This window comes from Burkholderia sp. KL41 (genome assembly GCF_057005415.2).
The window spans coordinates 1-57,671 of the sequence record NZ_CM174446.1 but is presented as its reverse complement, the minus strand read 5'-3'; the positions used below and the strand labels follow the sequence as shown (position 1 = coordinate 57,671).

Here is a 57,671-nt window from a genome sequence, read left to right as displayed (position 1 = left end):
GCGCGGGTCGCGCGTTGTTGTTTTGATGTGTTGGAAATCGGGCGACAGCCGGAACAGCCGCTTCGATGCGCACACGATTCTACGCGCGGCGCAGCGCCCGTTGTATGGCGAATCGAGGTGTCGGTGAGGAAGGATGCGATGCCGTGGATCACGCAACGCATCGGGGCGACATGCGTTGTTTCGCGTTGTTTCGGCCGGAAAAAGAAAAACGCCACGCGAGGTTGCCGCGTGGCGTTTGTATGTTTGGCGAGCCGCGTTGCCTGTAGGCAATTTGCGCTGCCGGACCCCTTCATTTTGTTCGTTGGTAGGCTCGATTGGATTCGAACCAACGACCCCCACCATGTCAAGGTGGTGCTCTAACCAACTGAGCTACGAGCCTAAGAAGCCGCGAATTATAGAGAGGGTTTTGGAGGAGCACAAGCCCCTTCGTGAAAATTTTTTGAATCGCGGTGCGAAGGGCCCGACGATCGATGTTGCCTTGCGATGCCGGGAGCGTTGGCTTCACCGCTTCGAATCACAGCAAAACGCGTCGATGTGCTGTGAGGTTATCCACATTCCCCTCTGGATAACCGTCCGGCAAGCCTCTGGATTCACAGTGGAACGATTGAGGATATGTCGGCGAGTCTGCGAATCGACGAAAAGTTGTTCTGTGCTCCGCGGAGCTGTTCACGTGCGACACCCATGGTTATGCATCCCGCTTCGTGCTGAAAATTCAGTGCGTTACGGAGGTTATCCACTGTGAGGCACAGCGCTTGTTAACTACCACTACGTATATATACGAACCCTGTTAACACCTTTGGATAAGCACAGTCCGTCGACTGTGATCCGCCCGGGATATGCACTGCGTGCGGCGGACAGAAGAACGAATCGGGAAGCTGTGAAGCGCGTGGGTGATGTGCGGACCGTCATGTCTGTAGAATCGCCGGCATCCAGGATGCAAGGGCCCGTCGGACTGGCTCACGACACATGACCGATTCTTCGTTGCCCAGGCTGGACACGCTCGATATCGACACAGTCGTGCATCGAATGCTGCAATATCCGGGCGACATCGTGTTCGAGCAACGCGTGTCGATCCCGGAAGCCGACGTCCTGTGCTGCCGCTACAAAGGCGAGCGATTCAACGTGAAGTTCGATCTCGGCTACGGGGTGTTTGTCGATCGCGTCGGAAAGCTGTCTCGCCAAGACATCGAAGACATCGTCAGATGGCTCGCAACGGTGTGAACCGGATGACGAAAGGCACAGGCACATGATTGATTCTTTGACTGCGCTGCAGCGCTGGTACGAATCGCGTTGCGATGGCGTCTGGGAACACGCGCACGGCATCGAGGTCGTCACGCTGGACAATCCGGGATGGAAGGTGAAGCTCGACGGCGCGACGTCCGGCAAGGTGATCGATCTGTCGATCGAGCGCGACGAATCGGACTGGATATCCGTGCGTGCGACCAGCGCTGAATTCGCCGGCTACGGCGGCCCGGGCAATTTGCCGGAGCTTCTCGCGCTCGCGGTCGAGTGGATTGACTGGCGCGCGACGAACGACGAAGGACGAAGCGATCGATGAAGGCACCTGGCGACGAAATGCTGGCGACGGAGATTGCAGGCCATGCTGCGGTTGTCGTGACCGAGGTGGTGGCCGCCGCCGATGGGCTGGCACGATTGGGCTTCGCTCGGCAATCCGGTCGCGGGAATGTGCGATCGCCTGGCGCGGGCCGGGACAGTGCGTCATCGAAACGCGATGAATGCGGTGTGCGATCGCTCGATGTCTTCCACGGCGCGACGAAACCGAAGAAAGAACAGGGCGACGCAAGCGGCGCTCGCAACTGGAGTGAGTAATGGGACCGATCGTTTGCCATCGACACGGACGCGCTTCCACGGCGACAACGTCGAAGGGTGTGGACGCACGCATCAGGCTGCGCGCACAGTGTGTGCCCGGCGAACTCGTGAAGGTCTCGCTCGACCGGCCGAGATACAGCCGGGAGATGTGGATGTTGCGCGCCGAGCTCGACGAGCACGAGGTCGATGCGATCTTCGTCGATCGGGTCGCGCACGTGAAGGCATTTCCGAAGATCGCGGCATTGGAGCGCTTGCGCGCGTATGTCTGTCTGGCGTGCCTGGACGAACTGCTCGTGCGTTCCGGCGAGGTGCCCCATCAACCGACGACGAAAGAGCAGGCGTTCGATACGTCCGTCGTCGCGGCGAATGCAAAGTGGCCGAGCGATTTCGCGCGATGCGAACTTCACGGGCTGATCCGGCCGACGCGGTCGTCGCCGGATATCGAAACGGCGATTCTCACGATCGATGTGATCCGTGATTGTCACGTCGTGCGGGTGATCGATGCCCGTGTGAAGCACGAGCCCAAGTATTGGTTCGACGAAGCGTTTTTGCGCAAGGTGCTCGGGCCGGATATCGACATCGTCGATTCGACGTTCCGGATCGACGATCCGGCCATGTTCCTGCGGCTGCGGGACGCCGGTGAGTATGTGTGTCCGGTGTGCCTGCGGGAGGTGTTGAAACGCAGCGGCCTGGGCGATGACGCTGCGCCGGCGTGAACGCAAAGGAGAGGGCATGACGGGCAGGCAACCGGTGCCGTTGCGAGACGATCAATGATGACCGACACGATCGAGCAGTACGACATGACGGACGACGCTACCAGGCGCAAGATTTTCTGGCTGCTGCAACGCCTGACGAGCCTGTCGCTCTGGACGCGCAAGCGCGAGGCATTCGAGCGCTTCGCGAACGCGTACGAGCATGCAGTGAACACGTGGCCCGATGGTGATCCGGAGGCCATTCAGCGCACCCACTTTCCGATCATCGCCGACATTCTCGCGGCTTACGATCGAGGGCTGACCGAGCTGGCCCGAGGGAACCGGATTGGCTGGCGGAGCGGTGGGCCGTTCAAGCACGTGTACCGGCAATACCACCTTCTGGACGCGTATTTCTACCCGAATCCCGATTACTGGGATCGCGGTGGGCAGGTTGCCCCGTACCCGCCGAAGATCGACGCGCTGGCCCGGCTGCTGCACGCATCGGAATACCAGATGGAGTATGCGCCGTTCGATTCGGACGATCGATTCGGCAACCTCGCACGTCTGCGCTCGGCAAGACAGCTGTTGTCCCCGAATGCCCATGAGCGCAATTTCCACACGCTTCCGTATCCGGTGTTTCCGGAGGAGCTGCCCGCGGTTCCGCAAGCTGTGGGCCCGATCATCTGGACCGGCCGGAAAGTGCCTTGCGACGGCATCTGGGAGCCTGTCGTCGTCAAGTGGTCGAGGCGGCCGGGCCTCGTGCCGATCGTCATGCCCGGCTTGCGTAATGGAGGTTGCTTCAATTACTTCACTCGGGGCACGCGTGCGCCGAACCTGACGGACGATTTGCCGGGATTGTTCATCCCGACGTGCTGGCGATTGCTGTGGGAAGACCGGCGTTACGTGAACGGCGTAGTTCCCGACGAATCGCAGTATTTCCTCGAGCCGCGGCAAGCGCCGCAGACGAACCCGAACCCGTGATATCCGGAGAACGCCATGAGCAAGCTGAATTTCGGCGAGGTCGATCGATGTTCCGTCCGGCTCAATACCGCGACGCTGCTCGGCCTGAAGGCCGCCTATGACGACTTCGCGCGAACCGGGCAGGATCTGCACAACTTCGAGATCTGCATCACGGACGAAAGTGCCGCGAGGGTCGATCCGAAACCGGACGACCACGTCATCGGCGTGACGTTTCTGGCGAAGATGCCTCCCGGCATGCGCGGGCTCGGCAATGCAAGTCCGCTCGGGACGTCGATGGGATACGTCATCTCCCCGGAGACCGGCGAGATTCTCAAGGGTCATCTGACCAAGTGACCTGGGCGGCGGTGAAGGTGGTCAGCCTTCGTATGTGGGTAACCGCGGCGCAAATGACGTGAAATGCTGTGCGAGCAACAGGTGAGCATGCGCTCGGATCGCAAGCGGGGGGGCGGATCCCGGCGAATTCTGACCGTGACAAGCCGATCCGGATACGTGAGCCCGCGACTGAGTGCAGAAATGCCGGCTCCACGATGCGAGCGCGGGGGAAAGCGCATCACGTTCGTGCGCTTGCCGACGTGCCGCATGTGGACAACCTGCACGCCTAGCCAGTCGAATCGCTGTGCCTCGGACAGGTGAGCGCCATGCACTCGACCATGTGAATCAGCCCGAATGCCTTGTTGGACAGGGATTGTCCGGAATAGAGCGGGTGATGGGAAGAATGTTCGCGCGACCCGCCGTGATCGAGTGCCATGTGGATATCGAGCAGCCAAGACACTCGAAATCCTGTGCATTCAACGGGTGAGGGTACGCGAATGTGGTGAGGATGTTTGCGTCACCTCCCGGGTTGTGGATATCACGCTTCCACGCAACTCGAAACGCTGTGCAGACCCAAGGTGAGCGAACCGAACGATATCAGCATGTAGCGTCACCACGATCAAGCTGACCGGCCTCCACGACTCCCGGTGCGGTTCAGACACCGACTCGACTGGCGTCGCGAGAGAAGGCGGCATATACCAGGACAAAGTCGCACGGCGAGGATGATCGTTCGCTATGCTGCCGGTGACAACGCACCTATCCATCGGATACACATGAGCGCAACTGCGCGGATCATTCTCAAAGCCATGCTGAGCCTCCCCATTGCCTTTGGGCTCGCCTATCCCCTTGTCCATCCTTCGGAAGACGGTGGCGTTCTCGGCGAAATGGAGAGGCTTGGGACAATCGGCGGCATCGTCGTCATCACGGTTTTCCTGGCTCTGGTCCATGCCTACGCGAGCGACCTGAGGACTACCCTGAAATCGGTCAACCAAGGATCGCGTGCGGCCGAACCCAACAGCGTCTGGCTCATGTTCCTCTTGCCGTACAACTTCATCGAGGATTTCTTCATTATTTCCAACGTTGCGAAGTCGCTGGAAGCGGAGTCCCGTATCAATCCGGCGCTGTCGGGTCTGCGCTCGTTCGGCCGGATCAGTGGCATCGGGTGGTGTCTTGCGCAGGTTGTTTCGTTGATACCCGATACCCTTGGCTCCATCGCCGGTGGCGTTGCAGTTTTCCTCTGGGTTTGGCACTGGGTGTTCGTGCGTCGAGCGAACAAGATGCTTGCCGGCAGCCAGGTCTCGGTGGCGACTCTACCTGGACGGACAGGATCGTAGCCATCCTTGGAAGCCGGATCGCTTACCCGTGATCGATGTGGACATCCTGTTCCGCAGCGACTCGAAACCCTGTGATTCCAAAGGTGAGGGCACCGGAGCGGCTTCGATGTGCATAACAGCCAGGGAAAGTCAGTCGAAACACTGTGCAAGCGAGTGGTGAGCGTGCGCCCGTTCAAGCCCGCCGGGCCGCGCCACAAAAGGCGCTGGCGGCCACCCCCAACCGCCAACCGGGCGCGCATCCTGCTACTTCAAGTCTGCTGATCGAGCGCCTGCACGACCGCTTTCTCCGCGAGACTCCCGGCCGGCCCGACCACCGCATAGTTGAGTCCGTTCACCGAGCCGTACCGCGCGAGCAACGCGCCATCCACACGTTGCCCGGCCGGCAGCAGCCGATGTTTCGATTCTGCCGGCCGGAGATAGAAGCTCAGCGTCCGCCCGGCCTCGTCTTCATAGAGCACCATCGCAGCCGTGGCCCCGCTGTCCGTCGTGAACAACCGCCCACCGACCGGCCTGAACCCCGCAGCGCTCAGATCCGGCAGCCGCGCCGATGCCCCGACGCGCCGGGTGAGCCACCCCTGCAAATCGCCCGCACCGGTCGGCCGGTAATCCACCTTGGCCGTCTGATCGACCACCATCATCCGGTAAGCCTCGACTGCATCGCTCATCGGTGCGATGGGCGGCGCCGCGTTCCATCCACGCGCCTGCCATCCGCCGAATGTCCCCAGCCCGACGCAGAACACGAACGAAGCCGCGATCGCGAACCGCATCCGCGTGCGCTCCGCCTGCCTGCCGCGAATGGCGGCAGGATCCAGCGCAAGGTTATCCGCCGGCATCCGCACGCTTTCCAGCGCGGCCCGCAACCGCTGCGCATCCTGCTGCCATTGCTTCACCTGTTCCGCGCGCTCCGGATGCAGCGCGAGATAGCGCTCGACCGCGGCGCGCGCATCGTCGTCGAGCTGGCCGTCGACGTAGGCCTGGAGGTCGTGTTCGTTAGGTGGAATGTTCATCATGATGTGCTCCGAGAAACCCCGCCGTTTCCCGCAAGGGGACTTCCTTCGGGGCGCATGGCGGGTAGCGCAGGGCGCATTTGACAGGCAGCTTCGTCCACCAGCTAGGATGGCCGGCATGATCCTTGTCTATCGCTACCGGGTAAAGTCGCTCAACGGGCTGCTTAACAAGCAGAGCCGCGCGGTGAACTACGTCTGGAACTTCTGCAACGACACGCAGAAGCATGCCCTCAAGTGGAACAAGAAGTGGCCGACAGGGTTCGACTTGAACGTATTGACGACGGGTTCTAGCAAAGAGCTTTGCATCCATTCCGGCACGATCAACGCAACGTGCGAACAATACGCGAAGTCGCGTAGCCAGCACCGTCGACCTTACCTGCGCTATCGCGGCCGGAAATCGCTTGGCTGGGTGCCGCTGAAGGGGCGTGACCTGAAGCGCGAAGGAGACGCGTTTCGCTTCGCTGGTAACACCTTCCGCGTGTTCAACAGCCGCCCGCTTCCCGAAGGCAAGATCAAGGACGGAACCAATTTCGCACAGGATGCGTGTGGCAATTGGTTCCTGAATATTGTGATCGAGATGCCCGATGTTCAGGCTCGCCCGATCCGTTTGGGCGTCGGCATTGATCTTGGCCTGAAAGACTTCGCCACACTCTCGACGGGCGAAAAGCTGGCCAATGCCCGGTTTGGCCAGCGCGCGGCGGAAAAGCTGGCGAAAGCCCAACAGGCGCGAAAACACAAGCGGCATATCGCGAAGCTGCATGCAAAGGTAGTGAATGCACGCGCCGATTTCCAGCACAAGCTCGCGCTCGATCTGGTGCGGCGCTACGACTACATTGCGATCGGCAACGTGTCGGCCGCCAAACTCGCCAGAACCAGGATGGCGAAGAGCGTCTACGACGCATCCTGGTCGTCCTTCCGCAACAAGCTCCGTTATAAGGCGATGGCGCACGGAGTCACGTTCGAGGAAGTCGACGAAAGCGGTTCTACCCAGTCCTGTTCGTCGTGCGGGTCGAAAGACAGCACGACGCGGCCGAAAGGTATCGCGGGGCTGCGAATAAGAGAGTGGACCTGCAGTGAGTGCGGTGTCTTGCATGATCGAGATATCAACGCTGCGCTGAACATTCTCCGATGCGGACGTGCATCGCCAGGTGTGGGAATCCTCCGACTTTCGGCGGAGGAGGGCGTCAATTCTTCATCAATCGCAAGGAAGGAGCAGGAAGCTCGCCGTCGCTGAGCTGGCGCAGCGCCTGGCGCGCGCGGGAGAGCCGCGACATCACGGTGCCGATCGGCACCTCGAGCAGGTCGGCGACTTCCTGATAGGTGAAGCCCTCGACCGCGACGAGCAGCAGCAGGCTGCGCTGTTCGTCGGAGAGCCGGCCGAACGCTTCGAGCGTCGCGCGCGCCGCGAATTCGCGTTCAGCGGACGGCCAGTGCGCTTCGTCGTCGTCGCGGATGCGGCCGAGCAGCCACGCGTAGCGCTTCGCGCTGCGTTTGCCGTCGAGAAACTGCCGGTACAGGATCGTGAAAAGCCAGCTGCGCAGCGACGCGTCGTCGCGACGGCTCGTCCAGCGCGACAGTGCGCGCTCGAGCGTCGACTGGACGAGATCGTCGGCCGAATGGACGTCGCGCGCCAGCCAGAGCGCGAAGCGTCGCAGCCTGGGGATGAGTTCGCGCAGCGTGTCGTCGTCGAGGGCGGTGGAGGGCATGGCCGGGCCGGTTGCCGAATGGGTAGAGATGCCGCGTAAGACGCCGGTGGGCGCCGCGTATTCCACCAGCATAGGAAAAAAATTTTCGTGGAATAAAGCGGCGCGGGTGGCGTCCTACGCTGGTTCGACAATGACCTGATGGTCGGGAGCACATTCATGGAGCGATCTTCTTCCTCTTCTTCGCCGCAGCGCGAGCCTGGGCGCGGGTGGTGGCGCTGGGCTGCGATCGGCGGCGCGGTGGCCGGCGTGGCCGTGGCGTTCGGGTATGTCGGCGGGTGGTTCGCGCCGGCGCGTCTGACCCCGCACCGGATCGTCGACGCATTGCAGACGGCCGGCGGCGGCATTCACCCGGGCTTCCGGCGCAATCACGCGAAGGGCGTGTGCGTGACCGGTTACTTCGAAGGCAACGGCGCCGCGAGCGCGTATTCGGTCGCGCCGTTCTTCAAGGCGGTGCGCACGCCGGTGGTCGGGCGCTTCGCGTTGCCGGGCGGGAACCCGTACGCGCCCGACAGCAGCGTGCCGATCCGCAGCCTCGCGCTGAAGCTCACCGCGCCCGATGGCGAGCAATGGCGAACCGGGATGAACGCGATGCCCGTGTTTCCGGTGGCGACGCCGCAGGCGTTCTACGCGCAATTGATGGCGACCCGGCCCGATCCGAAGACGGGCAAGCCCGACCCGGCGAAGGTAAAGGCGTTTTTCGGCGCGCACCCGGAGGCGGGCGCGTTCCTGCAATGGGTGAAGGGTGCGAAGCCGAGCGCGAGCTACGTCACCGAAAGCTATTACGGATTGAACGCGTTCTACTTCGTCGACGCGGCCGGCAAGCGCCAGGCGGTGCGGTGGCGCGTTGTGCCGGAGCAGACGGCCGGCGCCGGCGACGTCGCGACGGCGGCGGACCCGAACGTGTTGCAGCAGGACGTGACGCAGCGCATCGCGGCGGGTGCGCAGAAGTGGAAGCTGCTGGTCACGTTGGCGGAGCCCGGCGATCCGGTGGACGACGCCACGAAGGTCTGGCCCGCGCAGCGCACGACGATCGACGCGGGCACGCTCGTGCTCGACCGCGTGGAGGCGCAGGACAGCGGGCCGTGCCGGGATGTGAATTACGACCCGACGGTGCTGCCGCAGGGGATTCAGGTGTCGGGGGATCCGTTGCTGGCGGCGCGCTCGGCTGCCTATGCGGATTCGTATCTGCGCAGGACGAGTGAAGAGGCCGGCGTGGCGGGAGTGGCCAGGTTGAGTTCGGAGGGACGGTGATGAAGACTTCTGCGACGTTTGGGTTGCCCGCGAGGGTGCTGCACTGGGTGATGGCCGCGATGATCATCGCGATGCTGTTCATCGGGGTGGGGATGGTGGCGTCCGTTTCCGGGCGGCACGAGGTTCTGGTGGCGATTCACAAGCCGCTGGGTGTGGCCGTGCTGGTGCTGGTGTGCGTGCGGATCGTGGTGCGGGTGTTGTCGAAGCCGCCGGCGTTACCCGAGGATCTGCCGTGGTGGCAGAAGGTGGCCGCGCACGGATCGCATCTCGTGCTGTATGCGCTGATGGTCGCGATGCCGCTGATCGGGTGGGCGATGCTGTCGGCGGGCGGGTATCCGGTGACGTTGGGCGGCGGCGTGCAGCTGCCGGCGCTGGTGTCGGCTGATCCGGTGACGTTCGCCTGGCTGAGGGTCGCGCATCGTGTGCTGGCGTATCTGTTCTTCTTGACGTTCCTCGCGCACTTTGCGGCGGCGCTGTATCACGGACTGATCCGGAGGGACGGCGTGGTGAGGGCGATGGTCGGGCGGTAACCGACGGGAAGGTCGAGTTCGCGGCGGCGGGGCTGTATACGGGCGACCGGGGCAGCTCTTGCCGTGCCGCTTATATATGGCCACTCGGGTAGGCTCGGCTGCTCCCGGCATAGCATGTCAAAAATATTTCACGAAAGGGGTTGCGTAGATGGGGGCAGGTGCTTAGAATCACGCCTCTTTCGCGCTAACGGAAACGCAGCGCGGGAGGAAGAAGGGAGGCGGTGCTGTTGAAGTTGGTTTTAACAACTCCAGTGCATACGAAATTAAACCGCAGTCGTCGCAACGAAGTAGTTAAAAAAGTTGTTGACGAGTTTTAAAAAACGGTTAATAATCTCGCTTCTCTGCTGCTGAAAACGCAGCGCTGCTGAGAAACACGAAGTTCCTCGCAGATTGCTCTTTAAAAATTAACAGCCGATAAGTGTGGGCGCTTGATCGAAGCGAGCTGATCTTCGGATCAGATAGCGAAAGTATCAAGAGTCTCACACTAAAGTAAGTCAGGTTTATGAAGCAATTCATATTCCTGTCAGCTTTGAGTGAGCGACCGGTTCTTAACTGAACCGAAAACAGTAACAGGTTTAAACTGAAGAGTTTGATCCTGGCTCAGATTGAACGCTGGCGGCATGCCTTACACATGCAAGTCGAACGGCAGCACGGGTGCTTGCACCTGGTGGCGAGTGGCGAACGGGTGAGTAATACATCGGAACATGTCCTGTAGTGGGGGATAGCCCGGCGAAAGCCGGATTAATACCGCATACGATCTACGGATGAAAGCGGGGGACCTTCGGGCCTCGCGCTATAGGGTTGGCCGATGGCTGATTAGCTAGTTGGTGGGGTAAAGGCCTACCAAGGCGACGATCAGTAGCTGGTCTGAGAGGACGACCAGCCACACTGGGACTGAGACACGGCCCAGACTCCTACGGGAGGCAGCAGTGGGGAATTTTGGACAATGGGCGAAAGCCTGATCCAGCAATGCCGCGTGTGTGAAGAAGGCCTTCGGGTTGTAAAGCACTTTTGTCCGGAAAGAAATCCTTGGCTCTAATACAGTCGGGGGATGACGGTACCGGAAGAATAAGCACCGGCTAACTACGTGCCAGCAGCCGCGGTAATACGTAGGGTGCAAGCGTTAATCGGAATTACTGGGCGTAAAGCGTGCGCAGGCGGTTTGCTAAGACCGATGTGAAATCCCCGGGCTCAACCTGGGAACTGCATTGGTGACTGGCAGGCTAGAGTATGGCAGAGGGGGGTAGAATTCCACGTGTAGCAGTGAAATGCGTAGAGATGTGGAGGAATACCGATGGCGAAGGCAGCCCCCTGGGCCAATACTGACGCTCATGCACGAAAGCGTGGGGAGCAAACAGGATTAGATACCCTGGTAGTCCACGCCCTAAACGATGTCAACTAGTTGTTGGGGATTCATTTCCTTAGTAACGTAGCTAACGCGTGAAGTTGACCGCCTGGGGAGTACGGTCGCAAGATTAAAACTCAAAGGAATTGACGGGGACCCGCACAAGCGGTGGATGATGTGGATTAATTCGATGCAACGCGAAAAACCTTACCTACCCTTGACATGGTCGGAATCCTGCTGAGAGGTGGGAGTGCTCGAAAGAGAACCGGCGCACAGGTGCTGCATGGCTGTCGTCAGCTCGTGTCGTGAGATGTTGGGTTAAGTCCCGCAACGAGCGCAACCCTTGTCCTTAGTTGCTACGCAAGAGCACTCTAAGGAGACTGCCGGTGACAAACCGGAGGAAGGTGGGGATGACGTCAAGTCCTCATGGCCCTTATGGGTAGGGCTTCACACGTCATACAATGGTCGGAACAGAGGGTTGCCAACCCGCGAGGGGGAGCTAATCCCAGAAAACCGATCGTAGTCCGGATTGCACTCTGCAACTCGAGTGCATGAAGCTGGAATCGCTAGTAATCGCGGATCAGCATGCCGCGGTGAATACGTTCCCGGGTCTTGTACACACCGCCCGTCACACCATGGGAGTGGGTTTTACCAGAAGTGGCTAGTCTAACCGCAAGGAGGACGGTCACCACGGTAGGATTCATGACTGGGGTGAAGTCGTAACAAGGTAGCCGTATCGGAAGGTGCGGCTGGATCACCTCCTTTCCAGAGCTATCTCGCGAAGTTGAGCGCTCACGCTTATCGGCTGTTGATTAAGACAGACTAGCTGTCTGCGGTTAAACCGGTTATAATGCCGGCCGCTTTCAATAATCTTCAATGACAAACATTCGAATGAAGTTTGGTTCGAGTTTTTCTCATTGGCGATTGAGCCAGTCAGAGTGATACGAAAGTATCGGCTGTCGTTCTTTAACAATCTGGAAGAAGTAAGTAATTTGGATAGCGGAAGCGTCTTGAGATGGACGTGGAAACTATCCGGGTTGTGATTGTATCGATGTATCTCAAGATGATTCGAACTCTAAGTTTGACTCAATTGGAATACGGCACAACGCGAGAACTCAACCTGTAGCGACTGTCGACGAGACAGACTCGTTATAGGGTCAAGCGAACAAGTGCATGTGGTGGATGCCTTGGCGATCACAGGCGATGAAGGACGCGGTAGCCTGCGAAAAGCTACGGGGAGCTGGCAAACAAGCTTTGATCCGTAGATGTCCGAATGGGGAAACCCACTCCTTCTGGAGTATCCATGGCTGAATACATAGGCCATGCGAAGCGAACGCGGTGAACTGAAACATCTAAGTAACCGCAGGAAAAGAAATCAACCGAGATTCCCAAAGTAGTGGCGAGCGAAATGGGATGAGCCTTGCACTCTTTATTTGTATTGTTAGCCGAACGCTCTGGAAAGTGCGGCCATAGCAGGTGATAGCCCTGTAGGCGAAAACAGTATGAAAGAACTAGGTGTGCGACAAGTAGGGCGGGACACGTGAAATCCTGTCTGAAGATGGGGGGACCATCCTCCAAGGCTAAATACTCGTGATCGACCGATAGTGAACCAGTACCGTGAGGGAAAGGCGAAAAGAACCCCGGGAGGGGAGTGAAATAGATCCTGAAACCGCATGCATACAAACAGTCGGAGCCTCGTAAGGGGTGACGGCGTACCTTTGTATAATGGGTCAGCGACTTACGTTCAGTAGCAAGCTTAACCGTATAGGGCAGGCGTAGCGAAAGCGAGTCCGAATAGGGCGTTCAGTTGCTGGGCGTAGACCCGAAACCAGGTGATCTATCCATGGCCAGGATGAAGGTGCGGTAACACGTACTGGAGGTCCGAACCCACTAACGTTGAAAAGTTAGGGGATGAGCTGTGGATAGGGGTGAAAGGCTAAACAAACCTGGAAATAGCTGGTTCTCTCCGAAAACTATTTAGGTAGTGCCTCGTGTCTCACCTTCGGGGGTAGAGCACTGTCATGGTTGGGGGGTCTATTGCAGATTACCCCGCCATAGCAAACTCCGAATACCGAAGAGTGCAATCACGGGAGACAGACATCGGGTGCTAACGTCCGGTGTCAAGAGGGAAACAACCCAGACCGCCAGCTAAGGTCCCCAAATATAGCTAAGTGGGAAACGAAGTGGGAAGGCTAAAACAGTCAGGAGGTTGGCTTAGAAGCAGCCACCCTTTAAAGAAAGCGTAATAGCTCACTGATCGAGTCGTCCTGCGCGGAAGATGTAACGGGGCTAAGCTATATACCGAAGCTGCGGATGCGTGCTTAGCACGCATGGTAGGAGAGCGTTCCGTAAGCCTGCGAAGGTGCCTTGTAAAGGGTGCTGGAGGTATCGGAAGTGCGAATGCTGACATGAGTAGCGATAAAGGGGGTGAAAGGCCCCCTCGCCGTAAGCCCAAGGTTTCCTACGCAACGTTCATCGGCGTAGGGTGAGTCGGCCCCTAAGGCGAGGCAGAAATGCGTAGCTGATGGGAAGCAGGTCAATATTCCTGCACCATTGTTAGATGCGATGGGGGGACGGATCGCGGAAGGTTGTCCGGGTGTTGGAAGTCCCGGTCGCTGCATTGGAGAAGGCACTTAGGCAAATCCGGGTGCGCAATTCAAGGGTGTGGCGCGAGCTCCTTAGGGAGCGAAGCAATTGGAAGTGGTTCCAAGAAAAGCCTCTAAGCTTCAGTCTAACGATGACCGTACCGCAAACCGACACAGGTGGGCGAGATGAGTATTCTAAGGCGCTTGAGAGAACTCGGGAGAAGGAACTCGGCAAATTGGTACCGTAACTTCGGGATAAGGTACGCCCTTGTAGCTTGACTGGCCTGCGCCAGGAGGGTGAAGGGGTTGCAATAAACTGGTGGCTGCGACTGTTTAATAAAAACACAGCACTCTGCAAACACGAAAGTGGACGTATAGGGTGTGACGCCTGCCCGGTGCCGGAAGATTAAATGATGGGGTGCAAGCTCTTGATTGAAGTCCCGGTAAACGGCGGCCGTAACTATAACGGTCCTAAGGTAGCGAAATTCCTTGTCGGGTAAGTTCCGACCTGCACGAATGGCGTAACGATGGCCACACTGTCTCCTCCCGAGACTCAGCGAAGTTGAAGTGTTTGTGATGATGCAATCTACCCGCGGCTAGACGGAAAGACCCCATGAACCTTTACTGTAGCTTTGCATTGGACTTTGAACCGATCTGTGTAGGATAGGTGGGAGGCTATGAAACCGGAACGCTAGTTTCGGTGGAGCCGTCCTTGAAATACCACCCTGGTTTGTTTGAGGTTCTAACCTTGGCCCGTGATCCGGGTCGGGGACAGTGCATGGTAGGCAGTTTGACTGGGGCGGTCTCCTCCCAAAGCGTAACGGAGGAGTACGAAGGTACGCTAGGTACGGTCGGAAATCGTGCTGATAGTGCAATGGCATAAGCGTGCTTAACTGCGAGACCGACAAGTCGAGCAGGTGCGAAAGCAGGTCATAGTGATCCGGTGGTTCTGTATGGAAGGGCCATCGCTCAACGGATAAAAGGTACTCTGGGGATAACAGGCTGATACCGCCCAAGAGTTCATATCGACGGCGGTGTTTGGCACCTCGATGTCGGCTCATCTCATCCTGGGGCTGTAGCCGGTCCCAAGGGTATGGCTGTTCGCCATTTAAAGAGGTACGTGAGCTGGGTTTAAAACGTCGTGAGACAGTTTGGTCCCTATCTGCCGTGGGCGTTGGATATTTGAAGGGGGCTGCTCCTAGTACGAGAGGACCGGAGTGGACGAACCTCTGGTGTACCGGTTGTCACGCCAGTGGCATCGCCGGGTAGCTATGTTCGGAAGAGATAACCGCTGAAAGCATCTAAGCGGGAAACTCGCCTTAAGATGAGATATCCCTGGGGACTAGATCCCCTTGAAGGGTCGTTCGAGACCAGGACGTTGATAGGTCAGGTGTGTAAGCGCAGTAATGCGTTCAGCTAACTGATACTAATTGCCCGTAAGGCTTGATCCTATAACAAGTCTGCCTTGTAGATCGGCGCCGTGCGACAGCACCGGCCGCAAGATCCAGAGCGACAAGTTGGATTCTCGTGTGTGATACACACAACCTAATTACTGCTTCTTCCAAGATTGGTTGTGCTGCGAAGCCAGCACAACAACCCTCTTTGCCTGATGACCATAGCGAGTCGGTCCCACCCCTTCCCATCCCGAACAGGACCGTGAAACGACTCTACGCCGATGATAGTGCGGATTCCCGTGTGAAAGTAGGTAATCGTCAGGCTCCCTAAGCCAAGAACCCCCGCCCGAAAGGCGGGGGTTTTTGCATTTCGGCGGCGGAAATGCGTGAGGAGTACTCGGCATGGATGCTTGTCGTGCTGCATGCACTGATGTTTGCGATGCCGTCGAATGCGAGAGAGCGGAGCGCAACTTTTCGTCTGTTGTGACGGTTGTTGAAGTTACTTGCAGCGCCGCCGCGGACCATTTGCATCAAGGCGCGCGCCGAAGTGCTTCACGCCGAGACATCACCAGACAACAGAGCGGCGCAAAGGGGCCAGCGCTGCGTGTTCCAGCTCCTCTTCCTCTTCTTGGGCAGCTGCCCCATAGGGCTGCTCTCGCCAGTTCAGCGCGTTGTAGTCGGGTGTGATGATGACCCTTCGGGAATCGTAGGGCGACTTAGTTGATGAGACGCCGCACACTAAAAATCAAAGACTTACGAAGACGCCCGCCACAAGCACTTTGTGGCGACGACGGAGTTGTTGCGACTGGTCTACTTCCGCGCCGAAGCAGTAGCGTTTGGTTGCGACCCCAATAACCAGTGAGCTCTCTGAGCGGCTCGTGCGATCCTCGGAAGGTCCAGGCCTAGAAAAAGCTCAAGAGCGGCTCCAAGAGCGGGAAAATCTGCGAGGGTGGGACGCCGCGTCCCGTGAGCTGGCTTCAAATGACCCTGGCCCCGAACACGGCCGGCCCCACTGCAATTCTTCCGTGGAGCACGGCCATGAAATCGGATCGGATCTGTGCCGCCTGCGGCACACCCTTCACTCCGCTCTTACACATCCCGCATCAACGCTTCTGCTCGGCCAAGGCGTGCCAGCGTGCTCGCCGGCGTGCATGGCAGCACCAGCGCATGCGAGTCGATCCCGACTATCGCGAGAATCAGATCCGCGCCCAGGCCAGCTGGCGGGCCCGACATCCTGACTACTGGCGGCACTACCGCGAGACGCACCCGGCCTATCGCGATCGCAATTGCGCGATGCAGCGACGACGAAATGCGCGGCGCACTGCTAGTGCTGTTGCAAACATGGACGTATGGCCGGCCCATCGCCCGCTGGCATCTGGGTTTTATATCCTGCGCAACGCGGTTGAAGCCGGCGTTGCAAAGATGAACGCGTGGACGGTGCACATCGCCGTGCTATCTGAGCCGAGGCCTGTTCCGGCGTGATTGCAAAGAGATGACGTGTACGACAAGGGTCTATGGCCTGCTACCTTGGCTGTGTACTCGCTCGCATTCGACGTCATTGCAAGGCGCGACGCGTTCGCCGATACAAATCCCCTAGTTGATGTCGGGGATGGCGCAGCGAGGGGCGGTTGCCAGTGGGAGCTGGATCGTGGACCTCGATTGCACATGCGAATCCGTTGACGAGCAGGCCTGCCGGATGCGGGCTGCTGAATACGTTCGGATGTCGACGGAGCACCAGCAATACTCGACGGAGAATCAGCGTGATCGCATTCGCGACTACGCTGCTCGTCGCGATCTCGAGATCGTGCGGACCTACGCCGACGAGGGTAAGAGTGGTTTGCGAATCGATGGGCGCCAAGCGCTGCAGCAGCTGATCCGAGACGTGGAAACCGGCATGGCCGATTTCCAGGTGATCCTCGTCTACGACGTAAGCCGCTGGGGACGATTCCAGGATGCAGACGAAAGTGCCTATTACGAGTACATCTGCCGGCGCGCAGGCATCCAGGTCGCCTATTGTGCCGAACAGTTCGAGAACGACGGCTCGCCAGTTTCGACGATCGTCAAAGGTGTGAAGCGTGCGATGGCCGGTGAGTACAGCCGCGAGTTGTCAGCGAAGGTCTTCGCTGGCCAGTGCCGGTTGATCGAGCTGGGTTTCCGGCAAGGCGGGCCGGCAGGCTATGCGTTGCGCCGGATCCTGGTGGACGAGCATGGCCTCATGAAGGGCGAATTGCAACGCGGTCAACACAAGTGCCTGCAGACGGACCGCGTCATTCTGATGCCAGGCCCGGACAGCGAGGTGCGTATCGTCAACCTCATCTACAGCTGGTTCATCAATGAGTCACTCAATGAGCACGAGATCGCCGCACGCCTGAACGGCATGAACGTTCAGACGGACCTTGGGCGACCCTGGACTCGGGCAACCATTCGGGAGGTGCTGACCAACGAAAAGTACATTGGCAACAACGTCTACAACCGTGTGTCGTTCAAGCTGAAGAAATCGCGAGTCACGAATCCGTCCGAGATGTGGATCCGCAAGGAGGGCGCGTTCGAATCCATCGTGCCGAGCGAAACGTTCTATACCGCGCAGGGCATCATGCGGGCGCGCGCCCGGCGCTACTCGAGTGAGGAGCTTATCGAGCGTCTGCGAAACCTGTATCGAAGCCGAGGCTTTCTATCGGGCGTCGTGATCGACGAAACGGAGGGCATGCCGTCCACCTCGGTATATGTGTATCGCTTCGGTAGCTTGATTCGCGCGTATCAGACGGTTGGCTTCACGCCCGGCCGTGACTATCGTTATATCGAAACGAATCGCTTCATTCGGCAACTGCACCCAGAGATCGTTGCCGAGACGGAAAAGAAGATCGCGGATCTCGGCGGATCCGTGTCGCGTGATCCGGCGACGGACCTGCTGACCGTGAATCGGGAGTTCACTGCCTGCATCGTACTGTCACGGTGCCAAGTGCGCGGCAGCGGCCGCAACCACTGGAAGGTGCGATTCGACACGAGCCTGCTGCCGGATATCACCGTCGCGGTCAGATTGGACGAGAGCAACTCGACGGCGCTCGACTATTACCTGCTGCCTCACATCGATTTTTGGCAACCTCGCATCAGTCTCGCGGACTGGAATCCGATCGAGTTCGAGAGCTATCGCTTCGACACGCTGGACTACTTATACGGCATGGCACAGCGTGCTCGGCTGAGGAGAAGAGCATGACTCAGCGTGAGCAGCCCGGTGAGGTTCGGATGATTCCCATCAGCCAGATCGAGGTGATCAATCCTCGCGAGCGTAATGGTCGAGTTTTCGACGAAATCGTCACCAACATCAAGACGATTGGCCTGAAGAAACCGATTCTGGTCACGCCACGGGCAACGGCAAGTGGCGTGGAGAAGTATCTCCTCGTGTGTGGTGAGGGGCGACTGAAGGCGTTCCGATCGCTCGGCGAAACGACGATACCAGCGCTGGTGGTGAGCGTGAGCGACGAAGACGCGTTCATCATGAGCCTGACTGAGAACATCGCGAGACGACAGTGCCGACCGCTCGAGTTGCTCGCCGGAATTCGCGAACTGCAGGAACGCGGATACGCCCCGAAGGCGATTGCCGAGAAGACGGGCCTCACGCAGCACTACGTGCAGGGGATCTTGACGCTGTTGCATCAGGGTGAAGAACGCCTTGTGATCGCTGTCGAGAAAGGTCGGATTCCGCTGAACGCGGCGCTTTCGATTGTCGGTGCTGGCGACGACGATGAGGCGATCCAGGGCGCCCTGCAGGAAGCATATGAATCGGGGAGATTGCGCGGGCGCCAGTTGATGGACGCTCGGCGCGTCATCGAGCGGAGGAAAGCGCTCGGCCGCACGGCGAATCGAAACATGACGCGCAAGGTGATGGACGTGACCACATCGAGCCTCGTCCGAACGTATCAGCATGAAGTTGAGCGGCAGAAAACGATGGTGCGCAAGGCAGAGTTTACGCAGCAGCGGCTGCTGTTCATTGTCGGTGCCCTCAGGCAGCTATTTGCCGATGAGAACTTCGTCAATCTGCTGCGCGCTGAGGAACTGGCGACTTTGCCGAAGTATCTGGCGGAACGTGTATGGCCGAGCGGGAGTCCAGCATGACCGGCGTAGCACTTGGGTTCATTCCGGAACCACTGTCCGTTCCGATCACGAGCATCCTGCCATCACGGCGCACGCCTGCCGGCATGATGAACTCGCGAAAATTCAAGCAGATCAGAAGCTCCATCGAGGAGGTGGGCTTGATCGAGCCGCTTTCGGTGACGCCGGTCGATCAGGCATCGGGCAACCACGTCCTGCTCGATGGGCATCTGCGACTGATCGCGTTGCAGGAGCTCCAGTTCAACACCGTGTCGTGCCTCGTTGCCACGGACGATGAGAGCTACACGTACAACAACCGCGTCAATCGACTATCGACTATCCAGGAGCATTTCATGATTCGCCGGGCAGTTGAACGAGGGGTGTCCCCGGAGCGACTCGCGAAGGCACTGTCCGTAGATGTGTGTCAGCGTCGGATAGATACTCCCCACTTTCGTCGAAGTAAATTTCCCCAGTTTTCATGAGTGCGGTGCGCGGCAGGGATGCCGCGCACCGCACTGACTGATCACCGACCATATCGCCCTTGAGATCCGTCCTGGGAGGTGTCGGTGGTCGAGCTGGGAGAAGTGATGACGATTCTGGAACTGCACCGGCAGGGGCTGAGTATCTCTGCCATCGCCGCTCGACTGAACATGGATCGCAAGACGATTCGCAAATACATCAAGGATGGCGTTCAGGCGCCGCGCTACGGCCCGCGTGCACCGCGACCGTGTGTAGTCGACCCCTTCGTCAGCTATGTGACCGAACGCGTACGCACGTTCCCGGAACTCAGTGTTGAGCGGCTGCTGCGCGAAGTCCGGGCGATGGGTTACAAGGGTGGTCGCACTGCGCTGGGCGACCTGGTACGGGAGGTTCGGCCGCCACGCCAGCGCGGCTTCGAAGTGCGCTTCGAGACCGCCGCCGGCCATCAGGCGCAGGTTGACTTCGCACACTTCAACGTTGAATTCGACGACGCACCGGGCCAGCGACGCTCGATCTGGCTGTTCTCGATCGTCCTCGGACATAGCCGGTACCTGTGGGGCCGATTCGTTGAGCATCAGGACCTGCAGACGGTGCTGCGCTGTCACATGGAAGCGTTCGAACATCTGGGCGGAGTGCCGCGCGAGATTCTCTACGACCGGATGAAGACCGCTGTGCTGGGCGAGGTCGAGAAGCACATCGTCTACAACGCGAAGCTGGTCGCGTTCGCGCAGCACTACAGCTTTACTCCACGGGCTTGCAAGGCTTATCGCGCCAAGACCAAAGGCAAGGTCGAGCGCCCCTACCGGTACATCCGGCAGGACTTCTTCCTGGCTCGCCGCTTCCAGAACCTCGGCGACATGAACCGTCAGTTGCGCGAATGGCTCGACACGGTTGCCAATGTCCGCCTGCATGGCACCACGCATCGTGTCGTCACCCAGCACTTCAGCGAGGAGCGGCCCGCATTGCAGGCCTTACCCGCTGGAACGTTTAACGGTGTGATCCGGCTTGAGCGGCGCGTCAGTCACGAAGGGCTCGTATCCGTCGGCGGCAACTACTACAGCGTGCCGGACCGTACCCGCAGGCGCACGCTCGACATTCACAGCCTGGCTCACGAGATCCGCATTTACGAGGACGGGGAGCTGCTGGCCGTTCATCCAGTGCTCGAAGGCCGTCGACGAACATCGCTGCTGCCGGGGCACCGACGTTCACACGACCGTCAGAAGCAGGCTACACAGCATGCCGCTCCACTGCCAGCGACGCCGGTTGTGCGTCGCCCGCTGGCGTTTTATGACCAGGTGGCCAAACGCCTGGCCGGTGCCGGGAGGCCTGCATGAACAGCATGCCATCATCGACACTCGAACGGATTCGCCGATACCTGGTTGGCCTGCGCATGCCGCGAGCGCTCGAAGCGCTGGACGCCACCATGAAGCGTTTCGAGCAGGGCGACAGCTCCATGATGGAGGTGCTCGAAACCTTGTTGGGCGAGGAGTTCACGACACGTGAAACCCGGCGCATCAAGATGGCACTGCAAACTGCGCGGCTCGGTACGATCAAGACGTTGGCTGGCTACGACTTCAGTTTCCAGCCCAGCCTGGACCGTGATCGCATCATGGCGCTCGCGCAGCTCGAGTTCATTGAGCGGCGGCAAACAGTTCACTTCCTCGGCCCGCCTGGAACCGGGAAGTCCCATCTATGCGTCGCGCTCGGCGTCGAAGCCGTGCGAGCTGGCAAGAGCGTCTACTTCGGCACGCTTGCCGAAATTGTTGCCTCGATGGCCAAGGCCGAGCGCGAGGGCAATCTCACGCAACGTGTGCGATTCCTTGCACGCAACAGCCTGTTGATCGTTGACGAAATCGGGTACCTCCCGATCGGCTCGAACGGCGGCAACCTGTTCTTCCAGCTCGTCAATGCCTGCTATGAGCGATGCGCCATCATCCTGACTTCGAACCGCAGCTTCGGCGAATGGGGCGAAGTGTTCGGCGATAGCGTGGTCGCAGCGGCGCTGCTTGACCGTCTGCTACATCACGCCATTGTGGTGCAAATCGAGGGGTCGTCGTATCGCCTGCGTGAGCACGCCGATCTGCTGCCTGACCATCTGCGCAACCGCACATCCTCGCTGACCCCCGTGCCCGTTGAACCCGCTCGCCGGCGACCGGGCCGCCCCCGTAGGAGTTCACCTGATCACGATGGCGGCTGATCACCGTTCGCACAGGGTGGGGATTTTTACTTCGACACTTCTGGGGAAATTACGCCCGACGTTGACAGATGTGTCGCAGATCATCAAGAGGATGGCATTGCTGGACGGGATTTGCGCTGAAGCGACCGAACTCCTGAAGGACCGGCAGTTTTCGCCGGAGCTCGCGCGAGCTCTACGCAAGATGAAACCGACGCGGCAGGTTGAGTGCGTCGAACTGATGGTGGCAGCGAACAACCTGTCCGTGTCTTATGCGGAAGCGTTACTTGTTGCGACACCGGCTTCTCGGCTGGTCGAAGGGAAGAAACCGAGGAAGCTTGCCGGCGTGAGCCCAGAGCAAATGGCGAAGATGGAACGGGAGATGAGCAATCTGCAGGGACAGTACAAGGTGGTCGAGCAGACTTATGGACAGGACGTGCTCAACCTCGTGCTCGCAAAGGGCTATCTTGGGAGGCTGCTTGAGAACGAGTCGGTGCGCCAGTACTTGCAAGCGCAACAGGCGGATTTGCTTTGCGAACTGCAGGCCGTCGTCGATACGATTGCCTTAGAGCAGCCGACCCTCGAAACGACTGCCTGAGCTCATGCAGCTTGACGACGCATTGTTTCGAAAATCGGCCTGCTGATCGGAAAAATTGCGCGATCCAAAATTCGTATGTTGAGACGTTGCGAATTCGTCTAAAGAATTTTACCTTTATGTCGTTATGCGCTTAAAGGGGCTCACTGCGTTTTGCAGTCGAGTGGTTTTATAGCCTAGATCGTGAAAATAATGAGCAATATGACTTGTACTCACTGCCGCACTGGGGTTCCGCGCGGCGCGACGGTTTGCACGGGGTGTCAGGCTGAAGTTGAGTATGGACCGGCAAGAGGGCTTTTCGGCGCGGCACTACTTGCCGCCGCGTTCGCGGGCTATCAAGCGCATCGGCACCTGCCCGAGTCCATGTCAGTAGGCGGCTGGGTTACAGGTGCAGTGGTGTTTGTTGGGCTTAGCCTGCTCATACAGAAGATGTTCGGTGATCGCGTCGTGTTTAAGCGCGTGTACAAGACCCGTCGATAGCTGCAGCGCTTCACCATCTCTCAGGCGGCCGCGCATCGGCGTGGCTGGTCAAATGTGCCCGTGCTGGCTTGGAATGAACGCCGTCTTCTAACTACTGCCGGCAAGTAGACCGAGTGCCTCACGAAGTAGCGCTATCGACATTTCAATCTGCGAGGCGGATGCCTCGCTTCGTCCTGCTAGCGATAAATACGCTTCGTGAACTGCATTTGAATGTTTGGCCAGGGCTACCAGATGTGGGCCGCTTGGTCCCCGAACCGCAGAGAGCCAGTTCTGTACGGTGCGCTCGCTAGCGCCCGTCCACCGCGTCAGTGTTTTTATCGCGCGCCGTGAACCTCCCACTTCTCCTTTGAGCGCAAGGGCGATGACGAGTGGGTATTCGCTTCCCACCTTTGATGTCTCGTTGTCGCGCAACTTCTTGCTTGTTTTCGGCAACATTTTTCGCGTCTCCAAAACTATAGTCGTTTGACGGAGTGTCTTGACGCAGGCGGGCGTGGGATAGCTTGCCGGAGGGAGGCAGCGTGGTCCGCTCGACGCGACAGGCAGCGCATGAGGGCTCGGATACCGAACGCCGGGCGGTCGCGTACGTCCGCATGTCCACGGAGCATCAACAGTATTCGACCGAAAATCAGCTGGACGTCATTCGCGTATTCGCGGAGACACGAGACCTCGAGGTCGTTCGCGTATATGCCGATGAAGGGAAAAGCGGTCTACGTCTCGACGGCCGGGATTCGCTTAAGGCATTACTGCGCGATGCAGAGTCAGGCAACGCGGACTTCTCCGTCGTATTGGTCTACGACGTTAGCCGATGGGGGCGATTTCAGGACCCGGACGAAAGTGCCAGCTACGAGATTCGATGCAAGCATGCTGGAGTGAAAGTTCTCTATTGCGCCGAGCAGTTCGAAAACGACGGGAGCCCCGTCTCCAGCATCATCAAGAGCGTGAAGCGGACTATGGCGGGCGAGTACAGCCGTGAGCTCAGCGTGAAGGTTCATGCTGGGCAAAGTCGGCTGATCCGTTGCGGAAATCGACAAGGCGGTCCTGCCGGCTACGGTTTGCGCCGCGTGCTGGTCGACCACGCGAGAGAAATCAAAGGCACGCTCGAGCGCGGCCAGCAGAAATCTATCCAGACTGATCGAGTTATCTTGTCACCCGGACCGGCAGAAGAAGTGGACACCGTTCGCGGTATCTACAGCGCCTTTGTCGAGGATGGACGAACCGAGACCGAGATAGCAGCGTCGCTGAATGCCGAAGGCCTTCGGACTGATAGAGGGACGTTGTGGACGCGTGGCACGGTGCATCAGATTCTCATCAATGAAAAATATGTCGGGCACAACGTTTGGAACCGCACCTCGTTCAAGTTGAAACAACAACGGGTTAAGAACCCGCCCGAGCAATGGGTGCGAGCGGACAACGCGTTCAAGCCAATTGTCAGTCCCTTGTTGTTCGAAGCTGCACGGCAGATCATCATGGCGCGCTCATATCGTATGAGCGATGCCGAGATGCTCGAGCGCTTGCGTCAGCTTCTTCTGAAGAATGGTTATCTGTCAGGCATCATCATTGACGAAGCTGTCGGCTGCCCGTCCAGCAGCGCATACATGCACCGCTTCGGGAGCTTGCTGCGAACCTATGATCTGATCGGCTACTTGCCGAGTAGAGACTATCGCTACGTGGAGATCAATCGGCAACTGCGCCGACTTCATCCTCAGATCGTCGCTCAGGCGATACAAGCTATGACGGAAGCCGGAGCAAATGTCGTGAAGGATGAGCGATCCGATCTGCTATGGGTCAACGACGAGTTTCGCGTCTCTCTCGTTCTTTCGCGTTGCCGGCCGACCGCCGTCGGAAACAATCGGTGGGTGATCCGCTTCGACAATGCGCTATTGCCCGACATCACTGTCGCGGCGCGTATGGAGTTTGATGCCAAGTCGATCCGCGACTACTTCCTATTGCCCGCGGTCGAACTGCGGGTCGATATGGTGCGCCTTCAAGACTACAACGACTTTGGGTTCGAGGCATATCGCTTTGACGATCTTGATGTGCTCTGCCAACTCGGGCGTCGTGCGCCACTCAAAGGAGTTGAGTATGAATGATCGGCTGGACAGACTTGGGTCCACACTCGCACGTAGCGACGCGATTGTGCAAATTCCGGCGAATCAACTTCGAGTACTGAACCCGCGTACGCGAAACCCCTACTTCTTCTCCCAGCTAGTGGAGAACATCGCCACGGTTGGGCTGAAGCGACCGATTACAGTGGCCTACGGAGGTAAGAACGACGAAGGAGATTGGTACGAGGTGCTATGCGGGCAAGGGCGACTCGAGGCGCTCAAGGCCTTAGGCGAGATGATGATTCCGTGTTGCATCGTCGAGGCCAGTCAGATCGATCGCTTTTTGATCACACTGACCGAGAACATTGCTCGGCGTCGGCACTCCGCAGTGGAACTCATGAACGGCTTGCAAGTGCTTAGAGCCAAAGGCTACACCAATGACCAAATCGCAAGGAAGACGAACTTGGATCCCGCGTACATCAGCGGAATTCTCGTGTTGCTCGAGAGAGGCGAGCAGCGACTGCTACAAGCCGTCGAGAAGCGCGACATGCCACTGTGGCTTGCCGTTCAAATTGCGCGCTCATCTAGCGAAGATGTGCAAGCAGCTATGCTTTCCGCCTATGAGTCGAAGACGCTGAAAGGCGAGCAATTAATTCGAGTGCGGCGAATCATAAGTAAGCGGGAAGCCACCGGAAAGAAGATGAGCGGTCGACTACATTCCCGGGACAATACGACGCCGCAGAAATTACTCAGAACATATCAGACAGAAGTACGAAGGAAAAAGATCGTCCTTCAGAACGCGAGAATTCAAGATCAGCGTCTTCTACTCATCATCTCTGCAATCAAGCGCTTCTTGTCCGACGAGCATTTCCGAACATTGCTGCGCGCAGAGGGAATAAAGGACATCCCAGAAGCGGTTGCGATGCGAATACCTCAGGAACTGCTGCCATGACGACCGTTAAGCGAGGCTTCGAGGAACGAATCATTGAGGTGCCGATTGAACTGATCCACCCGGGCTCACCCCTGTCCAAGGGTATGGTACTGACGCGCAAGTTTGCGTCGATCATGACCTCGATTGAGAAGTTGGGCATCATCGAACCGTTGGCCGTTTTTCCGTCAACTGAGCGCCTGGGACACTATGAATTGCTGGATGGGCGTTTGCGGCTTGAAGCGTTGAAGCAACTTGGTGGTGCTGTAGCGCCTTGCATGGTGTCGACAGACGATGAGGGATTCACGTTCAATCGGCATATCAACCGCCTGTCCGCAGTGCAGGAACACAAAATGATTCGGGCCGCCCTCGCGAAAGGCGCGTCCGAAGAGCGCATTGCAGAAGTCTTACGGACCGACGTTCGTAGTATTCGTGAGCGAGCGACGATGCTCGACGGCGTCGCGCCTGAAGCTGTTTCTATCCTAAAGAACCGGCAGGTGCTGCCCAAGATATTCATTCTGCTCAAGAAAATGAAGCCGTATCGGCAGATCGAAGCGGCCGAAATGATGGTGGCGGCGAACAAGTTCACAGTCCCATACTTGGAGATGATCCTCGCGACAACCAGGCCTGAAGGATTGAATGACTTCGCGAAACCGAAGAAAAAGAACGAGATATCGCCGGAGGATCTAGCTCGCATGGAAGCGGAGATGGAGCGCCTGCGTGAAGACTGCCAAGCTGTTGAGACGGAAGTGGGCGATACCATGCTCGCGCTGGTCGTCGCCAAAGGGTTCATGAGCCGCTTGCTCCGTAACAACAATATCCACGGGCATCTGAAACGGTATCACGGCGACTTGCTGGACAGCCTCGTCTCGACGATGGACGCTATCGCAGCCGACAATCGGGCATCAGAACAGGAGTAGGTCCACCTTCCTTTGAGGCTTGGCATTTGGTTACGTCAATCCGAGTTTTGACGGCGCGCACTGCATGGGGAAGTGGCGGTGCATTGCTTTGCCCGAAGCGTCAGAACTTTCCGTGCTCAAAAGTCGTCGGTGCGGCGACGAAACGTCGCGTTCCGTAGAATTGAGGGTGCCATGAAGAGTATCGCTCCCTGCGCATACTCCAACCTATCAGCGAGAACAATCGCCGGGCATAGAATAGTGCTGAACGAAGCATGCGTCCCCGGCGCTGGCACAGTCCGGCCTGCTCTCCTGGTTCACTATGGGCGATCTCGGCAATGAGCAAGAGGGTAACGATATTCCTCGACATCGATGGAGTCCTACATCCAAATTCAGTGGGCGAACTCGAATACGGGCCCAACGGACCGGCGGTGGTCGGACAGGGGGTTTGTTCACTGCAGACCAAACTGGCCGAACGTGTCAGCGGGAAAGCGGTCGACATCGCAATCCATAGCACCTGGATCTATATGTTCGACCTCAAACGCTTGCAACATGAGTATCTGCGCGAGCTGAGCGCGGCTACCAAAGTTTATCTTACGAATCGACGCATCGAGAGCCGCTCGCTACGGATTGCGGACTATATGCGGAGGCGCCGACTGACGTTGGCCGATATCTTGATTCTGGACGACGCCCCCAAAGAATTCGCGTCCGCCCCAGAACTGCAATCCCGACTCGTCGTGTGCGATCCAGCCCGCGGGATAGACGATCCTGCCGTACTGCAACGGATTGATGAGTTCGTCTCCTAGGCGATCACAATCGATGTCAGTCGGAGCTCGATTGCGCAGCATCCGTAGACGACGTTCCATCTTGCATCGCGTAACGCAGAGCGCGGGCATCGTGTAGCGCATGATGTCGACCGCCGAACTGCTTGTAGTAGGACTCCAGCCGGCCCTGGTCGGCCTGATCACGCACAAGCAGCCCCTGCCAGCCATTCGGTACCCCATCGAGGATGTCTACTAGAAGGTCCCAGTCCCCAGGGAAGTCCATGCAGAAGATGCCGCCCTCGAACGGTTGGAGCCATGCGAGGAGTGCCAACTGGAGGCTCGCCCGAGAGAACACTCGATCGGGGTATTGACCTAACTGCGGCAATACCGCTTCATGGACGAACGCGCTGCATGTGTTTCGATCGAAGTCGTCGCACTCGGCATAGAACTCTCGGCCATCGTCGGCGACCAGCGCAATGCTGATCAGATCGCAGTCGACGAAATCGGTAAATTCGGTATCGACAAAAACTCGCATCGTTTGTCTCGTTCCTCTTGAGCGTCTGATTGATACATGGACCGATCGGCGGCGCCCTGCGCAAGCTCGCGGAGCTTTGTCCAGCGTGTGGTCGAAGTTCCCTTGGTAGAACTCGTGATTCCCCACTACCAAGATGACGGGCTTGGCCGGATCGTCAACGAATGCGCGAGCCCATTCAACGCTGCGGTCCTTCGTATGGATGTCGCCAACTAGGACGATGACATCGACGCGGGCGACGGCCTCCGCATCGGCTACGGCTAGTGCGAATTCGTTGTGCAAGTCGGACAGGACGAGCAGTTTCACGGCTTTGCGATCTATGGTTGGATTGTTGCCTAGATTGACTGGTGTCAGATCAAGATGTTCAACATCGGCAGGTCGTCAGTGTCGTCAGGCCATCACGACGGTTCTGCGGTTGGCGGTCCATCAGTGTCACGCGGCAAGCCCCGCTCCATTTGATTGAGCCGGCGCTCTACCGCGCGCACAAGATCAACGAATTCAGTCCGATTTTCGACCATGTCGAAATCCGGGACGCGAAGGTAACCCTGTCTCACGCCTATTGCAAACAACAGCTCCGCCAGGTCGTCCGGATTCCGTGGCTCGAAAAATTGACGGGTGGCCAGGACATTGGCGCTCAGGCATCTTAGCCTGACGTCGTAGAACAGATTGGCAATGAAAGGCGCGACAGGTTGCAGGGAGGCGATACCCGTTTGATCGTACTCAGATGAGACGTCTGTGGAAGTGGCGCCGGTTTGAGCGCATGTAATGTCCCATAGAAGGTTGGCGTTGCTGTCGACGCCGCTTGCCGCGATCAGTTCGTAGATCCTCCCGGATTGGGTGACCCCGCGGCGCGTCTCCGGATCAAATTTCACGATAGGGGTGCTTGCCCGCCCGCTCATAGTTTCCATGTTGTGCCCAATGAAATGGCGGAAGCCCTTGTCCGTCTCCATAACTTGCCAACGATACAGAAATACAAGGGGTTCCAGCACAACCGGGCTAGATTTCCGGATTCCCATATAAACTCCTGTAGCAAGATAGGCTCACACGGTCCAGGAAAGCCGAGTTCTCATGCTTCGCCGCTTACACTGCGGGAATTTCCCGCGTCGGTCTCCTGCGGACCCAGTACTGTCGTCCACCATCGACAGATGGTCCGGTGACGATCTCGATACCATGTTGCCTGGCCCAGCTAGGCGCTTCGCGAGCGGAGATTCCAATCGCACTTACCACCGTGGACAGCGGCTGAAATTGTTCGGCAAATTTCTTCAGTTCATCAACATCGACGACTCGTGCTGCCCGGCGGCGCAGTTTGCCCGTTCGAGTCCTGACTAGCCCTACGTTGATCAGGTGGTACATCACTTCCTGTTTGACGCCGAGTCGACGAGCTGCTTCAACAATGGATATCGGGGAATCCGATTCGACCGGTATCTGCGCGGTGGAGATTACGTCGCCGCGGTCGGCAAAAATATTCCGCAACGCCGGTTGTTTGCCTCGCTCGACGGCAAGGCGCACAGCACCGTTCGTGAGGTCGTTGAAGAATGCTCCTGACGCGTCAACAGGAACGTACAGACGCAAGGCCTCGGCTATGCTGACCGGATCCTCAAACACCGATCCATCCCGATCACAGGCTGCCGCGATGTTGCCGAGCAAACGATCGACTGATCTCGTGTCTATCCGTGCCTCGTGTGAAGCAAGTAGGCCTGCCTTCGCCAGTGCTTGGATACGTCTGGTGGACATCCCGGCGTATCGGGCCGCTGTCTTCAGCGGGACCAGCGAACGTTGGGTGTTTCGGAGACGTTTCAGGTTATCGTCACTGATTGCAAACTTCTGCCGTCCAGCCCGGGTTCGCCTGACTGGTACGGTTTCACCGGTCTGCGCAAGCATGTTGGCAATGGCTGAATTTCGTGTCTTCGGCCGATTGCGCAACTCCTTGTTCGTCCGCCCGGCAGCGCCTTTTCGTTCCCAGAGCACTGCCGACCCATGGCGCGATGAACTCGTAACGTACGCATATAGGAGGTTCAGCATCCAGCGACGTTCTGCCTCACTCAACTGCTTGCGCAGCATAGTGAGCAGATGCGGAAAGACATCCGAGAGCAGGGGAACGTTATTCACGCCTGCCTGAGGAGCACGAAGGCGGTCAAGCAATTCGAAACAAGCCGCCTGATCGGCGATTAGTGATGCGCCGGCAGTCACCAGGAGTTGTTCGACGTTCTCTGTTCGACGCGAGGCCCTCTTCAATGGTTTGCCCTGAAGTCCGAACTGTGAGAGTGCTCCTAGGAAACGAGCGAGGTTCCATCGTTCCCCAACAGACAGAAGGGCAGTACTCGAAGCGATTTGACCGCCGATCAGCTTCAGGACTTCGTCTGAAAGTTGGTCGATGGTCGCTTCTTGCAATGGTGCGCCGCAAGCGCAATTGGCGAAGCGAACCTGTTTCCAGCGCAACGTCCGTCGGCACGCGGCGCACACTGAAGTGAGCCAGCAGCGATGCGCCAAGCATGCTGCCGGCCCGGAGTACCAGTCCTCCCGCCAATTGCATCCGGAGTCGGACAAGCAACGCGGGCACCAGCGGGCGATGCCATGAGCTTTCGGGAGCCTGAAATCTAAGCAGTCCAACCAACCAGGGTTGGACAGCCCGTTGGCGAATGCGACCCGCAAGCGGTAGCCAAGGAAACTTTCATCCGCGCCTGCCATTGGTCGCACCAGGAACCGCCCCGAAAACAGGGCGATTCCTCGAGAGCGCCAACCCACGTGATGGATTGATTTGTGGTTCATTCCGGCAAGAGGGAAAGCTGCTGCGATGGTCGTTTCAACTGTGCCCGATTGGCACCTACGTCCGTCTTGGACTGATGCAGTCTTTCGATTGCCGTCCAATCAATGAAGTAGGCAGATAGGCCTGGATTTTCCAGTCGACGGAAGATGGGAAATTCGCCAGATAGGACTTCCTTCAGCACTTCTCGTGAGCTTGATGTATAGGGCCCCTGCCACTGCAACCACGTTCCGAACAGCGGTTGTAAATACCCAGGGCTGGCCGGACAAGGTTGCGACAAGTCCTCTAGCTGGCGGCACAGATCTACGAGGTGCGTTCGATAGAAATATGTCTGCCCGTTGACTGTCAGCGGCTGCGGTAGGCCGGAATTCATTAGCGTGAGGCAACCGTGCCGATTGATATGCAATTCCTTCATTACCTGCTCGCGGGTTGCGACGGACTCGTACCATCTGCGGCATGCTTCCACTGCCTGTGGTGGGAGAAATACATGTCGCGTGCTGCCGTGCTGGACCGTGATGGAACCTTGAATGATGTTTTCCCGGATAAAGTGTTGAAGATGCGCTCTTGGACATTCAATGAGCGCAGTCGCCTTTTCGAAGCTCACGTACCCTTCGGGTACCACATGACCCGGATGGAGCTCCCCTTGGGTTTGTGGAGCAACTCTTTTCTGGCCGTTCATCAAAAACCGCCTCCTCAGATCTAAAATCGGTAAACTCGCAAGGCATGTGGGTCTGTGAGCTTCATCGAGCAGCATGCGACGTAATCGAGCGAGCACGGTGTTGCGATGTGATGAATCGGTGATCTGATCCAGGAAATCGCGAATTCCGTCCCAATCTGGCACCAAGGAAAGTTGGCCTCTCTCGACCAGTTCGGCCAGCCGGGTTGACCGAGGGGCATCTATGGGCAGCGACTCAGACTCTGGCGTGGTGGTTGCCAGGGCATCGAGTAGGGCTTCCAGAAACAAGATGTGAGTGAGCTGCGCGAAAGCGCTGGACAGATCGCCTTCAAGGATTAGGCGTTCGAAACCTGACCACAAGCGGTCAACGTGCTGCCGCTCGCTGGGCATTGGACACACCGCACCGTCCCAGAGCTGCTCATCCGTGATATCCGTGACGAAATGTTTACCTTCTTGCTTATAGCCCCGCGTCATGACGGGTTCGGCAAGATCGTCTTTCAGACGGACATGATGGAGCGTGCAGACTTCAAAGACTGTGAGGCGCCAGCGCGAACGAATGTGCCTGGACTGAACCATGCATTCCGGGCAATATCGGATTTTGTTTACGCGAGTAACCACGCTCCATCGTGGCAGCGTGGTGTCGCTCCAAATCGGATAGCCGTCAGGCTTGCTCCCGGCCGTGACGGGAAGTGTTGGGCGAAACCGTTCGAGATCGCTGAGCCTTGGACGGCGAATGCCATTTGCTCTAGCGACGCGAAAAAGATAGGTTTCGATCCATTCGTCAGGAAGGATTTTGGGGCGGCACAGTGGTAGACCAGAAGTCTTGGCGGTCATCATGTTAGCGCTCCACCGGTGCAAAGGGTTCATCGCCTTTCACGAGAGGCATCTCATTGAATCGCTCGTGGAAAGGATTCCGTTCGTCTGGCGCATCCGGGTAGATGACCGTCCGGAATGCTTCCGCGAAGACCTTGTCTGTCAGTCGGGGATCCGGTTGACTGTACGCCAGCTCGACCGCGCGCACCATGAGTCTCCGGATATCGCGAAGACGCCCATCGGTTGCAAAAGCAAACAGGCGGGTGACAGTAGCACCGGAGATGTCAACCGCCGGGAGGTCCTGCAGGTATCTTTTGAAGGTCGCAAGTACGTTACGGAACTCCAATTCGGTTGACCGATTGGCCACCGACAGTCGGTTGATCCCAACGACCTCCCGGAACCGTTCGCGTAGCTGATCATTCGTATCGAGCAAGCGCGTGATTCTGGGGACGCCGGCTAGTACAAATGACACTCGCGTCGCATCGACTAACCGCTTGATCCAGTCGGCGGCAGTGTGGAGTGTTTTCTCGCCACCTCGGTCGATCAAGTGATTGGCTTCATCGACGATCACGAGTCGGACACGGCATTGCTTGATGAGAAACACCAGCCTGGCAGTCAGCTCCACCTCTCGGCCCGTGTTCCATTTCGGGTCTCCCAGTACGCGCAGGAGTGTGTGTGCCAACGTCTTAGGCGTGGGAGAGGGACCCAGCACCACATACAGTACCGGGACCTCGGTGAATTCCTCGTGTTCGATCGGAGGATGTTCTGCTGCGTATCTGGCAAGTAGCGTGGACTTTCCCACTCCGGATTCACCGACCAGCATCAGATGTTCGGCTTCCTCGTTGCAACACTGATACGCGTACATACGGTCCAATGAAGCCGTTATTCGCCTGACGTGAGGGAGTTTGATGAATTCTTTCCGAATCTTTTGAACAGTCGCTGCGCACGCGGCGTTATTCTTCATGACGAACCTCGGCATCGAAGGTGTCGACTTCAAATCCGGTTAGCTCATCGGAATCCGAAGTAAAAGTGCTTTGCGAAAGATCACCCCGCGATACAGACTCGATGGGAGAGTGACGATTGGCGGACTTCGACGTAATGTGAGCTTGACGCGCGCCCTGTTTACGTCGTTTGAGCTTCTTTGACTGCATTGCCTCGGTGCTCATCTCGCGGATCATTTCTTCACCGCTTGCTCTGGTCCGTTGATGAGAATCGGAATTTTTGTCCCGCGCCTTCACCGCCTTGGCTTGCTCGACCGTCAGATTGTGGTATCGGTCGTCGGTATTGATGGCGCGAATGTATCGGTTTTCGAGCCGATCCCATACGTAGATCACACCGGCGTTTTCGTACGGGGCTACGATGTCTACCTTTGATTTGGTCGGCAACATGCGTCGTAATGCGAGTAGTTCCGAGGACACGTACTGAAATGTTTTGTAGTCGACGCCGTAGTGCTGTAACTCGCGTTCGGCATGTTCGCCGAACTCGATGCTGAGATCATCGGCGTTACATTTCAGCAAAGGGGGATTTACAGTGGCACCTTCTTTCCAAACGTCGATCGGCGCGCGGCCGCTTAGACCTTTGTGAGGCCTCATGTGATAGATCTTGGTGATCCAGGCATGAACCATCTCATTGAGTTTGTCGAATGTGATGCATGCTTCGTCTTCCGCCTTGAAGTCGATACGTTGGTGAACCTTCGCGAGAGTCGTTCCTGCAAGTTTGTGTATGAAGGAGTAGTTGAACGTCCGGAGAAAGCGTTCAACGAATGGCTTGTCGTTTGGGTCGCGCGATGCAGCGTACTCACAGACCACGCCCAGATTGGTCATGGCATCGACGACTGCACGGGCATGCATTTCGCGCCCATTGTCCATGAGTAAGCGTTCCGGCCAACCATGGCATGGCCACTCAGGTAATTCCGGAAATCGTTCTCTCAGATAGCTCTTGGGCATCATGGCGTGCCGCAGTGCTTCGAACACAGCGTGGACCCCATGCCCGGCGGAACTGATGCAGAAGCCCAGAACGCATCTAGAAAATCGGTCGATGACAACGGTGAACATCGGCCGATCGATGGCGTTGCCATTTGCGTCCGCGTACAGTAGATCTATCGGCGTATGGTCGATTTCGACAATTTCGAGGATTCGGGATACCTTCCGGGCCCGATATTGATTCGCGAATCGGCGCTGAGCTTCGCGCTCGCCATAGCGAGCTGTGGTTCTGTCGTAGGCGGCAATATCATGGATGCGCCTTTGAATGGTACGGAGCCCTGGTACCTTGAGCCATTCTGACTCGATACGCGTCGCGTTTTGCCGCTGGATTTCGAGGAATACCGCATTATGGACTTCTTCTGCGGTTCCGCTTTTGCTGTTAAAGAGGGCCGTTTCAATCTTTTCGTGGATGATGCATTCCACAATCAGATCTAGCCTTGATTTTCCCTTTCCGCCCCGATGTTCCGACTGATCAAGCAATGCGCGGATGTCGCAATGTGCAATACGGTATCGGCGACGCCAGCGATATACAGTGGTTTCATGAGGTGGTGTAGCATCGGCGAGATCCGCTGCCACTTTCTGAATTGCCGGACGAAGCGCTGACCGAGGACCTTCGAATGCGCCCATTCGATCGAGCATCACTAGATAGTTGACTCGTCGGCGCGTCTCGAAATCTCCGAACTGGCCTGCGGATGTACAAGCCTCCAATGCGTCCTTGAAAGTACTGCGTTTCGGGGAGCGTTGATATTGCCTGCTATTAGCCGTACGCAGATATCCTCGCAAATATTCTTCAAGGAGGTCTGCCTCACTGTGATTGGAGAACTCCCCCGTCACTGTGTTCTCCAGTTGGGCTATGTCATCTTGTACGCGTACGATGCGAAATGTCCCTTCACCTCTGAAGACGATTTGGTCCTTAGTGAAATTGGCCATGGTGTATCTCCAGTTATCGAATCGAGACGGGCAGCAGGTCGTCCGGGTCGCGTTTCATGATCCGGTGAAGGAAAGCGTCACACTCACGCTTCGCGTCCTCCCATTGCTGCTGTAGCTCTGCAGGCAAATGTGTTCCGTTTTCTGGGTCCCAGAGCGTTGCGTCGATGTTGGGTCGATACCGCCTGCGTATTGGACGCGCTTTTAGAAGAAGCTCGAGCTGGTGCTGCAGATCGTTGTCGAGGTCACTTAGCAAAACAATGTGGAAACGATGACCACGTTGCCGGAGATATCGAGCGGCGGCGGAAAGTCGAGCGATTGCTTGCGAGTTTGAAGTGAGTGACTCGTCATCCTTGACCTCGAGGAAGACCGTTCCGACGCCAGTTTCAATCTTCACGTCAGGCGTATAGCGCCGTCGGTTCGTGCCGTCGGAGTATTCGAAGACCTGCGGTTGTGTTTCGATTGACTCAACTAATGGGGCTACCTCCAGGATGCGTAACGTCTTTTCCTCGATGCGGCTCTCGAACTGAGCCGACTTTGCGGACTTCCGACTTGGGAAGGTCCCTCGCACACCGCGGCCAGAGACGGTCACGATGCGACGCACTCGACGCGATGAGGCGTGAATGAGTAAGGTTTGGGAAATTTCAGGCACGAGTTCTCTCTCCGTCGCGTCTCGTGGAGACGCTTACGTTTCGGGAATACGCCACCCTTCGACAGCAGTGTGATGTCGAAAAGAACCTCGCGTACGGGCGAGCGAACTCAGAAATTCGATCAAATTTGATCGAATTTCTAGGTGGTGCAAATCGTAGAGAAAAAGCGGGGCTTGACGCTGAGGTCAGATTGGTAGAGACTCGGTTTTGTCAGGAGACGAATCGCTACTGATTCTGATCCAAAGCGCTGCAGGCCTTCGGCTTCGTGGCGCTTTTCTTTTTACATGGCTCCTCCTTGGCTGGTTGGGCCGGTCGGCATCTTGCGATTTCGTCGAATCGCTGCATGCACGTGAGCAATCGCCTCCATATCTTCCTCTGACAGACCCTGGTCATACACTAGGTCAGCAATGACCTGGTATTTGTACACGGGCAGCGGATCTGACAAATGAATGTAGCGCTGAGAGCACGTGGCGACCGTCGCGAGTTCCTGTTTTCCGTCTACATCCAGGTTTAGCGCATCCCCTAGTTGCTTGATGAACGCAACGCCGTCAGGCGTGCGAATCCCTCGCTCGATCGCACTGATGTAGGCATCGTCGACTCCCACTCGGCGAGCAAGCTCCGTCTGCGTGATGCGGAGCTCTCGCCGGCGAGTGCGCACGAAGTTTCCAAGATTTGTCACGATGATATTCGACAGCAGGGTGATGTTTAGGCGAGTCTCGAGCCTAGCTGGATTCGAGAAATTTCGCAAAGTCAGGACTCGTATATTTTTTTTGATCGGTTCCATGGAAAATTGCACCGTGGAGTGGCGATTTGCGTGCATCCCTTAGAGACATATCTTTGGTGATGCGAATTAATATTCGTTTTTGTATCCACGCCGCAGACGTTCTGCCGGCGATTTGTCGCAGGGCGGTGCGTGCAGCGCAATCAAGCGGATAAGCGCTAAATTTGGCGCCATCGTCTGAAAGGGGGGGCGGCCCTACGAGATCAACGTTACTGCCGCGCTGGCCTGCAGGGTCTCGCATAGAAGACCACGGTAGCTATGGGGTTTCGGCGGTCCGAACGAGCGGCCGCTTCGGTTGCTACCGAAGCCGTCGCCGCTCGAAAGACGACCTCTGCGCTGGCGCGCTTCGAAAATGCGCGTGGGATGGCCAATTCGCACGGGATGCCAGGCGTCGCTTCGCGTCGTCCGCCCGCGGAGCGAGAGCATGGGACGCACTAAAAGTTGCTCACTCGCTGGTAAGCTGTCCCGCGAACTGTAAGTTTGGATAGGTCTTTTCATGGTCGACATCCTCACGCCAGAGCAGCGGAGCGCCCGCATGAGACGAGTGCGACAGACGGGAACCGATATCGAGCTGCGGTTACGACGTGCACTCTGGGCTGCAAGTCTTCGGTATCGTATCAAGATGGCAAACTCACTGCCTGGTCGGCCAGATGTTGTATTTGTTACCGCCAGGATTGCTGTTTTCGTAGACGGTTGCTTTTGGCATGGATGCCCGTTACATGGCACGAGACCGGTCTCAAACGCGATATTTTGGGCCGAGAAAATCAGGCGGAACCAGCAGCGGGACCGGCAGGTCGACGAGAAACTGTCTGCGGCCGGGTGGCGTGTTATACGCTTGTGGGAGCACGAAGTGAAAAAAGACTTGGCGGGGTGCGTGAGCCGGATACGCGTTGCGATTCAAACCGCGGACAAATAGTGACGCTGATTGAGAAATTCTTCAACGTCGTTGAGTACGGAGGCGAGCAAGCCGCTTACGCGTTCATAGTCGCGAATGAGCTCGCCAGCAGTCAGGTCCTTACCGTAGTCGCCAAAGGATTCCGCGCCGTGCGCGAGCCGGTTCCTGGCTACCAGGATGGCGTTAAGACGTTCTTCCTTGTAAGCATTGGTTGTCTTAATCCCGAACTCACTCAGCTTATCGCGTATCTTTTTCGAATTCACGTTTCCGTTGAATACCTTGGCCTTGTCGAACGTGCAGCCAATGATGTCGGTGGTGATGGCGACAAGCTTATCGGTTAACTTGTCTGCAGCCACGTTTTTGACGTTCGCAAGTACGGCAACCTTGAGACAGGTGCTCAGTGAGTCGAATGCCACTTTTCTCGTTTGCAACTCGTCAAATATGGCCTCTACCGCGTTGGTCATAGTCGACTCAACCAGGTTGTAAAGCAACAGCATCGCGGCGGCCTTCATCGTAGGCGGCAGTCCCTTAGGGATGCCGTGGTCCTTCGATTCGGTGTCGTCAAGCCAATCGAGATAGTCTTTGATTTCGGCGCATCGTTTATCAAAGTCGGCACGAACGGAGTGCATTTTTTATCCGCGCAGAAGTTGGTCTCGCACAAATTCAATGCGGGCTTTTACCTTGGGCCGCGAATTGCTTGCGTCAGAGACCGTATGTTTCGAAAATTCCTCTGACGCCAACCAGTCTGCAATATCCTGCTTCGAGGCATTGAGCTCAGGGTGTTTCTGCAACGCGAGTGTTACACCAACAGAAATTGCTTCGAAACGGACTCGTGGAACTGACGAGTTGGTAGGAGATTTCCGGAAGCCAAAGGGAAAATTGTCGCGAACGAACTCTAGCATCGACACAAAGCGAGAGAGCAACTTCTCCTTATCAAACTTGTGTTGATGTTCCTTCAGGTAGCTATCAAGGAAGCTCCGCACGCTATGGTTGAATTGTTCATATCGGTCGGCATACGCGAAGTAACGAAGCACCATTTCTTCCGCTTCTTCTCTTCGTTGCTTGCGATAGGAAATTGGACACACTTCGTTGAATAGGGGTAGTGCGGCGCATTCCGCGATGAAATCATAGAAGGGCCCCGTGAAGATGCCCTTGCGTTTCTCCATCGCCCTGAGCTCGTCGCTGCCCGTGTTGATGCGTTCAAATATGTCGCGTCTGACCGATTCCGTTGCTTTTTCCGATAATTCAATCACACGGATAGGGCGTCGCTTGAACTTTCTCTGACGAGAGAGCTCGATGTCCGAAAATCGGAATCCATTCAGTTTGGACAGCTTCTCCAGGCCATCGAGAATCAGCTCGTCGTTCAGAAAGGCCGCGAGAGTACGGATGCGCTGCGAACCGTCGACGATTTCGACGCGTCCTTCGTCCGAATCGATGTCTTTCGCGAGGGAGGCCGTGAATACATAAGGTATCGGGAGACCGAGCATTACTGACTCGATGAACTTGCTTTGACGGTCGGGGTGCCACACGAAGTCGCGCTGGTAGGTCGGAACGAAGAGTTCGTTGGCGTCCTCGGGCTCGCCTTCGAGATACTTCTGCACGATGAGTTCGACCGTGTATTCCTTCGTTTCATAGTCGACATCAGTTTGCAGCTCACGGACCTGTGCTTCTGCTGCCGTTTTGTCTTCTTCCGTGATGAAACGAAGCTGGTTTCGTGCAGTCGTTGCCATAGTAAATTATCTGAAATATTTCGTATCTCGTACTGGGGCTCTCAACATCAATGTCAGGCCGGCAGTAGCTCCAGTTGCCCTAACCGAGGTGGAATCTCACCACCCAGAAGCTCGACGTGACGTTCCACGGCAGCTATGAAGGCATCGTCAAACTTGAGCTTGGCGCGGCGGGTTCGGGTCAGGAAGCCGAGTGCTGCTTTGAGGGAAAGCGGGTCACCCTCATCCTGCAAAAAATCCGACAGCGACGGCGGCCGATGCCCCAACGGGTCGACGCCGATTTCTACCTGGTATCTATGTCTCCCGTCAAAGCGCGCGGCCCGAGGTATCCGGCCGGCCGTCGGAAACTCACGGTCCAATTGCTTCTCGTAGGCCCCGGGATTGGCGAGCCGTTGCCCCAGCCATTGGGCGACCGGGACGCTAACTGCACTACCAACTAGGCTCCAGCGAAACGACTGTCGCACGACTTTCTCGGCGGGTTCCGTCCACCCCGGTGCAAATCCCTGCAGTCTTTCCGCGTCGCGGATACTCGGCTTGACGATTTGTCCATCTGGCAGCAACACCGCCGGTGGCGACGGAATGCCAATCGTCGAGCCATTCTTGAGAGTCGGGACGCTGTCGACCGCCCATCCGAGACCCGTTAGTCCCTCGGTCCAGTAAAAGCCATGCGCAATGCGACCCACGTCGGTCGTCGGACGGGGCAGTACATTCTCGTCGGCGAGAACGACCTCTGCGGGGTCGATTTCCCGCGAAGCCACCATAAAGACTCGCTCGCGCCGCTGCGGCAGGCCGAACGCAAAGGTATCTACGACACGATATGCCCAGCGATAACCGCGGCGTTCGAACTCGTCGGTGATGGCCCTCATGGCCGCGCCTCCGCTCAGCTGCAGCATGAACGGTACGTTTTCAATAACGACAGTGGGGATACGCCGTCGCGATAGCAGACGGAATACTTCCGCAATGAGCCCGGACTTCTGGCCGTCAAGCCCTGCACCGCGGCCCGCTTGGCTCAAGTCCTGGCATGGAAAGCCAGCGCAGATTGCGTCAATGTCCGACGGAAGGGACCGCAGCGTCGTTATATCGGCATGGTAAGGCACGTCGGCGAAGTGGCGTTTCAGCACTGCTTCGGCTGCGACATTGACATCACAGAGCAGTTCGGTAGTATGACCGGCCCTCGCCAGGCCAAGCTCGAATCCGCCGATTCCGGCAAAGAGTCCCGCAAATCTCATTTTTTCATCTGTCGCTATTTCTGGTCACGTGGGAAGCCTCACATCAAGACCGAGTCGTACGTTTCTGGCGCGTCCATTCAGGAACCGGGTTACCGGGCGCCACCCGGAAGGATACTCGAGTTTGCCAATGGCCTCGAGGACTTTTGGCAGGTATTGCGGGCTTCAAGTGCAGACGGTCGGCACGCCGTGACTCCGGCGCGCCAACGGTGGGGGCAGGCGAGGGGAGGACGCCCGGCACAGGACGCGCTCCCGCTCGGTAGGCCCTAACGCAGGAGCGCCTGGGTGCTCGCGGGGTGGTTTACATGAGTCCATGCTTCTGCGCATGCTCCCGTGCGGCGAACAGGACGCGTTGCGGGCGCCTTGCCGCCTGGAACGTGTCAATCAGCAACGTCGTCCCGGAAAACCCGTCTGCGCATTTTTCCAGCACAGCCTTTCTCGACCAGAACGGATGAACGACTACGTATCGACGCGCAGTATTGCGCTCCTGTATCGACGGCAGCCGCAGGGGGCCAACCCGCTTCAGGTCGTACAGGTCAGGGCTGAGTGCGGCAATCTCTTCCGCCGAGCGCCAGGCCAAGTCCGGCCAGTCTGCAAGCTCGGGGGAGGCGGCCCAATTGCCGTCCAGGCCCGTCATCGACGACGCGTCGAGAAATACCCGTAGCATCGACAGTCCGAGTCGCCAGTCCAGCAAACCGTGATAGGCCCGGTTGCCATACCGCTGCATACACTCGTAGCAAGCCTGCGAGCAGGTACCGCGATGCGTTTCGTGAAAATACGGTGCAACGAGGTTGTCCGATAGTGGGGCATCGACCATGGACTTCGCGAGCCTGACGACGAGCGGGGGATTCCCTTTGGCCAGGCGATTTGAAAATCCGGCGCCGTTCACGAGGAAGTCTGCAATCTGCAGCAACGGTCTGCCGTTGCGCAGGCGCGGCTCCAGAGCCTCGAACTCGTCGGGTGCGATATCCAGTTCGAGGGAGGCCCGCTGCATCAACAGATGAGTCGCGCTAATCAGTGCCGCGCGGACCGAGGTGTCCCCAAAGTCGCGACCGACCCGGCCGATATCCAGCTCTTCCGGAACCCGGACGGGGGTGAGATACACGGCGTCCGTCTTCTTGCGTGCCATCAGCCGGACCGCTTCGTCGGTCAAGTCTGTGTCGCGTCGCGCAGCGCCACGCATATCCAGTTCGGCGAATTTTTCTTCGGTAACCAGCTGACCGTCCAACGACCATTTCCGATTTCCCGGTGCCGGCACCCGGTGGTCCTTGGTCGGAACCATGGCGAATGGCTGGGCCGTACCGGAATCATCGAGCTTACCTTCGTTGAGCCGGAGAACGCGTGCATTCGCTGTCGTGCCAACCGACATGTTCGAACCGGGCACGCTGTCGAGAGATACATTTGATGCCTCAGTTGTCGTCACGCGCCGGAACACGGGCGCCAATTCTCCTTCCTCGACAGACTTGGGCCGGAAATCAGTGGTGAAGGCAACCGGACTGGTGTATCTCGCGAATCTTTCGCTGGGAATGTCACCTTCGCAGTCCACGCATCGGACCTGTTCCACCGGAAGGTCGGCCAGACTCGACACGGCACCGCAAGACTCGCAAAACGCGATGTAGCGGATTTCCGCTTTCCATGATCCGAATGACGTCGCCCGATTTGGCCGCACGTCGGGTTCGCGTAGTGCCGGCGAGAAGCCGATTGATTCGTGCCTCCTTTTGTCGCGCACCAGCGAACGACCCGGTGCAAACTCATAGACCGCGATGTCAAGGTCTCGGTCAACAGTTGCGAATTCAGGCGTCTTTTCCTCGTTGTTCTCGATACCGACGTACAGGTCGCGTACCCTTGTCGGCATGCCGTACATGGGCAGCAAACCCTGTTCGGCGAGAAACTGTGCCAATGGCAGTGGACTGCCCGCCCCTTCCCCAGCAAGGGACCAGACGTGGTGCGCCAGTTGTTGCGGCGTCATTGCATCTTTCATGATCCCGGCTTGGGCCGTGTCGTGGTCGGACAGTGCATCGATGACCCGGTCCCGCGTTGCGAGTGTGGCGGCCAGCGCTCCCTCAAGCCGGCTACGCCAGTTACCCGTTGCGGCATAGAAGCTGGACGCGGGCGGAAACTCACCATGCGTATCCGTCAGGTCATCTCCTGGATAAGTGGGGCCGTCTTCATCCCGCAGGCGTGCAAACGCGACAGCCAGCCAGGCCTTCCGCACAATCCGTTCAACAATCACGACATGTCCGGTGGTAAGGAACGGCGGAGGCGGCACGTCACCGGTTATTCGCTTTGGATTGCGGAAATAGTGGAGGTCGTGACTGCGGCTCCGGCATAAGGTGACCACCATAGAAAATGCCTGACCACGCCGACCCGCGCGACCGACGCGCTGTTGATAGTTGAATCGCTGTGGCGGCATGTTCGCCTGATACACCGCCTGCAACGCACCAATATCAATCCCGACCTCCATCGTCGTCGTGACCGACAGCAGGTCGATTTCATTGATGTGCTTGAAGAGCTCAAATTCAGGCGACTGCTTTTCTCCGACGAAAATTCCCTTGAAGGCCCTGAGTCGGGAGGCCGGCGAGCCAGTTTGTCCCGTTAGCTCCTCGCAATGCAGCCGGAACGCCGATTCGTTGCCCGATTCGGAACGCATTGTGCGTCGTGCCAGGAAGTTCGAATCCCACAGCTGCTCGACATTGCCTTCCCGCTCTGTGGGCAATGGGTCAAGGCAGCGCGTGCATATGCCAGTTCCCCGGTGAAGGTGAACGCGGCCACAGTTCCTGCAACGATAGTAGGGGTCTCCTCGTTGGCTCAGCCTGACGTGGAGTTTGCTGAGCTCCACGATACCGTGTGCATGTTCGAGGGCTCTGAACTTCTCCAGCACGTCGTCCAGTTCAGCGACGGGCGCCGCGGGCACCGTGGCGCGTGCGAACTTGAAAATCCGGTGCCTTGGGCCAAATTCCTGCGCATTGTCGAAGTGGGCCGCATCGTCGGACCAACGGTTTCCTGCTACTCGGTACGCATCTGCGAATACCCGCAGATAGGCATCGAGCCGGTTCGAATCAGTGGTCTGGCTGGCGGTCATCGACGGATAGCCAATACCCGTCTCTTCAAGCGCGAAGTAGGTCTTGGCGAACAGCACTTCGTAGGTCAGTGGGCGCTGGTCCTCACGAATCTCGGCACGAGCCTCCCCGGCCTCTCCGCTGTCGCTGTGTGCGGGCCATTCCGGCTTTCCGCTTGCTCCAGCAGGAACGACCCAGTGATTCCACGGCTCATTGCGGATGTATCCGATACCTGCGGCGTCCGTCGGATGAATGCCAAGCTCGACGTGTCGCCGCAGGTAGGAGCGCAGTTCGTTCGAAGTCAGCAGTACCGGCTCTATTACTTCGGCAAGTGCAACCCGTGACGGGTCCGTCGCAAGCTGCACCTTTGCCAGCTCATCGGAGAGCCGCTTCAGCTCCAGGAAGTCGCCCCGTTTGAGTGCCTCGTCGGCCTGTTTCTTCATCTCCTCGCGTGCTTCGCCATTCGGCCGCTCGGCGACTACCGACTTCAGCGCTTCGATGAGCATCTGCCTGCGGGTGTCCTGATGGTGCCGGCGCTCGATGTCCAGTGCGGCACGGGCCGCATCCTGCCGGCTGTCGGAAAAGACCACGGACTTGGGTGTGCGGCCGCTCACCCTCAAGGCCGAAAACAGCTCGGTCGCGAGCAACTGCGACGTTTTCGCGAAACCGGTACGAAAACTTCGCAAAGGCGACATGGCCCCCATCCCCGGCCGGCGCCTGCTGTAGTCGGTTCCGCAAGCGGGACAGCAGCGTGGTGAGGCCGACCCGGGCTTCTTGGCCAGGTCGTCTGCTTGGTTCATGTGGAAGAGCCGTCCCGCGAGACGCGAGTTGTCGGAAGAGCCTGCAGGCGTCACCATCGCGTTGCGCGCATCAAGAGACGCATCGGGCCACTGTTCGTGGCTGGTTTCACCGTCCTTCGGTTCGTCGCGTCGCGGCCAGAAAATGGCGTATTCGTTGTAGCTGAGATTTTCGTAATTGGTAATCGCGGCGGCTTCGGGTAGCTGTTCCAGGTTCGGCGCCGTCGTCAGCAGTTCGGTCGCCCCCAGGTTGTCGTCGGCGTTTCGACGTCCGCCGACAAACAGTTCGCCGCATGCTTCGCAGTACACGAGCTCGAACAGTCGCCTGGTCAAACCGTCATCGCACAGAGCGTGCGTGTGACCGCGCTCAACCGAGAGCCCGTCGAAGTGCAGCTTTCCGCCGCTGTCCCGATAGGGTGCGGCGAACATGCCCTCGATACTCCGGAAGAAGGAGTGAAGGCGGACACTTGGAAGTCCGTCTGGAACCGTAACGCCGTAGAGTTCGGGCGTTGATACCGTGTCGGCAAGCCCGCGCAGGATGCATAACCCTCGAACGGCCTTCTCGGCGTCGACGCCATCGCTTCCGAAAAGTCGCCTGGCAATTTCACTGACCGCGGTGGCACGCAGCGCAGCGGATGCTCCATCGCCGGTCGTGCAGGCATGAACAATTGCGGATGATGCGGCGGCAATCACTTTAGGCAGAGCCGCAACGACATCCGTCGGGATCACGTCTATTCCCAACGACCTTGCGACACGCGCGATGGCGACGTCGAGCGCGGAAGTGCGCGCGGTTACTCGAGGAGCGAAATCAGACCCGTTGACGTCCAGGACAGCGGCGAGCTCCACGAACGGCTCGGTAGCGAGAGGCAGTGCGCCGTCGAACCGCTGTGTCAGTTGCCGTCCACGCACGATTGCATTGCGCCAATCTGCGGGGCCGCCGAAACTGGAGTCGCCGGGTTCCCGCGCTGAGCCAAAGCTGCCGAAAAAATCAAACAGATATTGGAGACTGACCTCCGAGTCAGGACCCTCATCGGGCAATGAAGCGCTCGAGGCGAGAATCCTGAGCTTGTGCCGATGCTCCTGTCTGTCGAGACCCAGCTTGGCGAAAAGGCTTCTCAGGAGGCCGACGACTTCCATTCCGGCCGAGCCGCGAACCAGGTGAAGCTCGTCCATGACCAGAAAGAAATAGGCATCGTCGTTTTCTTCGAGCCATTTGCGAGTCGATGTGAAGATTGGCTCGTCGACCTCGCGCACGAGCATCGTCGCGAGCATCGATGTATTGGTAATCAGGATATCCGGCGGGGTTGCCTGCATGTCCCAGCGGGTGACCATTTCCGCGCCATCGAGCGAGGGAAACAAAAACCTTGTGGGTTCGGGGGCTTCTCGACCAGCCGCGTGTGCATCGGCAAGTTCGCGCGCATCATGTTCGCGCGCAAGTGTCTGCGTGGCTGCCAGGTCGCTCATCCGGCTGCGCATCGTCTCCATGCGTCGCGCCCGCTTGCGCTTTTCCTGCGCAGTGTTAGCCCTTCTAGGATGATTGAGGTGGCCGGTGACCGGTGCGGCGCCGGTGTAGCGGCCAAAGAAAATGCGATTTCCGCTGAATCGTTCATCCATCACGGATGTGGCTTCGTCGGAATCGAGCGCACGGCGTAGCCTCGTCATCTGGTCTTCGACGAGCGCGTTCATCGGATAGATGAGCAACGCGCGAACCGCTTTGGGGCGGCCGGGACTTTCCTTGGAGCGTTGTGCGACGAATTCCTGTCCCGCTTCCTTGTACCATTCGTTCGAGAGCTTTTCGCCATGTGGCGCAGGCCACCGCACGGCCTCCTGCGCGATGGTCGCGAAGATGGGCAGCATGAACGATTCGGTCTTTCCCGAGCCGGTTCCGGACGTCACGATTCCAGGCATGCCGCGACCCACGCCGCGTTCGAGCATCTGCCATTGATGCAGATAGGGGCGCACATTGCTGGTTCGCCGCACGTCGTCCCTGCCGGACGCTTCGCCGGGAAACAGTCCGGACAGTGCCAGTTCGACAAAGGCGCGCCGGGCCGCACTCGAAAAGGAGCGCAGCGGATTCCCCGAGTCGAGCAGGACGAGGTCCTGGAGGAAATGCGCCACCTGCTCATAGCGTGGCACCGGCTCGAGAAAGGGCTCCGTCGTCAAAGTGCCGTGTCGAGTTAGCAGGTCTCGCCGTGCTGCCGAGACGGACTGGTCGCGAATCCGGAAAGCGGTTTCCAGATACGACAGAAAGAATTCCCGGATTCTATGGGTAGCGCCTATCGGGTCGAGCATGTCGTTTACCGTGATTGTTGTGTTTTCAATTCGTCATCGACGTATAACCGTCTCTCAGTGTCGGCGGGAGGCTTGTTGCATCCCTGGAGCCGAGAAACTGCCCCCATCCTTGAACGGCTGTCATCAGGTGCTCGGCGTCGTCGCCGATGAACTGATTTCTGAATCTTGCGAGGCGGGCGAGCACGCCCGGAGGCAAATCAAATGTGACGACGCGTGTCAGCCAGTCGTCAGCGACGGAACCGGCCGGGACGGTATCCGGGGCAAACGTCAAGCGGCTTGGCGGCGGCAATGTAGCAACGGCGCTCGCCAGCGCCGCGACGGCGCCAGCCGCATGCACGCCGGGGAAAACTGGAACCAGGTATCCGGACCGATTATCGTCGAGTGACGCCGCGCCAGACGGCGCGTCACTTCGCCCCGTGGACGTCGCGAATACCAGGAGGTTTGTAGGACGGGACGCGCTCTGGAGGACGGTTTGAAACGACGCGAGCCATAGCCGGTAGGGCGCGGCATCAATGTCGCGTATGCAGAGAATATGAAAGCAATCGGGAGCGCCCAAGGCTGCCTGCCAGGCATGTGCGAACGCGGTCGGTGTTTGCGTCCCGGGTGCCCGCCAGAGGTCGTCAAGACCGATGATGCTGGGGTCCAGAGCCATCGTTCGATAAACACCGGCGGAGATGCAACGCGCATACGCCCGGAGGGTGAGCTCGGACTGCGGGCCGCATAGCAGGACCAGCTCGCCGGCGCGCGCAAAAATGTCAGCCAGTCGTAGCGCGCTTTCGTCGACTCCATGGCGCTTCGCTTCCTCGCTGATAACGGCGGTCAAGGAACCATATCCAATTTCGTTGCAGGCGCCACTCGGCATTCCGGTTCCCCAGGGCGGCATGACCGGTGGAACGAGCGACGGCCCGTGGTAACCGTGCTGAGTCAGCATGTCCTCGAGTCGTTCGGCAATGAACGACAGCGCGGGATGGCCTTGAACGGGGCTTTGGGCGAGGCGGGTGCGCAGTTCTGAGGCAACCGCCGACAAGCCATCCGAAATCGCCTTCTGCTGCTCACGGCTCTTGAGGCACAGTTGTTCCAGTTCCGCGAGGTCGCTCGAAGTTCGGGCGCGACGCTGCTCCAGATTCAGGACTTCTTCCGAGAGTTCGTCGCGCTGACGTCGTGCTTCGGTAAGGGATGCCTCGGTTTCCTCTCTCACCTGACGTTCAAGGCTGGGCCGTGCCTCTGCGAGAGCATGGTGGGTCGCCAGTTCCGTCGCGGCCGCCACTTTCTCCTTGGTACTCTCGAGGTCGAGTATCAACGAAGCGAGTTCTTCGGATGCCTCCAGTCGTGCTTCGAGTATCGGCCAGTCTGTCTGCAGCCGTTCCATGTCAAGCACGATGCCGTTGTCCTCTCCCGGCATGAGGTCCGCCTGCCGGAGCGCGCGAGAAATGTACTTGACGGCATCCCGTGACGGTCGCGCGTAAGGGGTATCTCCAACACCCAGCATGAACTTGCGGAAGCGGTCGATAACGCGCTCGATAAAGTCCTGGTCACTACACCAGTTGGCCGTCCTGATGACGGTCGCATGCGGTATGGTTTGAGCTGGAATGACTCGCAATCCGTTGAAGTCCAGCGACGATTTCCAGCCGTTGGGCATTTCCTTCAGTTGCACGGGTCGGGAGAGACTGTTGCTGCGCCAGAGGCCATCGGCCGAGCGCGTGAGCGCGACATCACAGAAGAGGTCATCGGACAGCAGGGCGACCACGGTCACCGAGCTGAATTCAAGCGGGAGGTGGACGCCCTCATTGAAGAGCCTTCGTCGTGCCATCTCCAGTGAAATCGACGACAGGTCGACAATTGGCGTCGCCCGCACGATGTCCTCGGCGAGCAGGAGGTCGGGACCATGTAGGTCACGTTGCTCGCTCGGACGCCGCGTGAATGTCCACAGGCTGTCAGTTGGGGCGTTAAGCAGGCCGCGCCTCGAGAATATTTTCCCTTCCTTGGGAAACATTTCTACAGTGTTATCGATTCGTTTCCATTGGCCTGCGACTCGCACTGCGAGGGGCTCTATCCGTGCCCAGTTCGCTTCGCTTCTGAAGACTTTTCCCAAAAACAGCTCGTCGTCCATCACAACCCCATAGCCCTCATTTTCACTGGCGCCCGACAGGGGGCGGCATCAATTCCTGAACCCGAAACACGTTCCTGTTTCGGGACCATCCGAGTGCTTCCGCCGACAGGCTACTCAACTTTGCGTCAAGCGCCGACCTGTCGTCGACAAAGGCTTGGCCAAACATGGAGCGTATCCAGCCAACGCAGTCTGCAGTCATGTCGTAGACATACGTCCAGCGCCCGTCCACCAATGCCGGACCGGGACTTCGACAGGACGAAAGCATGGCGAGATTCGCAAGTGGCTCGACGAGGTGACCGTCCTCGCTGTTTCGTACGAGGTGGGCACCGTCCCATCTGAACATCGCGATTCGCGCGCGTCGGTACGCCTCGACGATTGCTGATGTCCGGGAAGTGGTCACGTACCGCGCGGGACCGGGGCCGGTAACAACGAAGATGTCATCCCGGTCGCCTCGTTCTCGCCGGAAACGTTCAAGGTTTACCGTCCCGGGATTCGTGGTATCAGGGCTTCGAAAACCGCCCTTGGCCCAGTTCCATCTCCCCACGCGCCGATGTCGGGACTCGTCGACGTTCTCGGGTGGCCAGCAGTCCGGCGCAGCCATGGGTGTGCATATCGGCCGTTCGGCGACCGCCCATGCGAGTTCTTCCGCGACCTCGCCCAGGGCGGGTCCCCGCGCGAGTTGCATACATGCCGTGTACTCACTTGCTCCGGGTCGTTCCATCACCGTACAGCCGGCGGCCTGAGCGGTTTGCTGGAAGCGGCGCCGGATATTCGCGGGTGCACTTCCAACGAGCAGCAATCCTTCTATGCCTTCTCTATTCCTAACTCTGATAAGAGAGGGCGGAGTCAGCCACCATCGGCGCGCTCGCCATCTCAGGTTGGAGGTGGGCCTTAGCCAGCCGCACTCCATCAATCCGCGCAGTATGTCCCAGACCGGGGGAGCGTTGTCTCCGAGGACGGCGCGCATGGTCGACACAAGCTCCTGTTCCGACCAGCCGGCGCGGCCCCCTGCGTACACCGCTTCCAGACAGTCCTGGAACCGTGCTGAGCGCTCGTTGTTGACGGGCGGGTGGTCATCGGTGGTGTCTGTCAGGACAATCGGCCCGCATGTCGAACGAACACGCGCTTCCTCCCGCCGCCGCCACGTCGCCCCCTCGGTATCCCCGAGTTCGGCGTGTTCAAGGGCGTCGGGGAAAAAGACAACCGACGTTTCGATGGCGAGAGGCTCCGCCGACGGAATCATGTTCTCGTCCAGACGAAGCTTGTACGTTCCCTCAAGAGGTGCGCACGCGATGATTGAATAGAGGTCGTCGGAATCGCGACGGAGCTGACACTTCACACCGTTTTCCTGCACTGGACGTAGCGTCACGGTGCCGGGACCTGCAATCCTGATTTGCGGGAGAAGTGCGTCCCGGCCGAGAAGTCCTGAGCCGGTCCTGTGTCCGCCGACGAGCATCATGGCCTGGGAAGGCGGACCGGCTGGTTCGATGCTCCCTCCCAAGTATTGATACACGGAGCGGCAGTCGCGGGCCGGAATTGGGCCCGCCAGTCTCCACTCGACTCCAATCGGCTCGGTACTGACGCCCCATTTAAGGGCGACGTCACGGTTTTTCTTTGACAGCAGGAGAAGGCAGCGGGTGGGCACGGATGGCTGGAGCAGAGTTGAATGCCATACGCCGAAGCGGGACTCGACGAACGGGACGCCGCCGCGGCTGATGGCCGAAACAAGCGCTTCGCTTGCGCTTTTCCCGACTCGCTGGCTAGCCCAAGATGCCGTTTGCGCTAGGACAAGGTCCGGGAAATCCTCCAGAACCTGGAGCGGGTCGACGTTCCCTTTCATGTCAGCCAGGACGACGCGCAGTTCCACGTCGTCGAGCGTTGCGCCGAATCTGAGCTCGAGGCGCGGTACAAAGAATCGCTCGACTGTCGGTGAATGCCGTTCCGTCAGGAGACCGGCCAAGGCTACCCAGAAGCGATGCAGGCTGAGCAACGAGGCTTTTCTCAGATACAGCTGCCGGTATTCCGCGCTCGCCTGACGCATTGCCAACGAAAAGCTGGCGTCGTTTTCGACCAGGGGGGCCAGCTGAATTGCAGCCCCTACTGGGTCAACGATTGAGCGGTATTCCGTCCGTCGGTCCAGAAGTTGACGCAGTCGCCTGACGTCACGCCAACTCGGGAACGTTATCGCGTTGGTGAGGCCCAGGTGCTTGCCCGTGCCCGGCGGCGGAAGCATGACCTGTCGGACGGCTTCCCCGGCGGCGTGCGCCTCGTCGCACCAGTCTTGCAACCGGAGCCACAGGTCAGGCAACGACGACCGGTTGTTGAATGGACTCTGGGTTCCGAAGGCTCGGGCGAGGTTTTCGCCGAACTCCTGCGTGGAGTCGTTGTTGTCGGCCGTCGCGACAATCGCACATGTCATCACGAGGAACCGGAAGAAGCCCGGCAGTCCCGGCCTGGGCTTGAATGGCACGACACCGTTGGCCAGCGCGTCGGTCATCGCGGCCGGACCCCCGCAGGCTGCGGCCAGCAATCGCAGCGGGTCTGCGTCATGCGCGATTTTCAAAGCCACGCGCAGTTGCGGTTCGGACGCGTCGATGTAGCGCAGCGGGCCTGCACCAAACGCCCCGTCGGAATGCAGATAGTAAGCCGTGAGCGCGGCTTCGACGCGCAGCTGGTCCGCCGCCGAACACCGGTCTGCCACTGGAGTTAACACCGAATGGCCCTCTTTCCAGGAATTTCTTTGCGCTCGTTTTCAGTGCAGCTTTCCGCTTGTCGGAACCGAAAGCGCCTTCTTTTGACTATATGAATGTAACAGGATGTTACCTCAAACGCGCATCCAAGAATGACGAGTCCCTTGATTGACTCGCGCGTGTCAGCGAAGCGTCGTTCATGCTTGGGAATCAGCAACGGTTCGAAGCTGCCGTCACGATCGCGCGGCACCTCGATACGGATCGGGCCGTCCTCGGTCAGGACTGTCTTGGCGCCCGTGCCATTGCGCTGGTTGCTTACGGTGCTTGGCTTGGCAGCGCCAGGCGGGTAGCCGAGATGGTGGCTCATCTCGCCGCCCAGCGCCCGCTCGATCAGCGCCTTCTTAAGGGCCAGCGTCGCGGCATTGATCGCGTCAGCCGTCATCGGACCGCTGCCGAATTGTTCAAGCAACTCGGCGGGAATCGCCGGCAGGTCTACCGGTTTGGCTTTCGGTTTGCGAGGCATATAGTCTCCTTCGGAGCATCATATGCCTTGAACACGAAATTACTGACAGGCCCCATTCCCGGCGTTCCAGAACAAAAAAGCCGCTGCTTCGTGAGAAGCAGCGGCTTTTTCTTACAACTGGTGGCGAATCAGGGATTCGAACCCCGAACCTGCGGATTATGATTCCGCGGCCGATCAGACATGGCGCCCGACAGGTAGGCTAGTCGCAGCAACTTAGTCGCCCAGTCGCAAAACTGTGGCGCCAGTCGCACTTACTCTGGCGCCCTACGCTAATGTTTAGGGTTTTAAACGTCAATATTCCCCGCCCGCAACGCATTCGACTCAATAAACGCTCGCCGCGGCTCCACATCATCCCCCATGAGGGTAGTAAAGATCCCATCCGCAGCGATCGCGTCTTCGATCTGCACACGCAGCAGACGCCGCACCGCCGGATCCATCGTCGTTTCCCACAGCTGCTCGGGGTTCATCTCGCCGAGCCCCTTATAGCGTTGTTTGGAGACGTTCCGCTCGGCATCCGCCAGCAGCCACTTCATCGCGCTCTTGAAGTCCGCCACGGCCATGCTGCGCTCACCGCGCTTGATGACCGCACCTTCCCCGATGAGCCCCTTGAACGTATTCGCGGTGGTCACGAGCTGCTGATAATCTGCGGTGTGCTGGAATTCCTGGTCGATGACCGAAACGCGCACGTTGCCGTGATGCGTGCGCTCGACATGCAGCGCCCGCTGTTCGCGAACCGCGTCATACGAAGGCACAACCCGCACTTCGTTCTTCAGCGCTTCATCATGCAACGCAGCGTGCAGCGCCTTAGCCGAAGCCTCGGTCGAAGCCTCGTTGGAAAGATCGATCACCACCCCATCCATGACGGCTTCCAGCGCGGCCGGGTCATACAACCGGCTCAACCGCTCGATCACGCTCTGCGACAGCAGATACGACCGCGCCAACTCCCCAAGCGCATCCCCAGAAATCGCCGCCGCATTCTCACCCGGCACCAGCTCCGACCCTTGCAGCGCCAACCGCAGCATGTGCGCGTTCAGCTCCACGTCGTCCTTCAGATACCGCTCGTCCTTGCCCGCCTTGATCTTGTAAAGCGGCGGCTGCGCGATATACACATACCCGCGCTCGATCATGTCCGGCATCTGGCGATACAGGAACGTGAGCAGCAGCGTCCGGATGTGCGCACCGTCGACGTCCGCGTCGGTCATGATGATGATGCGGTGATAGCGCAGCTTGTCGAGGTTGTAGTCTTCCTTGCCGATCCCGCACCCAAGCGCGGTCACGAGCGTGACGATCTGTTCCGACGACAGCAGCTTGTCGTAGCGTGCCTTCTCGACGTTCAGCACCTTGCCGCGCAGCGGCAGGATGGCCTGGAACTTCCGGTCACGCCCTTGCTTGGCCGAGCCACCTGCCGAGTCACCCTCGACGATGTAGATTTCGCACTTAGCCGGGTCTTTCTCCTGGCAGTCCGCGAGCTTGCCCGGCAGGCCGACGCCGTCGAGCACGCCCTTGCGGCGCGTCATCTCACGCGCCTTCCGAGCAGCATCTCGCGCCCGAGCAGCTTCAACAATCTTCCCGCAAATGATCTTCGCGTCGATCGGCGTTTCCAGCAGGAACTCTTCCAGCGCCTTCGCCACAACTTCCTCAACCGGCGCACGAACCTCGGAAGAAACCAGCTTGTCCTTCGTCTGCGAGCTGAACTTCGGCTCCGGCACCTTCACGGACAGCACGCACGACAGCCCTTCGCGCATGTCGTCGCCGGTCGTCTCGACCTTCGCCTTCTTCGCGATTTCGTTGTCGGTGATGTACTTGTTGATGACGCGTGTCATCGCGGCCCGCAGGCCGGTCAGGTGCGTGCCGCCGTCGCGCTGCGGAATGTTGTTCGTGAAGCACAGCACGTTTTCGTTGTAGCTGTCGTTCCACTGCATCGCGACTTCCACGCCCACGCCATCCTTCTCGCCGTTGGCGAAGAACACCGTCGGGTGCAGGTTGGTCTTCGTCTTGTTGATGTACTCGACGAAGCCCTTCACACCGCCGGCGAACGCGAAATCGTCTTCCTTGCCCGAACGCAGGTCGGTCAAACGAATCCGCACGCCGTTGTTCAGGAACGAGAGTTCACGCATCCGCTTCGCGAGGATGTCGTAGTGATACTCGACCGTGCCGAAAATGGTCGGATCGGCCATGAAGTGCACTTCGGTGCCGCGGTTCTCGGTGTCACCGGTCACGAGCATCGGCGACACTTCCACGCCGTCCACCACCTCGAGCACGCGATCCTGCGCGACGCCGCGGTGGAACTCCATGAACCGCTTCTTGCCGTCGCGGCGCACGGTGAGGCGCAGCCAGCTCGACAGCGCGTTCACGCACGACACGCCCACGCCGTGCAGGCCACCGGACACCTTGTAGCTGTTCTGGTCGAACTTGCCGCCGGCATGCAGCTCGGTCATCACGATTTCCGCCGCACTGCGCTTCGGCTCGTGCTTGTCGTTCATCTTCACGTCGGTCGGAATCCCGCGGCCGTTGTCGGTCACGGAAATCGAGTTGTCGGCGTGAATCGTCACGTGGATGTCGTTGCAATACCCGGCCAACGCTTCGTCGATCGAGTTGTCGAGCACCTCGAACACGAGGTGGTGCAGACCGGTGCCGTCAGACGTGTCGCCGATGTACATCCCGGGGCGCTTGCGCACCGCTTCCAGACCTTCGAGGATCTGGATCGACGAGGCGCCGTAGCTGCTGTTATCGGGTTGCGAATTGTGCTGTTCACTCATGGATATCTTCCGGTTCTGCGAGGCCACTCTAGTGGCGGCGCGGTGCGTTTCAGCGAAGGAAATCGCCGGGCCGCTCCAGTTTCCTGGCCCGCCCAAGTGCCGAAAAGGCACTAAAAGGGCGGGTTGTCGGTTCGCCATAAAAACGCCAAAGGGGCTTGCCGCCCCCTGGTGTGTGTCTTGATGTCGTGCGCGTCAGATGCGCATCGGCATCACGACATACTTGAACTCGTCGTTCTCGGGCACGGTAATCAGCGCGCTCGAGCTGGCGTCGCCGAGGCTCACCTGCACGGTGTCGACCTTCAGGTTCGCGAGCACGTCGAGCAGATACGTGACGTTGAAGCCGATGTCGACGGTATCGCCCTGGTAGGCGATTTCGAGTTCTTCCTGCGCCTCTTCCTGATCGGCGTTGGTCGACATGATCTTCAGCTGGCCCGGCGCGATGATGCAGCGCACGCCCTTGAACTTGTCCGAGGTCAGGATCGCCGCGCGCTGCAGCGAGCGCTGCAGTTCTTCACGGCCGATCTCGAACGTGTTCTTGTGCGCCTTCGGGATCACGCGCTGGAAGTCGGGGAACTTGCCCTCGACGAGTTTCGACACGAGCTCGACCTGGCCGAACGTGAACTTGGCCTGGGTTTGCGCGATGTCGATGGTGACGGTGTCGTCGATGTCTTCGAGCAGGCGCTGCAGCTCGAGAATCGTCTTGCGCGGCACGATGACTTCCTGGCGGCCGAACGTGCCGCCTTCGAGCTTCATCGACGAGAACGCGAGGCGGTGGCCGTCGGTGGCCACGGCCATCAGCTGGTCGCCGTCGACGACGAGCAGCATGCCGTTCAGGTAGTAGCGGATGTCCTGCTGCGCCATCGCGAAGTGCACCATGCCGAGCAGCTGGCGGAACGACTTCTGCGGGACGGTGAGCGTGGCGCCGAAATCCTTCGCCTGCGCGACGGTCGGGAACTCGTCGGCCGCCAGCGTCTGCAGTGCGAAACGGCTCTTGCCGGATTGAACGGTGAGGCGCTTGTCGGCGAGCGACAGCGTGACCTGGCCGTCAGGCATCGCGCGCAGGATGTCGAGCAGCTTGCGGGCGGCGACGGTGGTCGCGACCTGGTCGCCGCCGACGCCGAAATCGGCGCGCGTGGTGATCTGCAGCTCCAGGTCGGTCGACAGGAATGAAACGTCCGGGCCGTTCTTGGTGATCAGCAGGTTGGCGAGGATCGGCAACGTATGGCGGCGTTCGACGATGCCGCTGACCGTTTGCAGCGGCCTGAGGAGGGTGTCTCGTTCGGTCTTGACCAGTTGCATAGAGTTCCTTCGTTGAGTAACGGCCTGCAGCGCAGCAGCCTCGCAGCGCCCCGCCGGCCGGGCTCTTGGCCCGCCACCACCGGGGCGGTCAAACCAGTATTGTGCCTCAAAACCGAACCGCCCCCCTTAAATTGGGGCGGAGGCCGAATTATCAAGCGCGCCGCGCGCTCAGCCCTTCAGCGTTTGTTCCAGCACGTGCAGCTCGTGGTTGAGCTGCGCGTCCTTGCTGCGCTCGTCGGCGATCTTGCGCACCGCGTGCAGCACGGTGGTGTGATCGCGCCCGCCGAACAGCTCGCCGATTTCCGGCAGGCTCTTCTGCGTGAGTTCCTTCGCGAGATACATCGCAATCTGTCGCGGCCGCGCGATGTTCGCGGGGCGCTTCTTCGAATACATGTCGGCGACCTTGATGTTGTAGAAGTCGGCGACGGTCTTCTGGATGTTCTCGACCGAAATCTGCCGGTTCTGCACGGTCAGCAGGTCCTTCAGCGCTTCCTTGGTCAGCTCGATCGAGATCTCGCGGCCGTGGAACTTCGAATACGCGAGGATCTTGCGCAGCGCGCCTTCGAGTTCGCGCACGTTCGAGCGCAGGTGCTTCGCGACGAAGAACGCGACGTCTTCCGAGAGATTCACGCCTTCGGACTGCGCCTTGCGCATCAGGATCGCGACGCGCATTTCCAGCTCGGGCGGCTCGATCGCGACGGTGAGGCCGGAGTCGAAGCGCGAGATCAGGCGATCGTCGATGCCCGAGATCTCCTTCGGATACGTGTCGCTGGTGATGATCACCTGCGCCTTGTTCGCGACCAGCGCCTCGAACGCGTAGAAGAATTCCTCTTGCGTGCGCGACTTGCCGGAGAAGAATTGAATATCGTCGATCAGCAGCAGGTCGAGCGAATGGTAGTAGCGCTTGAAGTCGTCGAACGCCTTGCGCTGGTACGCCTTCACCACGTCGGACACGTACTGTTCCGCATGGATGTAGCGGATCCGCGCGCCGGCCTTGTCGAGCAGCAGCTGGTTGCCGATCGCGTGGATCAGGTGGGTCTTGCCGAGGCCGACGCCGCCGTACAGGAACAGCGGGTTGTACGAGATGCCCGGGTTGTCCGCGACCTGGATCGCGGCGGCGCGCGCGAGCTGGTTCGCCTTACCGGTCACGAAGTTGTCGAACGTGAGCACGGGGTTCAGCTTCGAGCGCTCGTACATCGAATCGGCTTCGCCGCCGTTCGCGGGTGCGGCACCCGGGCCCGGGCGCCACGTGCGGCGGCCGGCTGCGGCTTCGTGCGCGGGCAGGCTCGGCAGGTCGATGTCGGCGTCGTCGGCGTTCAGGTGGTGCGCGGCGGCTGCCGACGGCGTCATCGGCACGTCGGCCGGCGCGGCGGGCGCAGCGCCGGCGTTCGCGGCCAGGTTGGCGGCGATCGCGGCCACCGTGGCGGCCGGGCCGCTTGGTGCGAGCGACGCGCGCGGGGCGGCTGCGCCCGACGCGGCGCCGGCCGCGGCACTGCGCATGCCTGCCTTGGGATCGAGGACGAACTGGACTTCGATCGGCGTGTTCCAGAATTCGCGGGCCAGATCGGAGATCCGTCCCGAAAACTGGCTCTTGACCCAGTCCAGCTTGAAGCGGTTCGGCGCGGCGATGGACAGCGTGTTCGCCGACGCATCGAAGGCCACCGGGGCCAAGGGTTTGATCCACGTCACGTACTGCTGGGGCGTCAGCTCGCGCTCCAGCAGTGCGGAACAGTGTTGCCAGAAATCGTTCAT

At 58.9% G+C, this 57,671-nt stretch carries 38 protein-coding genes, 1 tRNA gene, 3 rRNA genes and 4 pseudogenes; 25 read left to right on the top strand and 21 right to left on the bottom strand.

What is annotated here, in order from left to right; translation table 11 throughout:
* Window positions 1-302: 302 nt before the first annotated feature.
* A tRNA-Val gene (locus PQB87_RS00230) sits at window positions 303-379 on the bottom strand.
* A 587-nt stretch (window positions 380-966) separates the two neighbouring features.
* Here PQB87_RS00230 and PQB87_RS00225 point away from each other — a divergent pair.
* The 7 genes from PQB87_RS00225 to PQB87_RS00195 all read left to right on the top strand — a co-directional run bounded on the left by PQB87_RS00225 (window position 967) and on the right by PQB87_RS00195 (window position 5,149).
* Window positions 967-1,221, top strand: coding sequence for a hypothetical protein (locus PQB87_RS00225; RefSeq protein WP_489242438.1), 255 nt, complete (start codon window positions 967-969; stop codon window positions 1,219-1,221).
* A gap of 25 nt (window positions 1,222-1,246) precedes the next feature.
* Window positions 1,247-1,558 (top strand): immunity 53 family protein, encoded by a 312-nt coding sequence (locus PQB87_RS00220; RefSeq protein ID WP_060062202.1) that lies wholly within the window; start codon window positions 1,247-1,249, stop codon window positions 1,556-1,558.
* Complete coding sequence (locus tag PQB87_RS00215; protein WP_489242437.1) at window positions 1,555-1,830, top strand: hypothetical protein; 276 nt, start codon at window positions 1,555-1,557, stop codon at window positions 1,828-1,830. Before PQB87_RS00220 ends, PQB87_RS00215 begins: the two co-directional genes overlap by 4 nt.
* Window positions 1,830-2,546 (top strand): hypothetical protein, encoded by a 717-nt coding sequence (locus PQB87_RS00210; RefSeq protein WP_489242436.1) that lies wholly within the window; start codon window positions 1,830-1,832, stop codon window positions 2,544-2,546. The genes PQB87_RS00215 and PQB87_RS00210 overlap by 1 nt, the downstream gene beginning before the upstream one ends.
* Window positions 2,547-2,603: 57 nt before the next feature.
* Window positions 2,604-3,503, top strand: a complete 900-nt coding sequence (locus tag PQB87_RS00205; RefSeq protein ID WP_489242825.1) for an Imm72 family immunity protein — start codon at window positions 2,604-2,606, stop codon at window positions 3,501-3,503.
* Window positions 3,504-3,518: 15 nt separating this feature from the next.
* Complete coding sequence (locus PQB87_RS00200) at window positions 3,519-3,836, top strand: hypothetical protein (protein WP_153487594.1); 318 nt, start codon at window positions 3,519-3,521, stop codon at window positions 3,834-3,836.
* 752 nt (window positions 3,837-4,588) lie between these two features.
* Complete coding sequence (locus PQB87_RS00195) at window positions 4,589-5,149, top strand: hypothetical protein (protein WP_111943689.1); 561 nt, start codon at window positions 4,589-4,591, stop codon at window positions 5,147-5,149.
* 248 nt (window positions 5,150-5,397) lie between these two features.
* On the opposite strand, the gene PQB87_RS00190 is transcribed toward PQB87_RS00195, so the two are convergent.
* Window positions 5,398-6,156, bottom strand: a complete 759-nt coding sequence (locus PQB87_RS00190; protein WP_373863147.1) for an anti-sigma factor family protein — start codon at window positions 6,154-6,156, stop codon at window positions 5,398-5,400.
* 118 nt (window positions 6,157-6,274) lie between these two features.
* Between PQB87_RS00190 and PQB87_RS00185 the strand changes: the two are divergent.
* Window positions 6,275-7,324 (top strand): annotated as a pseudogene (locus PQB87_RS00185) (RNA-guided endonuclease InsQ/TnpB family protein); the annotation flags it as partial.
* A gap of 16 nt (window positions 7,325-7,340) precedes the next feature.
* Here the strand turns inward: PQB87_RS00185 and PQB87_RS00180 are convergent.
* Window positions 7,341-7,862 (bottom strand): sigma-70 family RNA polymerase sigma factor, encoded by a 522-nt coding sequence (locus PQB87_RS00180; RefSeq protein ID WP_489242435.1) that lies wholly within the window; start codon window positions 7,860-7,862, stop codon window positions 7,341-7,343.
* Between the two features lie 156 nt (window positions 7,863-8,018).
* On the opposite strand from PQB87_RS00180, the gene PQB87_RS00175 reads away from it, so the two are divergent.
* The 16 genes and pseudogenes from PQB87_RS00175 (at window position 8,019) to PQB87_RS00100 (ending at window position 27,459) form a co-directional block, all read left to right on the top strand.
* Window positions 8,019-9,113 (top strand): catalase family peroxidase, encoded by a 1,095-nt coding sequence (locus PQB87_RS00175; protein ID WP_060316368.1) that lies wholly within the window; start codon window positions 8,019-8,021, stop codon window positions 9,111-9,113.
* Entirely contained in the window at window positions 9,113-9,643 is a 531-nt protein-coding gene (locus PQB87_RS00170; RefSeq protein ID WP_175757937.1) for a cytochrome b, read from the top strand. The genes PQB87_RS00175 and PQB87_RS00170 overlap by 1 nt, the downstream gene beginning before the upstream one ends.
* A gap of 577 nt (window positions 9,644-10,220) precedes the next feature.
* Window positions 10,221-11,753: ribosomal RNA gene (locus PQB87_RS00165) — 16S ribosomal RNA — on the top strand.
* A gap of 390 nt (window positions 11,754-12,143) precedes the next feature.
* Window positions 12,144-15,024, top strand: a 23S ribosomal RNA gene (locus PQB87_RS00160).
* Window positions 15,025-15,178: 154 nt separating this feature from the next.
* A 5S ribosomal RNA gene (gene rrf, locus PQB87_RS00155) occupies window positions 15,179-15,291 on the top strand.
* The 16S, 23S and 5S rRNA genes sit together here, the layout of an rRNA operon.
* Window positions 15,292-16,005: 714 nt before the next feature.
* Entirely contained in the window at window positions 16,006-16,449 is a 444-nt protein-coding gene (locus tag PQB87_RS00150; RefSeq protein WP_081056987.1) for a hypothetical protein, read from the top strand.
* A 118-nt stretch (window positions 16,450-16,567) separates the two neighbouring features.
* A complete protein-coding gene (locus PQB87_RS00145; RefSeq protein WP_489242850.1) occupies window positions 16,568-18,181 on the top strand; it encodes a recombinase family protein in 1,614 nt (537 codons plus the stop codon).
* On the top strand, window positions 18,178-19,080 hold the full coding sequence (locus PQB87_RS00140; RefSeq protein ID WP_489242434.1) for a ParB/RepB/Spo0J family partition protein: 903 nt from the start codon (window positions 18,178-18,180) through the stop codon (window positions 19,078-19,080). The genes PQB87_RS00145 and PQB87_RS00140 overlap by 4 nt, the downstream gene beginning before the upstream one ends.
* Window positions 19,077-19,484, top strand: a pseudogene (locus PQB87_RS00135) (ParB/RepB/Spo0J family partition protein); the annotation flags it as partial. The gene PQB87_RS00140 and the pseudogene PQB87_RS00135, both read left to right, overlap by 4 nt.
* 159 nt (window positions 19,485-19,643) lie before the next feature.
* Entirely contained in the window at window positions 19,644-20,870 is a 1,227-nt protein-coding gene (istA, locus tag PQB87_RS00130) for an IS21 family transposase (protein WP_248557994.1), read from the top strand.
* Window positions 20,867-21,733, top strand: coding sequence for an IS21-like element helper ATPase IstB (istB, locus tag PQB87_RS00125; protein ID WP_489241748.1), 867 nt, complete (start codon window positions 20,867-20,869; stop codon window positions 21,731-21,733). Before istA ends, istB begins: the two co-directional genes overlap by 4 nt.
* Before the next feature lie 67 nt (window positions 21,734-21,800).
* Window positions 21,801-22,307: pseudogene (locus PQB87_RS00120) on the top strand (plasmid partitioning protein RepB C-terminal domain-containing protein); the annotation flags it as partial.
* 1,067 nt (window positions 22,308-23,374) lie between these two features.
* Complete coding sequence (locus PQB87_RS00115; protein ID WP_489242849.1) at window positions 23,375-24,874, top strand: recombinase family protein; 1,500 nt, start codon at window positions 23,375-23,377, stop codon at window positions 24,872-24,874.
* Window positions 24,867-25,781 carry a ParB/RepB/Spo0J family partition protein gene (locus PQB87_RS00110; RefSeq protein ID WP_124486759.1) on the top strand — a complete coding sequence of 305 codons (915 nt, stop codon included), beginning with the start codon at window positions 24,867-24,869 and terminating at the stop codon, window positions 25,779-25,781. The genes PQB87_RS00115 and PQB87_RS00110 overlap by 8 nt, the downstream gene beginning before the upstream one ends.
* Window positions 25,778-26,677 carry a ParB/RepB/Spo0J family partition protein gene (locus tag PQB87_RS00105; protein WP_060343754.1) on the top strand — a complete coding sequence of 300 codons (900 nt, stop codon included), beginning with the start codon at window positions 25,778-25,780 and terminating at the stop codon, window positions 26,675-26,677. Before PQB87_RS00110 ends, PQB87_RS00105 begins: the two co-directional genes overlap by 4 nt.
* Before the next feature lie 314 nt (window positions 26,678-26,991).
* A complete protein-coding gene (locus PQB87_RS00100) occupies window positions 26,992-27,459 on the top strand; it encodes an HAD domain-containing protein (protein WP_124486758.1) in 468 nt (155 codons plus the stop codon).
* Between the two features lie 16 nt (window positions 27,460-27,475).
* Here PQB87_RS00100 and PQB87_RS00095 read toward each other — a convergent pair whose 3' ends face one another.
* From PQB87_RS00095 to PQB87_RS00060, 8 genes are all read right to left on the bottom strand, one after another.
* Entirely contained in the window at window positions 27,476-28,255 is a 780-nt protein-coding gene (locus PQB87_RS00095) for a metallophosphoesterase (protein ID WP_124486757.1), read from the bottom strand.
* A gap of 92 nt (window positions 28,256-28,347) precedes the next feature.
* Window positions 28,348-28,965: a hypothetical protein gene (locus PQB87_RS00090; protein ID WP_124486756.1), complete on the bottom strand. Its 618-nt coding sequence runs from the start codon at window positions 28,963-28,965 to the stop codon at window positions 28,348-28,350.
* A 64-nt stretch (window positions 28,966-29,029) separates the two neighbouring features.
* Window positions 29,030-30,388, bottom strand: coding sequence for a hypothetical protein (locus PQB87_RS00085; RefSeq protein ID WP_124486755.1), 1,359 nt, complete (start codon window positions 30,386-30,388; stop codon window positions 29,030-29,032).
* Between the two features lie 326 nt (window positions 30,389-30,714).
* Window positions 30,715-32,226, bottom strand: coding sequence for a TniQ family protein (locus tag PQB87_RS00080; RefSeq protein WP_124486754.1), 1,512 nt, complete (start codon window positions 32,224-32,226; stop codon window positions 30,715-30,717).
* A 1-nt stretch (window position 32,227) separates the two neighbouring features.
* Complete coding sequence (locus tag PQB87_RS00075) at window positions 32,228-33,166, bottom strand: TniB family NTP-binding protein (RefSeq protein WP_124486753.1); 939 nt, start codon at window positions 33,164-33,166, stop codon at window positions 32,228-32,230.
* Window positions 33,156-35,114: a TnsB C-terminal domain-containing protein gene (locus PQB87_RS00070; protein ID WP_124486752.1), complete on the bottom strand. Its 1,959-nt coding sequence runs from the start codon at window positions 35,112-35,114 to the stop codon at window positions 33,156-33,158. The genes PQB87_RS00075 and PQB87_RS00070 overlap by 11 nt, the downstream gene beginning before the upstream one ends.
* Window positions 35,115-35,127: 13 nt before the next feature.
* Window positions 35,128-35,763, bottom strand: coding sequence for a TnsA endonuclease N-terminal domain-containing protein (locus PQB87_RS00065; protein WP_489242433.1), 636 nt, complete (start codon window positions 35,761-35,763; stop codon window positions 35,128-35,130).
* Between the two features lie 278 nt (window positions 35,764-36,041).
* On the bottom strand, window positions 36,042-36,545 hold the full coding sequence (locus PQB87_RS00060; protein WP_489242432.1) for a helix-turn-helix domain-containing protein: 504 nt from the start codon (window positions 36,543-36,545) through the stop codon (window positions 36,042-36,044).
* Between the two features lie 493 nt (window positions 36,546-37,038).
* Between PQB87_RS00060 and PQB87_RS00055 the strand changes: the two genes are divergently transcribed.
* Window positions 37,039-37,458 (top strand): very short patch repair endonuclease, encoded by a 420-nt coding sequence (locus tag PQB87_RS00055; protein ID WP_080424157.1) that lies wholly within the window; start codon window positions 37,039-37,041, stop codon window positions 37,456-37,458.
* On the opposite strand, the gene PQB87_RS00050 is transcribed toward PQB87_RS00055, so the two are convergent.
* The 10 genes and pseudogenes from PQB87_RS00050 to dnaA form a co-directional block, all read right to left on the bottom strand.
* Window positions 37,440-38,066: an MAE_28990/MAE_18760 family HEPN-like nuclease gene (locus tag PQB87_RS00050; RefSeq protein ID WP_124486751.1), complete on the bottom strand. Its 627-nt coding sequence runs from the start codon at window positions 38,064-38,066 to the stop codon at window positions 37,440-37,442. The genes PQB87_RS00055 and PQB87_RS00050 overlap by 19 nt on opposite strands.
* Window positions 38,067-38,069: 3 nt before the next feature.
* Complete coding sequence (locus PQB87_RS00045) at window positions 38,070-39,167, bottom strand: DUF262 domain-containing protein (protein ID WP_489242431.1); 1,098 nt, start codon at window positions 39,165-39,167, stop codon at window positions 38,070-38,072.
* Between the two features lie 53 nt (window positions 39,168-39,220).
* Window positions 39,221-40,393 (bottom strand): DNA cytosine methyltransferase, encoded by a 1,173-nt coding sequence (locus PQB87_RS00040; protein ID WP_489242430.1) that lies wholly within the window; start codon window positions 40,391-40,393, stop codon window positions 39,221-39,223.
* A 298-nt stretch (window positions 40,394-40,691) separates the two neighbouring features.
* Window positions 40,692-46,538, bottom strand: coding sequence for a DEAD/DEAH box helicase (locus tag PQB87_RS00035; RefSeq protein WP_489242429.1), 5,847 nt, complete (start codon window positions 46,536-46,538; stop codon window positions 40,692-40,694).
* A 25-nt stretch (window positions 46,539-46,563) separates the two neighbouring features.
* Window positions 46,564-48,648, bottom strand: coding sequence for a hypothetical protein (locus PQB87_RS00030; protein WP_124486747.1), 2,085 nt, complete (start codon window positions 48,646-48,648; stop codon window positions 46,564-46,566).
* Between the two features lie 22 nt (window positions 48,649-48,670).
* Window positions 48,671-51,361, bottom strand: coding sequence for a hypothetical protein (locus PQB87_RS00025; RefSeq protein WP_124486746.1), 2,691 nt, complete (start codon window positions 51,359-51,361; stop codon window positions 48,671-48,673).
* Window positions 51,362-51,483: 122 nt separating this feature from the next.
* Window positions 51,484-51,861, bottom strand: a pseudogene (locus PQB87_RS00020) (transposase); the annotation flags it as partial.
* A 284-nt stretch (window positions 51,862-52,145) separates the two neighbouring features.
* Complete coding sequence (gyrB, locus tag PQB87_RS00015) at window positions 52,146-54,620, bottom strand: DNA topoisomerase (ATP-hydrolyzing) subunit B (RefSeq protein ID WP_021163999.1); 2,475 nt, start codon at window positions 54,618-54,620, stop codon at window positions 52,146-52,148.
* A gap of 192 nt (window positions 54,621-54,812) precedes the next feature.
* On the bottom strand, window positions 54,813-55,919 hold the full coding sequence (gene dnaN, locus PQB87_RS00010) for a DNA polymerase III subunit beta (RefSeq protein WP_006756934.1): 1,107 nt from the start codon (window positions 55,917-55,919) through the stop codon (window positions 54,813-54,815).
* A gap of 168 nt (window positions 55,920-56,087) precedes the next feature.
* Entirely contained in the window at window positions 56,088-57,671 is a 1,584-nt protein-coding gene (gene dnaA, locus PQB87_RS00005) for a chromosomal replication initiator protein DnaA (RefSeq protein ID WP_059688923.1), read from the bottom strand.

Bases quoted from the DNA above. Each gene is read 5' to 3' on its own strand.
- dnaN (WP_006756934.1), bottom strand. From the start codon at position 55,919: ATGCAACTGGTCAAGACCGAACGAGACACCCTCCTCAGGCCGCTGCAA.
- PQB87_RS00215 (WP_489242437.1), top strand. From the start codon at position 1,555: ATGAAGGCACCTGGCGACGAAATGCTGGCGACGGAGATTGCAGGCCAT.
- PQB87_RS00210 (WP_489242436.1), top strand. From the start codon at position 1,830: ATGGGACCGATCGTTTGCCATCGACACGGACGCGCTTCCACGGCGACA.
- PQB87_RS00150 (WP_081056987.1), top strand. From the start codon at position 16,006: ATGAAATCGGATCGGATCTGTGCCGCCTGCGGCACACCCTTCACTCCG.
- PQB87_RS00205 (WP_489242825.1), top strand. From the start codon at position 2,604: ATGACCGACACGATCGAGCAGTACGACATGACGGACGACGCTACCAGG.
- PQB87_RS00195 (WP_111943689.1), top strand. From the start codon at position 4,589: ATGAGCGCAACTGCGCGGATCATTCTCAAAGCCATGCTGAGCCTCCCC.
- PQB87_RS00070 (WP_124486752.1), bottom strand. From the start codon at position 35,114: ATGGCCAATTTCACTAAGGACCAAATCGTCTTCAGAGGTGAAGGGACA.
- PQB87_RS00050 (WP_124486751.1), bottom strand. From the start codon at position 38,066: ATGCACTCCGTTCGTGCCGACTTTGATAAACGATGCGCCGAAATCAAA.
- PQB87_RS00105 (WP_060343754.1), top strand. From the start codon at position 25,778: ATGACGACCGTTAAGCGAGGCTTCGAGGAACGAATCATTGAGGTGCCG.
- istB (WP_489241748.1), top strand. From the start codon at position 20,867: ATGAACAGCATGCCATCATCGACACTCGAACGGATTCGCCGATACCTG.
- PQB87_RS00060 (WP_489242432.1), bottom strand. From the start codon at position 36,545: ATGGAACCGATCAAAAAAAATATACGAGTCCTGACTTTGCGAAATTTC.
- gyrB (WP_021163999.1), bottom strand. From the start codon at position 54,620: ATGAGTGAACAGCACAATTCGCAACCCGATAACAGCAGCTACGGCGCC.
- PQB87_RS00045 (WP_489242431.1), bottom strand. From the start codon at position 39,167: ATGGCAACGACTGCACGAAACCAGCTTCGTTTCATCACGGAAGAAGAC.
- PQB87_RS00190 (WP_373863147.1), bottom strand. From the start codon at position 6,156: ATGAACATTCCACCTAACGAACACGACCTCCAGGCCTACGTCGACGGC.
- PQB87_RS00175 (WP_060316368.1), top strand. From the start codon at position 8,019: ATGGAGCGATCTTCTTCCTCTTCTTCGCCGCAGCGCGAGCCTGGGCGC.
- istA (WP_248557994.1), top strand. From the start codon at position 19,644: ATGACGATTCTGGAACTGCACCGGCAGGGGCTGAGTATCTCTGCCATC.
- dnaA (WP_059688923.1), bottom strand. From the start codon at position 57,671: ATGAACGATTTCTGGCAACACTGTTCCGCACTGCTGGAGCGCGAGCTG.
- PQB87_RS00220 (WP_060062202.1), top strand. From the start codon at position 1,247: ATGATTGATTCTTTGACTGCGCTGCAGCGCTGGTACGAATCGCGTTGC.
- PQB87_RS00080 (WP_124486754.1), bottom strand. From the start codon at position 32,226: ATGATGACCGCCAAGACTTCTGGTCTACCACTGTGCCGCCCCAAAATC.
- PQB87_RS00225 (WP_489242438.1), top strand. From the start codon at position 967: ATGACCGATTCTTCGTTGCCCAGGCTGGACACGCTCGATATCGACACA.
- PQB87_RS00200 (WP_153487594.1), top strand. From the start codon at position 3,519: ATGAGCAAGCTGAATTTCGGCGAGGTCGATCGATGTTCCGTCCGGCTC.
- PQB87_RS00140 (WP_489242434.1), top strand. From the start codon at position 18,178: ATGACTCAGCGTGAGCAGCCCGGTGAGGTTCGGATGATTCCCATCAGC.
- PQB87_RS00145 (WP_489242850.1), top strand. From the start codon at position 16,568: ATGTCGGGGATGGCGCAGCGAGGGGCGGTTGCCAGTGGGAGCTGGATC.
- PQB87_RS00075 (WP_124486753.1), bottom strand. From the start codon at position 33,166: ATGAAGAATAACGCCGCGTGCGCAGCGACTGTTCAAAAGATTCGGAAA.
- PQB87_RS00035 (WP_489242429.1), bottom strand. From the start codon at position 46,538: ATGCTCGACCCGATAGGCGCTACCCATAGAATCCGGGAATTCTTTCTG.
- PQB87_RS00110 (WP_124486759.1), top strand. From the start codon at position 24,867: ATGAATGATCGGCTGGACAGACTTGGGTCCACACTCGCACGTAGCGAC.
- PQB87_RS00170 (WP_175757937.1), top strand. From the start codon at position 9,113: ATGAAGACTTCTGCGACGTTTGGGTTGCCCGCGAGGGTGCTGCACTGG.
- PQB87_RS00040 (WP_489242430.1), bottom strand. From the start codon at position 40,393: ATGAGATTTGCGGGACTCTTTGCCGGAATCGGCGGATTCGAGCTTGGC.
- PQB87_RS00115 (WP_489242849.1), top strand. From the start codon at position 23,375: ATGTCCACGGAGCATCAACAGTATTCGACCGAAAATCAGCTGGACGTC.
- PQB87_RS00055 (WP_080424157.1), top strand. From the start codon at position 37,039: ATGGTCGACATCCTCACGCCAGAGCAGCGGAGCGCCCGCATGAGACGA.
- PQB87_RS00030 (WP_124486747.1), bottom strand. From the start codon at position 48,648: ATGGACGACGAGCTGTTTTTGGGAAAAGTCTTCAGAAGCGAAGCGAAC.
- PQB87_RS00180 (WP_489242435.1), bottom strand. From the start codon at position 7,862: ATGCCCTCCACCGCCCTCGACGACGACACGCTGCGCGAACTCATCCCC.
- PQB87_RS00090 (WP_124486756.1), bottom strand. From the start codon at position 28,965: ATGGGAATCCGGAAATCTAGCCCGGTTGTGCTGGAACCCCTTGTATTT.
- PQB87_RS00100 (WP_124486758.1), top strand. From the start codon at position 26,992: ATGAGCAAGAGGGTAACGATATTCCTCGACATCGATGGAGTCCTACAT.